The 56,666-nt window shown below is 64.6% G+C and carries 50 protein-coding genes and 1 tRNA gene (1 of these 51 running past the window's edge); 27 read left to right on the top strand and 24 right to left on the bottom strand.

Translation table 11 applies throughout. The features are described from left to right. A protein-coding gene (locus E8E95_RS25025) for an EAL domain-containing protein (protein WP_280354692.1) crosses the window boundary here: on the top strand, positions 1-3,473 show its 3' portion. 265 nt of this gene lie to the left of the window's left edge; 3,473 of the gene's 3,738 nt are visible here — the last part of the coding sequence; the start codon falls outside the window, past its left edge; its stop codon occupies positions 3,471-3,473. Between the two features lie 15 nt (positions 3,474-3,488). Continuing rightward, positions 3,489-3,565: transfer RNA gene (locus tag E8E95_RS25020), tRNA-Ile, on the top strand. A gap of 97 nt (positions 3,566-3,662) precedes the next feature. On the opposite strand, the gene metE is transcribed toward E8E95_RS25020, so the two are convergent. The 5 genes from metE to E8E95_RS24995 form a co-directional block, all read right to left on the bottom strand. Next, on the bottom strand, positions 3,663-5,954 hold the full coding sequence (gene metE / locus E8E95_RS25015; protein WP_280354691.1) for a 5-methyltetrahydropteroyltriglutamate--homocysteine S-methyltransferase: 2,292 nt from the start codon (positions 5,952-5,954) through the stop codon (positions 3,663-3,665). A gap of 111 nt (positions 5,955-6,065) precedes the next feature. Beyond that, on the bottom strand, positions 6,066-6,836 hold the full coding sequence (cobF, locus tag E8E95_RS25010; RefSeq protein ID WP_280354690.1) for a precorrin-6A synthase (deacetylating): 771 nt from the start codon (positions 6,834-6,836) through the stop codon (positions 6,066-6,068). 190 nt (positions 6,837-7,026) lie between these two features. Then, positions 7,027-9,066, bottom strand: coding sequence for a TonB-dependent receptor (locus E8E95_RS25005; RefSeq protein WP_280354689.1), 2,040 nt, complete (start codon positions 9,064-9,066; stop codon positions 7,027-7,029). Positions 9,067-9,177: 111 nt separating this feature from the next. Continuing rightward, a complete protein-coding gene (locus E8E95_RS25000; RefSeq protein WP_280354688.1) occupies positions 9,178-9,561 on the bottom strand; it encodes a DUF2946 domain-containing protein in 384 nt (127 codons plus the stop codon). A 190-nt stretch (positions 9,562-9,751) separates the two neighbouring features. After that, positions 9,752-10,135 carry a DUF2946 domain-containing protein gene (locus E8E95_RS24995; RefSeq protein ID WP_280354687.1) on the bottom strand — a complete coding sequence of 128 codons (384 nt, stop codon included), beginning with the start codon at positions 10,133-10,135 and terminating at the stop codon, positions 9,752-9,754. Between the two features lie 223 nt (positions 10,136-10,358). Here E8E95_RS24995 and E8E95_RS24990 point away from each other — a divergent pair, with 223 nt between their 5' ends. Both E8E95_RS24990 and E8E95_RS24985 read left to right on the top strand, forming a co-directional pair. Further along, positions 10,359-10,703 carry a toxin gene (locus tag E8E95_RS24990; RefSeq protein ID WP_280354686.1) on the top strand — a complete coding sequence of 115 codons (345 nt, stop codon included), beginning with the start codon at positions 10,359-10,361 and terminating at the stop codon, positions 10,701-10,703. Further along, entirely contained in the window at positions 10,700-11,014 is a 315-nt protein-coding gene (locus E8E95_RS24985; RefSeq protein ID WP_280354685.1) for a transcriptional regulator, read from the top strand. The genes E8E95_RS24990 and E8E95_RS24985 overlap by 4 nt, the downstream gene beginning before the upstream one ends. Positions 11,015-11,345: 331 nt before the next feature. Here E8E95_RS24985 and E8E95_RS24980 read toward each other — a convergent pair whose 3' ends face one another. Next, positions 11,346-12,083, bottom strand: coding sequence for an aspartate/glutamate racemase family protein (locus tag E8E95_RS24980; RefSeq protein WP_280354684.1), 738 nt, complete (start codon positions 12,081-12,083; stop codon positions 11,346-11,348). Between the two features lie 8 nt (positions 12,084-12,091). Then, entirely contained in the window at positions 12,092-12,781 is a 690-nt protein-coding gene (locus E8E95_RS24975) for a GntR family transcriptional regulator (protein ID WP_280354683.1), read from the bottom strand. A gap of 142 nt (positions 12,782-12,923) precedes the next feature. On the opposite strand from E8E95_RS24975, the gene E8E95_RS24970 reads away from it, so the two are divergent. The 9 genes from E8E95_RS24970 to E8E95_RS24930 all read left to right on the top strand — a co-directional run bounded on the left by E8E95_RS24970 (position 12,924) and on the right by E8E95_RS24930 (position 22,350). Further along, entirely contained in the window at positions 12,924-14,012 is a 1,089-nt protein-coding gene (locus tag E8E95_RS24970; RefSeq protein WP_280354682.1) for an ABC transporter ATP-binding protein, read from the top strand. A gap of 1 nt (position 14,013) precedes the next feature. Next, positions 14,014-14,928 carry an ABC transporter permease gene (locus E8E95_RS24965; protein WP_280354681.1) on the top strand — a complete coding sequence of 305 codons (915 nt, stop codon included), beginning with the start codon at positions 14,014-14,016 and terminating at the stop codon, positions 14,926-14,928. Then, positions 14,928-15,719, top strand: a complete 792-nt coding sequence (locus tag E8E95_RS24960; protein ID WP_280354680.1) for an ABC transporter permease — start codon at positions 14,928-14,930, stop codon at positions 15,717-15,719. The genes E8E95_RS24965 and E8E95_RS24960 overlap by 1 nt, the downstream gene beginning before the upstream one ends. Positions 15,720-15,768: 49 nt before the next feature. Further along, positions 15,769-16,821 carry an extracellular solute-binding protein gene (locus E8E95_RS24955; RefSeq protein WP_280354679.1) on the top strand — a complete coding sequence of 351 codons (1,053 nt, stop codon included), beginning with the start codon at positions 15,769-15,771 and terminating at the stop codon, positions 16,819-16,821. 159 nt (positions 16,822-16,980) lie between these two features. After that, positions 16,981-18,177 (top strand): amidohydrolase family protein, encoded by a 1,197-nt coding sequence (locus E8E95_RS24950; protein ID WP_280354678.1) that lies wholly within the window; start codon positions 16,981-16,983, stop codon positions 18,175-18,177. Continuing rightward, complete coding sequence (locus E8E95_RS24945) at positions 18,174-19,679, top strand: amidohydrolase family protein (protein ID WP_280354677.1); 1,506 nt, start codon at positions 18,174-18,176, stop codon at positions 19,677-19,679. The genes E8E95_RS24950 and E8E95_RS24945 overlap by 4 nt, the downstream gene beginning before the upstream one ends. 4 nt (positions 19,680-19,683) lie before the next feature. After that, entirely contained in the window at positions 19,684-20,361 is a 678-nt protein-coding gene (locus E8E95_RS24940) for a flavin reductase family protein (protein ID WP_280354676.1), read from the top strand. Next, on the top strand, positions 20,358-21,545 hold the full coding sequence (locus E8E95_RS24935; protein WP_280354675.1) for an amidohydrolase family protein: 1,188 nt from the start codon (positions 20,358-20,360) through the stop codon (positions 21,543-21,545). The genes E8E95_RS24940 and E8E95_RS24935 overlap by 4 nt, the downstream gene beginning before the upstream one ends. Positions 21,546-21,570: 25 nt before the next feature. Continuing rightward, a complete protein-coding gene (locus E8E95_RS24930) occupies positions 21,571-22,350 on the top strand; it encodes a lysine/arginine/ornithine ABC transporter substrate-binding protein (protein ID WP_280354674.1) in 780 nt (259 codons plus the stop codon). Positions 22,351-22,595: 245 nt separating this feature from the next. Here the strand turns inward: E8E95_RS24930 and E8E95_RS24925 are convergent, their stop codons facing one another. Further along, the gene (locus tag E8E95_RS24925; protein WP_280354673.1) at positions 22,596-23,474 is read right to left on the bottom strand and encodes a LysR substrate-binding domain-containing protein; all 879 of its coding nucleotides are present in this window, start codon (positions 23,472-23,474) and stop codon (positions 22,596-22,598) included. A gap of 117 nt (positions 23,475-23,591) precedes the next feature. On the opposite strand from E8E95_RS24925, the gene E8E95_RS24920 reads away from it, so the two are divergent. Beyond that, the gene (locus tag E8E95_RS24920; protein ID WP_348532596.1) at positions 23,592-24,440 is read left to right on the top strand and encodes an EamA family transporter; all 849 of its coding nucleotides are present in this window, start codon (positions 23,592-23,594) and stop codon (positions 24,438-24,440) included. 110 nt (positions 24,441-24,550) lie between these two features. On the opposite strand, the gene E8E95_RS24915 is transcribed toward E8E95_RS24920, so the two are convergent. Beyond that, positions 24,551-24,709, bottom strand: coding sequence for a YqaE/Pmp3 family membrane protein (locus E8E95_RS24915; RefSeq protein ID WP_280354672.1), 159 nt, complete (start codon positions 24,707-24,709; stop codon positions 24,551-24,553). Between the two features lie 117 nt (positions 24,710-24,826). Between E8E95_RS24915 and E8E95_RS24910 the strand changes: the two genes are divergently transcribed. From E8E95_RS24910 to E8E95_RS24900, 3 genes are all read left to right on the top strand, one after another. Beyond that, positions 24,827-26,278 (top strand): sigma 54-interacting transcriptional regulator, encoded by a 1,452-nt coding sequence (locus tag E8E95_RS24910; RefSeq protein ID WP_280354671.1) that lies wholly within the window; start codon positions 24,827-24,829, stop codon positions 26,276-26,278. A 353-nt stretch (positions 26,279-26,631) separates the two neighbouring features. Beyond that, positions 26,632-28,020, top strand: a complete 1,389-nt coding sequence (locus E8E95_RS24905) for a GntP family permease (protein ID WP_280354670.1) — start codon at positions 26,632-26,634, stop codon at positions 28,018-28,020. Positions 28,021-28,183: 163 nt separating this feature from the next. Then, positions 28,184-29,743, top strand: a complete 1,560-nt coding sequence (locus E8E95_RS24900) for an acyl CoA:acetate/3-ketoacid CoA transferase (RefSeq protein ID WP_280354669.1) — start codon at positions 28,184-28,186, stop codon at positions 29,741-29,743. A gap of 211 nt (positions 29,744-29,954) precedes the next feature. Here the strand turns inward: E8E95_RS24900 and speB are convergent, their stop codons facing one another. Both speB and E8E95_RS24890 read right to left on the bottom strand, forming a co-directional pair. Continuing rightward, complete coding sequence (speB, locus tag E8E95_RS24895) at positions 29,955-30,917, bottom strand: agmatinase (protein ID WP_280354667.1); 963 nt, start codon at positions 30,915-30,917, stop codon at positions 29,955-29,957. Positions 30,918-30,996: 79 nt separating this feature from the next. Next, entirely contained in the window at positions 30,997-32,079 is a 1,083-nt protein-coding gene (locus E8E95_RS24890; RefSeq protein WP_280354666.1) for a polyamine ABC transporter substrate-binding protein, read from the bottom strand. A gap of 110 nt (positions 32,080-32,189) precedes the next feature. Between E8E95_RS24890 and E8E95_RS24885 the strand changes: the two genes are divergently transcribed. Beyond that, the gene (locus E8E95_RS24885) at positions 32,190-33,089 is read left to right on the top strand and encodes a LysR family transcriptional regulator (protein WP_280354665.1); all 900 of its coding nucleotides are present in this window, start codon (positions 32,190-32,192) and stop codon (positions 33,087-33,089) included. Positions 33,090-33,350: 261 nt separating this feature from the next. On the opposite strand, the gene E8E95_RS24880 is transcribed toward E8E95_RS24885, so the two are convergent. From E8E95_RS24880 to E8E95_RS24865, 4 genes are all read right to left on the bottom strand, one after another. Further along, the gene (locus E8E95_RS24880; RefSeq protein WP_280354664.1) at positions 33,351-34,703 is read right to left on the bottom strand and encodes a glutamine synthetase family protein; all 1,353 of its coding nucleotides are present in this window, start codon (positions 34,701-34,703) and stop codon (positions 33,351-33,353) included. 25 nt (positions 34,704-34,728) lie between these two features. Beyond that, the gene (locus tag E8E95_RS24875; protein WP_179058078.1) at positions 34,729-35,286 is read right to left on the bottom strand and encodes an XRE family transcriptional regulator; all 558 of its coding nucleotides are present in this window, start codon (positions 35,284-35,286) and stop codon (positions 34,729-34,731) included. 37 nt (positions 35,287-35,323) lie between these two features. After that, positions 35,324-36,613 carry an FAD-binding oxidoreductase gene (locus E8E95_RS24870; RefSeq protein ID WP_280354661.1) on the bottom strand — a complete coding sequence of 430 codons (1,290 nt, stop codon included), beginning with the start codon at positions 36,611-36,613 and terminating at the stop codon, positions 35,324-35,326. Between the two features lie 166 nt (positions 36,614-36,779). Then, positions 36,780-37,682: a LysR substrate-binding domain-containing protein gene (locus tag E8E95_RS24865; protein ID WP_280354659.1), complete on the bottom strand. Its 903-nt coding sequence runs from the start codon at positions 37,680-37,682 to the stop codon at positions 36,780-36,782. A 119-nt stretch (positions 37,683-37,801) separates the two neighbouring features. On the opposite strand from E8E95_RS24865, the gene dkgB reads away from it, so the two are divergent. After that, positions 37,802-38,602, top strand: coding sequence for a 2,5-didehydrogluconate reductase DkgB (dkgB, locus tag E8E95_RS24860; RefSeq protein WP_280354658.1), 801 nt, complete (start codon positions 37,802-37,804; stop codon positions 38,600-38,602). Positions 38,603-38,732: 130 nt separating this feature from the next. Then, positions 38,733-39,302: a tetratricopeptide repeat protein gene (locus E8E95_RS24855; RefSeq protein WP_280354656.1), complete on the top strand. Its 570-nt coding sequence runs from the start codon at positions 38,733-38,735 to the stop codon at positions 39,300-39,302. Between the two features lie 289 nt (positions 39,303-39,591). Here the strand turns inward: E8E95_RS24855 and E8E95_RS24850 are convergent, their stop codons facing one another. Together E8E95_RS24850 and E8E95_RS24845 are read right to left on the bottom strand one after the other, a co-directional pair. Beyond that, on the bottom strand, positions 39,592-41,712 hold the full coding sequence (locus E8E95_RS24850) for a TonB-dependent siderophore receptor (RefSeq protein WP_280354655.1): 2,121 nt from the start codon (positions 41,710-41,712) through the stop codon (positions 39,592-39,594). Between the two features lie 88 nt (positions 41,713-41,800). Next, positions 41,801-42,760, bottom strand: a complete 960-nt coding sequence (locus tag E8E95_RS24845) for an AraC family transcriptional regulator (RefSeq protein ID WP_280354654.1) — start codon at positions 42,758-42,760, stop codon at positions 41,801-41,803. 100 nt (positions 42,761-42,860) lie between these two features. Between E8E95_RS24845 and E8E95_RS24840 the strand changes: the two genes are divergently transcribed. Continuing rightward, positions 42,861-43,769 (top strand): NAD(P)H-binding protein, encoded by a 909-nt coding sequence (locus E8E95_RS24840; RefSeq protein ID WP_280354653.1) that lies wholly within the window; start codon positions 42,861-42,863, stop codon positions 43,767-43,769. A 492-nt stretch (positions 43,770-44,261) separates the two neighbouring features. Here E8E95_RS24840 and E8E95_RS24835 read toward each other — a convergent pair whose 3' ends face one another. Then, positions 44,262-44,519, bottom strand: coding sequence for a DUF2790 domain-containing protein (locus tag E8E95_RS24835; RefSeq protein ID WP_120653396.1), 258 nt, complete (start codon positions 44,517-44,519; stop codon positions 44,262-44,264). Between the two features lie 220 nt (positions 44,520-44,739). Here E8E95_RS24835 and E8E95_RS24830 point away from each other — a divergent pair, with 220 nt between their 5' ends. Beyond that, complete coding sequence (locus E8E95_RS24830) at positions 44,740-45,471, top strand: tellurite resistance TerB family protein (RefSeq protein WP_280354650.1); 732 nt, start codon at positions 44,740-44,742, stop codon at positions 45,469-45,471. On the opposite strand, the gene E8E95_RS24825 is transcribed toward E8E95_RS24830, so the two are convergent. Further along, positions 45,468-45,920, bottom strand: coding sequence for a YMGG-like glycine zipper-containing protein (locus E8E95_RS24825; RefSeq protein WP_280354648.1), 453 nt, complete (start codon positions 45,918-45,920; stop codon positions 45,468-45,470). The two genes, E8E95_RS24830 and E8E95_RS24825, sit on opposite strands and share 4 nt — an antisense overlap. A 179-nt stretch (positions 45,921-46,099) precedes the next feature. Between E8E95_RS24825 and E8E95_RS24820 the strand changes: the two genes are divergently transcribed. The 3 genes from E8E95_RS24820 to E8E95_RS24810 all read left to right on the top strand — a co-directional run bounded on the left by E8E95_RS24820 (position 46,100) and on the right by E8E95_RS24810 (position 49,387). Then, on the top strand, positions 46,100-46,567 hold the full coding sequence (locus tag E8E95_RS24820; RefSeq protein WP_280354646.1) for an Lrp/AsnC family transcriptional regulator: 468 nt from the start codon (positions 46,100-46,102) through the stop codon (positions 46,565-46,567). A gap of 327 nt (positions 46,568-46,894) precedes the next feature. Beyond that, a complete protein-coding gene (locus tag E8E95_RS24815) occupies positions 46,895-48,577 on the top strand; it encodes an NAD(P)/FAD-dependent oxidoreductase (RefSeq protein WP_280354644.1) in 1,683 nt (560 codons plus the stop codon). 15 nt (positions 48,578-48,592) lie between these two features. Next, entirely contained in the window at positions 48,593-49,387 is a 795-nt protein-coding gene (locus E8E95_RS24810; RefSeq protein WP_280354643.1) for a carbon-nitrogen hydrolase family protein, read from the top strand. A 158-nt stretch (positions 49,388-49,545) separates the two neighbouring features. On the opposite strand, the gene E8E95_RS24805 is transcribed toward E8E95_RS24810, so the two are convergent. The 4 genes from E8E95_RS24805 to E8E95_RS24790 are packed head-to-tail and all read right to left on the bottom strand — an operon-like array spanning position 49,546 to position 52,375. Next, complete coding sequence (locus E8E95_RS24805; protein WP_280354642.1) at positions 49,546-50,250, bottom strand: type 1 glutamine amidotransferase; 705 nt, start codon at positions 50,248-50,250, stop codon at positions 49,546-49,548. Between the two features lies 1 nt (position 50,251). Further along, the gene (locus E8E95_RS24800; RefSeq protein WP_280354641.1) at positions 50,252-51,448 is read right to left on the bottom strand and encodes an aminotransferase class III-fold pyridoxal phosphate-dependent enzyme; all 1,197 of its coding nucleotides are present in this window, start codon (positions 51,446-51,448) and stop codon (positions 50,252-50,254) included. Beyond that, positions 51,441-51,680 carry a hypothetical protein gene (locus E8E95_RS24795; protein ID WP_280354640.1) on the bottom strand — a complete coding sequence of 80 codons (240 nt, stop codon included), beginning with the start codon at positions 51,678-51,680 and terminating at the stop codon, positions 51,441-51,443. Before E8E95_RS24795 ends, E8E95_RS24800 begins: the two co-directional genes overlap by 8 nt. Beyond that, positions 51,677-52,375: an MOSC domain-containing protein gene (locus E8E95_RS24790; protein ID WP_280354638.1), complete on the bottom strand. Its 699-nt coding sequence runs from the start codon at positions 52,373-52,375 to the stop codon at positions 51,677-51,679. The genes E8E95_RS24795 and E8E95_RS24790 overlap by 4 nt, the downstream gene beginning before the upstream one ends. Before the next feature lie 103 nt (positions 52,376-52,478). On the opposite strand from E8E95_RS24790, the gene E8E95_RS24785 reads away from it, so the two are divergent. Beyond that, the gene (locus tag E8E95_RS24785; RefSeq protein ID WP_280354636.1) at positions 52,479-53,378 is read left to right on the top strand and encodes a LysR substrate-binding domain-containing protein; all 900 of its coding nucleotides are present in this window, start codon (positions 52,479-52,481) and stop codon (positions 53,376-53,378) included. A 369-nt stretch (positions 53,379-53,747) separates the two neighbouring features. Beyond that, entirely contained in the window at positions 53,748-54,398 is a 651-nt protein-coding gene (locus E8E95_RS24780; RefSeq protein ID WP_280354634.1) for an endonuclease, read from the top strand. Positions 54,399-54,890: 492 nt separating this feature from the next. Here E8E95_RS24780 and E8E95_RS24775 read toward each other — a convergent pair. Continuing rightward, positions 54,891-56,666, bottom strand: a 1,776-nt coding sequence (locus tag E8E95_RS24775; protein ID WP_280349060.1) for an acyl-CoA dehydrogenase C-terminal domain-containing protein, incomplete at its 5' end; no start/stop codon positions are given.

Below are 56,666 nucleotides of genomic sequence, written 5' to 3'. Positions count from 1 at the left end.
TCAAACGAGCCCGCGAAGGTGAACTGGACATCCTCCCCGGCGTCATGTCCACCCCGGAACGCCAGCAGTACCTGAACTTCACGCGGCCCTATCTCGACTTCCCCATCGTCATCCTTTCCCAGACACGGGGCCCCCAGCCATCGAACATCCAGGACCTCTACGGCCTGCGCGTCGGCGTCGTATCCGACTATGCCCCCCATGAACTCCTGCGCAACCAGCACCCCGACCTGAGCCTGCAGGGCTACCCCACAGTGGCCGCCGCGCTACAGGCCCTGGCCACCGGCCAGGTAGACGCCTTCGTCGGTGACCTTGCCTCCAGTGTCTGGAGCCTGCGCCAGCTCAAGCTGAACGGCATCAGCATCAGCGGCGAGACGCCCTATCGCTATCAACTGGCCATGGCGACGCCGAAAATCCATCCGCTACTCGCCGGCATCCTCGACAGGGTATTCGCCGAGATCACCCCGGAAGAAACCGCGGCCATCCAGGAGCGCTGGGTGGGCGATGCCCTCTACCCGCACATCGACTGGAAGCGCATCCTGCTCTATGGCCTGCCGGCCGTGCTGCTGCTGGCCGGCGTGCTTGCCTTCGTCATGCGCGTCAATCGCCGCCTCAGCAATGAAATGACCAGCCGCGCCGCCCTGCAGGAAGAGCTGCGCAGCAGCGAACAGCATTACCGCGGCCTCGTGGAGAGCCTCAACGCCATCGCCTGGGAGATGCGCGTCGAAGATTACTGCTACACCTACGTTTCGCCCCACGCCGAACGCCTGCTCGGCTACCCCTTGAGCAACTGGCTGGAGCCCGGCTTCTGGCGGCGCACCCTGCACCCCGACGACTCAGGATGGGCCAACGCTTTCTGCGAAACCGAAACCATTGCCGGCCGCGACCACAGTCTCGACTACCGCATGATCACTGCCGACGGCCGGGTGCTATGGGTGCGCGACATCATCACGCTCATTCCCCACGGTGAGACGCAGATGATGCGCGGCTTGATGATCGACATCACCGAGGCCAAACAGACCGAGCAGGCGCTGCAACTCTCCGAGCAGAAGTTCGCCTCGGTTTTCCACAATTGCCCCGACATCATCGTCATCGCGCGCCGCACCGATGGCAACCTGCTGGCGATCAACCAGACCTTCGAGCAACAGATCGGACTCAAGGCCAGCGAAGCCCTCGGCCGTACCGCCACTGAGCTGGATATCTGGGGCATTCCCGGCATCGGCCCGAAACTCCTCCAGCGTCTGCAACAAGGCAATCCGCTGCACAACCTGGAGATGCCCTTCCGCCGCGCCAATGGGGAAACCTTCATCGGCCTGATTTCCGCGCAGAGCATCGACCTGGACAACATCCCGTCCCTGGTCGTGGTAGTCCGCGACATCACCCAACTCAAGGAAACCCAACAGCTGCTGCAGGTTTCCGAAGAGAAGTTCGCCCGCGCCTTCCATGCCTCGCCAGACGGCCTGCTCATCACCCGCATGAGCGACGGGCGCCTGCTGGAGGCCAACGGTGGCTTCACCCGGATCACCGGCTACAGCCAGCGAGAGATCGCCGACCGCTCCACCCTCGAACTCGGCTTGTGGGCCAACCCGGCCGACCGCGCGCTCATGATCCAGGCCATCCAGGAACACGGCAGCCTGCACCACTACACCACTGCCGTACGTACCAAGACTGGCCAGATACGCATCTGCGAGCTCTCCGCCCAACCGATGCCCATCGACGGCGAACCCTGCATGCTGACCATTGCCCGCGACGTCACCGAGCGCCAGCAGATGCAGGAAAAGTTGCTGCAGGCCGCCACCGTGTTCGAGAGCACCGCCGAAGGCGTGATGATCACCGACACCGAACAACGCATCACGGCCGTCAACCGCGCCTTCAGTGAGATCACCGGCTACAGCGAAAGCGAGGCCCTCGGCCAGTCGCCGCGCTTGCTCGCCTCCGGCCAGCACGACAGCGCTTTCTACGCTGCCATGTGGCATCAACTCGAACGCGAAGGGCACTGGCAAGGCGAAATCTGGAACCGCCGCCGGAACGGTGAGCCCTACCCCGAATGGCTCACCATCAGCGCCGTGCGCGACCGCCATCAGCAGGTCACCCATTACGTCGGCGTGTTCGCCGACATCTCACCCCTCAAGCATGCGCAGGCCCGACTCGACTTCCAGGCCCACCACGACTCCCTCACTGGCCTGCCCAATCGCCTGCTGTTCGAAAGCCGCCTACAACTGGCGCTGGCCGACGCCACCACCGACCACCATCACGGCGCTGTCCTGTTCATAGACCTGGACCGTTTCAAGCACATCAACGACAGCCTCGGCCACCCGGTGGGCGACCTGCTGCTCAAGGGCATCGCCACCCGCTTGCGCGAGCAACTGCGCGACATCGATACCGTGGCCCGCCTCGGTGGCGACGAATTCATCATCCTCCTGCCCGGACTTCACAACGCTAGCGACGCACAAACCGTGGCCAACAAGCTTCTGGCCTGCTTCGAAGCGCCCATTCCCGCTGGCCAGCACGAGTTCTTCATGAGCGCCAGCATCGGCATCAGCCTGTTCCCCGAACACGGCCTGGACGTGGCGACCGTGGTGAAGAATGCCGACGCCGCCATGTACCGGGCCAAGGCCCGCGGCCGCAACCGCATCGAGTTCTATACCCGCGACCTCACCAGCCAGGCGACCGAGCGGATGGCCCTCGAGACCGAATTGCGCCGCGCACTGGAACGCAATGAACTGTCCCTGAGCTACCAGCCCAAGTTCAGCCTCCAGCATCAGACGCTGGTGGGGGCCGAAGCCCTGGTGCGCTGGTATCACCCGCAGCTCGGCGAGATCCCTCCCGAGCGCTTCATCCCCCTCGCGGAAGAATGCGGCCTGATCCTCCCCCTGGGCGACTGGGTACTGGACCATGCCTGCCGGCAGATGCAGCAATGGCAGGAAGGCCACGCCCCGTTCGGCCCGCTCTCGGTCAACCTCGCCGGCGCCCAACTGCGCCAGCCGCTCCTGATGGAGCGCTTGCAAAAACTCATCCACGGACTGGGCCTCGAACCCCAGCGCCTGCAACTGGAAATCACCGAAAGCTTCATCATGAGCCAGGCCGAAGAAGCCCTCAGCGTGCTGCACAGCCTCAAGGCCCTCGGCGTGCAACTGGCCATCGACGACTTCGGCACCGGCTACTCCTCGCTCAGCTACCTCAAACGACTGCCGCTGGATGTGCTGAAGATCGACAAGTCCTTCGTACGCGGCCTGCCGGACGATCCCAACGACGCCGCCATCAGCCGCGCCATCATCGCCCTCGGCCGCAGCATGCAACTCACCGTCATCGCCGAAGGCGTCGAAACCAAGGCGCAGGAATATTTCCTCGCTGCAGAAGGATGCGAACAGATTCAAGGCTTTATCGTCAGCGCCGCCCTGCCCGCCGAGGCTTTCGCCCGCAAATTCCTCAGTCCCCTACCCGCGATTGGCACCCAGCAAAAGGCGCCTGTATAATCCGCCGGCCTTCTGGGGCCTATAGCTCAGTCGGTTAGAGCAGAGGACTCATAATCCTTTGGTCCACGGTTCGAGTCCGTGTGGGCCCACCAAATCAAAAGCCGCGCATTGCGCGGCTTTTGCGTTTCTGCAGCAAGCGAAACGGGACGCCAGGCGTCCCGTTCTTCACTCACATCCGCATCCGGCTTACTAGGCAAACTCAGCGCGCAGTTCGTTGGCCGCTGCCACCATGTTCACCAGCGCTGCTTCGGTTTCCGGCCAGGCGCGGGTCTTCAGGCCGCAGTCCGGGTTGACCCAGAGGCGCTCGGCGGAAACCCGCTGGGCGGCCTTGCGCAGCAGATTGATGATCTCGTCCTTGCCGGGCACGCGCGGCGAGTGGATGTCGTAGACGCCCGGGCCGATCTCGTTCGGATAGGCGAAGGCCTCGAAGGCATCCAGCAGCTCCATGTCGGAGCGTGAGGTCTCGATGGTGATGACGTCGGCGTCCATCGCGGCGATGGACTCGATCACGTCGTTGAACTCGCTGTAGCACATGTGGGTGTGGATCTGGGTTTCGTCCTTCACGCCGCTCGCGGTCAGGCGGAAGGCCTCGGTGGCCCAGTCCAGATAAGCCTGCCAGCCAGCCTTGCGCAGCGGCAGGCCTTCGCGGAACGCCGCCTCGTCGATCTGCACGATGCGGATGCCGGTCGCTTCCAGGTCCAGCACTTCGTCACGAATGGCCAGCGCCAATTGCCTGGCCTGCACCTCGCGGGACACGTCCTCGCGCGGGAAGGACCACATCAGCATGGTCACAGGGCCGGTCAACATGCCCTTCATCCATTTGGACGTCAGGCCCTGGGCATAGCGGATCCACTCCACAGTCATGGCGTTCGGACGGCTGAGATCACCAAAGATCACTGCTGGCTTCACGCAACGGGAGCCGTAGCTCTGGACCCAGCCGAAGCGGGTGAAGGCGTAGCCGTCCAGCTGTTCGGCGAAGTATTCCACCATGTCATTGCGCTCGGCCTCGCCGTGCACCAGGACGTCCAGGCCCAGCCTTTCCTGCACTTCCACGGCATGGCGGATTTCGCTGTGCATGGCTTCGGTGTACTCGGCCTCTGACAGCTTGCCCGCCTTGAACGCCTGGCGCGCCAGGCGGATGGCGGAGGTCTGCGGGAAGGAACCGATGGTAGTAGTCGGGAAGGCCGGCAGATAAAGCTCCGCACGCTGTTTCTCGATGCGCGCGGCGAAAGGTGCCGGACGCTTGTCATCTTCCGGTTTCAGCGCGGCAACGCGAGCCTGGACCGCTGGCTTGTGGATGCGCGGCGATTCAGCACCGCTGGCCTGCACGGCTTGGCTGACGGCCAAGGCCTCCAGCACCTCTGGAGACTCCGGTTCGGTCAGGGCGCGGGACAGCGCGGCAACTTCCTCGCACTTCTGCACGGCGAAAGCCAGCCAGCTCTTCAGCTCGGCATCCAGCTTGTCCTCGCGGGCCAGGTCGACCGGGCTGTGCAGCAGCGAGCAGGAGGGTGCCACCCACAGGCGATCGCCAAGGCGCTCATGAGCATGGCGCAGGACGTCGAGTGCTTTCTCCAGATCGCAGCGCCAGACGTTGCGGCCGTTCACCAGACCGAGGGACAGCACCTTGTAACCCGGCACGCGGTCGAGAATGGTCGGGTACTGCTCGGGCGCACGCACCAGGTCGATGTGCAGACCGTCCACCGGCAGGCCGGCGGCAAGGCCGAGGTTGTCTTCCAGGCCACCGAAATAGGTAGCGACCAGCTTCTTCAGCGGTTCTTTCTGCAGCAGGTTGTAGGCACGCTCGAAAGCATTCTTCCAGTCCTGGGGCAGGTCGAGCACGAGAATCGGTTCGTCGATCTGTACCCACTCCACGCCTTGGGCGTCGAGACGTTGGAGGATCTCCCCATACAGCGGCAACAGATGCTCCAGCAGGTCGAGCTTATCGAACTCGCCCCCCTTGGCCTTGCCCAGCCAGAGGTAGGTCAGCGGACCGATCAGCACCGGCTTCACGTTGTGGCCGAGGGCCTGGGCTTCAGCCACTTCCTCGAACAATTGCTCCCAGCTCAGGACGAACTGCTGGTCAGCGGAAAACTCAGGGACCAGATAGTGGTAGTTGGTGTCGAACCACTTCGTCATCTCCTGCGCGTGCGCGCCGCCGCAGCAACTGTCGCTGACACCACGGGCCATGCCGAACAGGGTCTGCAGGGTCGGCTTGGCGTTGCCGTGGCCCCGGAAGCGCTCGGGGATGACGCCGAAGGTCAGGGAGTGCGTCAGCACCTGGTCGTACCAGGCGAAATCGCCAACCGGCAGTAGATCGATCCCTGCGTCCTTCTGGATTTGCCAATGCTCAGCACGCAGCTTGCGGCCGACGGCACGCAGTCCGGCCTCGTCCAGCTCGCCCTTCCAGAAGGCTTCCTGGGCCTTCTTCAGTTCGCGATCCCCGCCGATACGCGGGAAGCCGAGGTTATGTGCCAATGCCATGGGAAATTCCTCCATTGAAAAATCATTGGGGGAATTGTCCAGCGCACCAAAACATGAGTAAAACTCAATAATTTCGCTATGAAATCAAGTTTCTCTCATGATGAGAGAACATCAGTCTTCGCCATCATCCGCGCGACGCAGCAGATAGGTGTCCATGATCCAGCCATTGGCCTCCCGAGCGTCGTGCCGCACCCGGCGAATCTCATCGGCCACTTCATTGAGCTTGCCGGAAATGAGGATTTCGTCCGGCGTGCCCACATAGGCACCCCAGTAGATTTCCAGCTGCGGATCATTCAACTGCTGGTAGGTATCTTCCGCATCGAGCATCACCACGACACTGTCGGCGTTCTCCGGGAAACCCTCGGCCAGCCGACGGCCCGTAGTGATCTGGACGGACTTGCCGATGCGGTTGAGCGGCACCTTGTGACGGGCCGTCAGCGCCTGGACGCTGGTAATCCCGGGGATCACATCGAACTCGAACTGGATCCGGCCACCTCGGAGGATGGATTCCAGGATTCGGATGGTGCTGTCGTAGAGCGACGGATCGCCCCAGACCAGGAAGGCCCCGCACTCGCCATCGGCCAGTTCTTCGTCGATCAGGCGTTCGAACACCTGCTGCTTGGCCAGGTTCAGGTCCCTGACATTAGCCCGGTAGTCGCCACCCTCGCGCTGACGTTCGGGGCTGCTGGCCTCGACGAATCGATAGTCGCGTTCGGTGATGTAGCGCTCGCAGATTTCCTGGCGCAGGTGGATGAGTTTTTCCTTGCTGTCGCCCTTGTCCATGATGAAGAACACATCGACCTGGTTCAGCGCCTTCACGGCCTGGATGGTGATGTACTCGGGGTTGCCGGCGCCGATGCCGATGATGAGCAGCTTCTTCATGGGGTAGATCCGTGGTGGGCAAAAGCACCGCCTGACACCGCATTCGATGCAACAAGCAGGCAGGAGGTGTGGGAGCGCAAAAGGTCGTCGCGATGCCCGTCGCTGTCAACGACTTTTGCGCCCCTACCCTCCCGCCGTCACGGGTTGGGCGGGGGCCCGACGCCGGGGCTGTAGACGCCCGGCGCCCCGATCACATCCGCCACTCCAGGCCGGCATAGACCGCCCGGCCATCGCCCGGCAGGAACTGCGCGCTATCCCGGCCCTGGGCGTCGGCGATCACCCCGGTGGTGGCGACGTAGGTCTTGTCGGAAAGGTTGCGTCCCTCCACGAAGAAGCCGAAGCCCTCGCCCGGACGGTAGCCCGCCTTGAGCCCCCAGATGACATAACCGTCGGCGTAGAGGGTTTCCGCCTGATCGACGTTGTAATGGTTCGGCACCCACTCGAAAGTCGGCCCGGCGTACCAACCTTCGCGCTGCCACAGGGCCTCGCCCTTGATGAACTGGCGCGGCAGGCCGGCCAAGCGGTTGTCGCCGTAGGTGTCGTCGTTGTCGAAGCGGAAATCGTTGAACAGATACTGTCCGCGCAGGACGAATTCGCCGATGGTCCAGGCGCCGCCAAGTTCGATGCCCTGGTGGATGGTGCGGTCGGCGTTGACCGTGCCCAGTGGCTGGCCATTGGCATCGTTCAGTGCCAGCAGCTCGTCGCGGATTTCGCTGCGGTAGACCGCTAGGTCCATGTCCACGCTATCCCGCTGCCAACGCATGCCGACTTCCACGGTGTTGGCCTTCTGCGCATCGTTGGCGGTCACCACCTGACCGCCGGTGAGCTCGCTGAAGGTCGGCGGCTCGAAGCTCTGGCTGAGGTTGGCGAACAGCTGCATCTCCTCGCTCAGGTCATGGCGCAAACCGATGCGGCCGATTCGACCGAGGTAGCTCTTGTTGAAGGATTCATCCTGGGGTAGGCAGAACGCCGTGACGAAGGCATTGCAACGCAGGCGGTCATCCACGTCGCGCTCCTGATGCAGCCGGGCCAGGCCGCCGATCAACGCCCAGCGTTCGGCCAGCGGAATCTCCAGCTCAGCGAAGGCATTGAGGTTGCGCGCGGTTTGATGCAGCTCGTTGACCTTGCGGCCCTTCTCGCCCCCGACGTTGACGTAGCGCGAATCCCAGTTGCGCCCCTGGCTGGCCTCCACGCCGCCGGTCCAGCGCCAACCCTCCTCGTTCATCCACTTGTGGGAAACGCGGAGGCCATAGTCCTCGCTGTCGACATCGAGCACCTGGAAGATGGGGTGGAACAGCGACTTGGTGCTGTAGAAGCTGGCGAACTCCAGACTGTGACCATCGTCCAGCTGCAGCACGCTGATGTTGCCCAAGCGGTCGAGATTGAAGTCGCGCTGCTGGACGCCGGTAATGTTGCCCGGTGCCGCCTGTTTCGGATCACGACGCATCTGCGCCAGGGTCAGGTTGCCCGGCAGGTCCGAGTCGGTCTCCACATGGGTCAGGTAGAAGCGCGTGGCCAGCCGCTCGTTGATTCGTCCGCCCAGGTTGGCGAAGTAGCGCTGGTTGTCCTGTCGGGAATGATCACGGTAGCCGTCCTGGCTGTAGCCGTTCGCACTGACAAAGCCATCCCAGTCACCGAAGTCCTGGGCCGCCGCGCCATAGATTCGCTGATAGCCGAAGCTGCCCCCTTCCGCGCGCAGGGTCACCGGCGGTGCGGTCTTGCCGGTGGGGCTGACGAAGTTGATGGCGCCACCGAGGGTGGCCGAACCATAGCGCCAGGCATTGGCGCCGCGCAGCACTTCGATGTGGTCGGTCGCCAGCGGCTCGATGGTCTGGAAGTCGAAGCTCCCGTCCGCGAGGTTGACCGGTGCGCCGTCCTGCATCAGCAGCAGGCCACGGCCATGGAAGGTGCGCTGCAGGCCGGAGCCGCGAATGGACAGGCGAGCTTCCTCGGCGCCGAAGCGCGGCTGGATGAACACGCCCGTTGCCATCCCCAGGGCGTCCTGCAGAGTGCTGCTGCGGCCGTTCTTGTAGGTCTCGGCATCGACCACCCCGGCGCCGCCGGGGATGTGTGAGAAGTCTTCTTTCTTCTCGGCGATGGTCGGCGAAGTCGGGTCGCGACGGTACTCGTCCGTCACGACGGTCTTGCCGAGTTCTACGTGCTCGGCATGGGCGAAACTGGCCAGGCTCACGCTCAGGGCGAGCAGGCTCAGCAAAGGAAATTGGCGCATGGCGCACTCCTTGGGTCTTGGATTGGCAGTCTTTTCGGGTGTTGCACAGCCGCGCAGCGCGCACGGGCAAGTGCCCGACGTCACAGCGGGAAGAAGACAGCGCGAAGACGGCTAGGGAGCGCGGGGGTTGGCGGAGGGCCAGGTATGGCGGGGTGAAGTTTTTTGGCGTGGTTCGAAGGTTATCGGGCGAGCATCGCGTACGCCCAGCAGCCAGGCCAGCACGAAGAGCGCGGCCATTGCCAGAGGGATTGTCCCGCATAGCGGGCATTTGAAAATGCCGGACCAGCCACTGGCAGCGCTGCCGTCCAGATCACCATCGAGGCTCGGACCGGCATTGGATGCGCCTGAGCAGAACGCACCACCCAGGCCGCTCAGTTCCAGACCCATCGCCTTCCCGTGGTGCAGACCGCAGGCGAACAGATTGAACAGGACGCACGCATAGAGCATCCAGGCAATCAGCGAGCGGTTGCGTCGGAAGGCATCCAAATCAGTCATGCCTGGTTCCATCCATCATGTTCCTGACCCTGAAGGGGCCTTGGTCGAGCTGATTTCAGACTCAGCATAGATGCGCTTTTCCAGCGCACCGCACACCCGCGCGCACCGGCCATCCAGCATTCCTGCGCGTACGTCAGGCCAGGAGGCAATTCGGTCGTCGAGTGCAGAGCCGGGCGTACCGGCGACGGATTCAGTGGAACGGAGAGGCGCGAGGATTGGCCGAAGGCCAGAGATAGCGCGGGGGCGCGTTGCGCCGCGTTTCGAAGGTGCTCGGGCGGGCATCGCGAACGCCCAACAGCCAGAGCAGGGTAAACAGCGCGGCCATTGCCAGGGGGATCGTCCCGCACAGCGGGCATTTGAAAACACCGGACCAGCCGCTGGCTGCGCTACCGCCCAGGTTGCCATCGAGACCCGGGTCGGCATTGGACTGGCCGGAGCAGAACGCGCCACCGAGGCCGCTCAACTCCAGGCCCATCGCCTGCCCGTGGTGCAGTCCGCACGCGAACAGATTGAACAGGACGCAGACATAGAGCATCCAGGCAATCAGCGAGCGGTCAGGGCGGGCGATTTTCATGGGCGACGACTCTAGCACCGGGGTTGCAGCGCTGGAAGCCGGGGCTGCGTGTGGTGCGTTGATGCAGTGCACATCTTCGTTCTTTCCGACTCGAACCTCATCCAAGTCCGCCATTTGCTTCGGATCCTGGCTTCCCGAAGGGCCAGATAAGGTGGCGCCTCCATCTGAGCGCTTGACCCTTCGGGGAAGCGCGAACAATCTATACGCAACTTACGTAGAGAACATGGACGCACTCTTCGTGGAACTGCCGCCCTTCCAGCGGTACCGGGCGGACTATCTGGATGACGACTCCTTCACCGCCCTGCAGCACCTGCTGTTGGTTCAGCCCGAGATAGGCGACCTCATCCAGGGCACCGGCGGACTGCGCAAGCTGCGCTTCGCGGACGAGCGGCGGGGCAAGGGCAAACATGGCGGTATCCGCGCTATCTATTACTGGTGGCTCGGCGGGTCCCAATTCTGGTTGTTCACCCTGTATGGCAAGGATGTCCGCGACGACCTGACCGAACGGCAGAAGAAGGTGCTGAAACAAATGCTTGAAGCCGAACTCAAGGCGAGGACCAGGACATGAAACGGGACATCTTTGCCGAACTACTGGAAGGCGTCGAAGCCCTCGCCGAAGTGCGCGAAGGCAAGGCCACCCTGAGAGTTTATCGGCTAAGGCTGCCGGAGCTTCGCGAAGTTTCGGCCCAGGAGCTGGTCGCACTGCGCGAACAGCTGAAGATGTCGCGCCCTGTGTTCGCCATGTACCTGCGCACCAACCCGCGCACTCTCGAAAACTGGGAGCAAGGGCGAGCCAAGCCCAATGCCCAGGCCACCACGCTGATTCGTTTGGTGCAACAGTACCCCGAGACCATGGAGCACTTGGCGAGCCTGGCCTGAGTCCGTCCCGCCCCACCCGGCAGCGTCTGGAGTTTCTCTATTCGGCTCATCTGATGAGCCGAATAAGCCCTCCTATTCGGCTCACAAGGGGCATCGGTTGCCTCCTAGCGCGTCGCAGACTTGGTTGCGGCCGGGGGTGGAATCCCGAACACGAGCGGAATGCACAACGCCATAAGCAGTCGAGGGGAAGGGCCTCACCTCAGCACCCTGACCCTGTGGGGGCGAATTCATTCGCTGAGGGCAGCGCAGCTGCCCCTGGGGACTTTGTAGGGCAGGTCTTCGACCTGCTTTGCGATTGAAATCGCCCCCACAAAGACAAGCCGCCGCAGCATCACGCCCCGACCGCAAACCCCCGCAGAAACCCCGCATAGGGCTTGGGCAACGGGAAATCCAGGTCGCCGCGCTTGCTGGTGGAAAGCCGCAGTTCCCCCAGCAGCTCCACCATCTTCAAGGCAGCGCTGACGCCGTCGATCACCGGCACGCCGATCTCTTCCTGCAGCGCGGCGGCCAGGTGGCTCATGCCAGCACAACCGAGGACGATGGCGCCCGACTCATCCCGTTCCAGCGCTTCCAGGCAAGCCGCGCGCATGATGCGGAACAGTCCGTCCGGGTCTTCATCCAGCGCCAGCACCGGAATCTCCACGGCGTGGATGCCCCGGCAGTGTTGGTGAAAGCCGTAGCGCTCCACCAGGTGCCGGGCAATGACCTTGGTGCGGCCAAGCGTGGTGACGACGCTGAAGCCGGTGGCGACCCAGGTGGCCAAGTGCATGGCGGCTTCGGCGATGCCGATCACCGGAAACCGCGCAATCTCCCGCGCAGCCAGCAGGCCGGGGTCGCCGAAGCAGGCGATCACGTGTCCTTCTGCGCCATCCCGCTCGCCGTCGCGAATGGCCTGAAGCAACCCGGGCACGCTCAGCGCCTCGTCGTAATGGCCTTCGATTGAGGCCGGGCCGGCGCTGTTGGTCACGGCCAGCAACTGGTTGCCGGGGCGCAGCAGGTGGCTGGCGGCTTCGGCAATACCAGAGGTCATCGCCACGCTGGTGTTCGGGTTGATCAGCTGGATTTTCATGGCCGAGGTCAGGTCTCGATCAGGTGTTTCAGCGGGTGGTAGTTGGCCTTGAGCTTGCCGGCCGACTCGACGATGGCGTTCTCGATGGCCCCCAGGTGGAAGCAGGTCAGTTCGATGGCCGCGTTCTGGTTGCCCGCCTCGATGAACTCGATCAGGCGCAGGTGCTCGTCGTCGCGGCAGGCGTCATGGCGCTCGTCATCCAGGGCGGCGACATAGAGCGAGGCGCGCGAGATGAGCTTGCGGAACCAGTCCAGCAGCACCGGGTTGTTCAGCGCCTCGGCGAGCTTGATGTGGAACTCGCCGAGCAGATGGATCAACCGCTGGTGGTCATGGTTGCGCCGCGCCTCTTCTTCCAGCAGCAGGTGCTCGCGCATGTCCTGCATGGCGGCGCTGTCCCGGCGTCGGCAGAGCTCAGTAACGATGCCGATCTCGATCAGACGCCGCGTTTCGAACAGCGAGCGAATCTCTTCGTCGCTCGGCAGTGATACCCAGCAGCCCTTGTTCGGTTCGGAAGAGACCAGGCCGTCAGCCTCCAGTTGCTTCAACGCCGCCCGCACCGAAGTGCGACTCACATTGAACAGCTCCGCCAGGGAGGCTTCCCCCAGTTTCATACCAGGCCGCAGCGAGCGGTTGCTGATGGCCTGGTAAACCCCCTGGTAGACGCGGTCCACCGTGGTTTCCAGCTTCTTGTCTGCCATTCGTGACTCCGTAAATGCGTTCGCAATCCAGGTGCTGCGTGAAACAAGCAGGCAGAAAAACCCGGTTGCGTTGTCAGCATAATCCGAGTATTTCTAGATTGCATTCAATTTTTGCATACAAAAACAAGAGGAATGCACCATTATGAAGCACACATCCTCCATCGAGGTGCAACGCGTCAGCAAGCGCTACACCGATGACCCCGACGTTGCCCCGGCGCTGGACGACGTTTCGGTCAGCATCCGCCACAACGAATTCTTCACCCTCCTCGGCCCGTCGGGCTGCGGCAAGACGACCCTGCTGCGCTCCATCGCCGGTTTCGAGCAGGTCACGTCCGGCTCCATCCAGATCGGAGGCCAGCGCGTGGACCAGCTCCCGCCCTACAAGCGCCGGGTCAATACCGTGTTCCAGAACTACGCGCTCTTCCCGCATATGAGCGTGGCCGAGAATATCGCCTTCGGCCTGGAGATGCAGGGGCTGGAGCGCAACGCCATCCCCGGTCGGGTCAAGGAAATGCTGGCCCTGGTGCAGATGGAGCACCTGGCCCGCCGTCGCCCTGCCGAACTCTCCGGTGGCCAGCAGCAACGTGTGGCCCTGGCCCGCGCCCTGGCACCGCGCCCGGACGTGCTGCTGCTCGACGAACCCCTTTCCGCCCTGGACCTCAAGCTGCGCAAGGAAATGCAGGTAGAGCTCAAGCGGGTGCAGCAGGAAGCCGGCATCACCTTCATCTTCGTCACCCACGACCAGGAAGAAGCGCTGACCCTCTCCGACCGCATCGCCGTGATGTCCTCCGGCAAGATCCTACAGATCGGCACCCCCAACGATATCTACGAACGTCCGCAGCACCGCTTCGTCGCCCACTTCATCGGCGACATCAATTTCCTCCCCGGCGACCTCAAGCACTGCGCCCAGAACGGCAGCCTGTTCCAGCCTGAAGGCCTGCCGGTGGAAATCCCCTGCGCGTCCGCCAACGGACTGGACAGCGGCAAGGCGCAACTGGCCTTCCGCCCGGAACGCTCGAAGCTGGTGGACCCGTCCGAGCCGCACCACCTGCGCGGCGTGGTCGAAGCCGTGCTCTACGTCGGCACCGCCACGCTCTACCAGTGCCGGCTGGCCAACGACCTCAAGGTGATGCTGCGCGAAAGCAATGAAGGCGCCACCAGCTCGCGCCCCGTGGGCTCGCCCGTGGCGGTGCACCTGCCGCCCCACGCCTGCCTGCTGATGGAGGCCTGAGATGAGCGTCAGCGCCACCTCCCCCAGTCTCAACCGGCTGTTGCTGCTGTCGCCGGTGCTGCTCACCCTGCTCTGCCTGATCGCCATTCCGCTGGGCATCATGGGCTATATCAGCCTGCTGCCACGCAACCTCTATGGCGGAGTCGACTGGAGCGCCAACTGGCAGTGGCAGAGCTACATCCAGCTGTTCTTCCAGGAAGATTTCGACGGCAACCTGGAAGTGAACTGGGTCTACGCCCAGGCCCTGCTGCGCTCGGTGCTGCAGGCCGGCGGCACGACCCTGCTGTGCTTTATCGTCGGCTTCCCCGTGGCCCTGTGGATGAGCAGCCTCAGCGAGCGCTCGCGCAACATCATGGTGCTGCTGATCACCATCCCCTTCTGGACCAACCTGCTGATCCGCAACTACGCCTGGCTGATCATCCTGCGCGAGCACGGCTGGCTGGCACAGAGCCTCAACGCGATGTTCCCGCAGGCCGGTGGAATCACCCTGCTGTACAACGATTTCGCCGTGGTCGTCGGGCTGGTCTACAGCTTCCTGCCGTTCATGATCCTGCCGATCTACTCCACCCTGGAGAAGCTCGACTGGCGCCTGGTGGAAGCCGCCTATGACCTCGGCGCCAACCGCTGGAAGGCCCTGCGCCGGGTAATCCTGCCGCTGTCCATGCCGGGCGTGATCGCCGGTTCCCTGCTGGTGTTCGTGCCGAGCCTCGGCGCCTTCATCACCCCCGCCATCCTCGGCGGCGGCAAGACCCTGATGATCGGCAACCTGATCCAGCAGCAGTTCGGCACCGCTCGCAACTGGCCGCTGGGCAGCTCGCTGTCCTTCCTCCTGCTCGGGCTGATGCTGCTGGCCCTGGTGCTTTACGCCCTCTACGCCAAGAAGGCCGCCAAGGCCGTTCGCCAGGGAGCCCGCTGATGATCGCCTCGCACTTGAAGAAACTGCCGCTGACCCGCGAAACCAGCCTGCTGGTACTGGCCTACCTGTACCTGCCGATCCTGGTGTTGATCGCCTACAGCTTCAACGCCAACCGCACCGCCACGGTATGGACCGAGTTCTCCTTCGCCTGGTACGGGCGCATCCTCGCCAACCCGTCGATCCAGGCGGCAGCGCTGAACTCGGTGATCGTCGCCGGCATCGCCACCGTCTGCGCCACCGCCATCGCGCTGCTGGCGGCGCTGGCCACCTATAAGCCGTTCTACGGACAGAAGATGGTGGAAGGCGGGATCAACCTGCCGCTGATCCTGCCGGAGATCGTCACCGCCGTGGCCACGCTGCTGCTGTTCATGGCGCTCGGTATCAAGCTCGGCCTGCTGACGGTGATCGTCGCCCACATCGGCTTCTGCATCCCTTTCGCCTACCTGCCGATCCGCGCCCGCCTGAACGACCTCGACAAGAACCTGCTGGAAGCGGCCAACGACCTCTACGCCAACCCGTTCCACACCTTCCGCCGGGTGACCTTGCCGCTGCTGTTCCCGGCGGTGCTGTCCGGCGCGGTGCTGGCGTTCGTGGTCAGCCTGGACGACTTCATCATGACCTTCTTCGTCGCGGGCCCCGGCTCGACGACGCTGCCGGTCTACATCTTCTCGGCCATCAAGGCCGGGGTAACCCCCGAGATCAACGCAATCTCGACCCTGATGCTGGTGATCTCGATCGTCCTGGTGATGCTCTCCTACTGGCTCGGCCAGCGCGGCAAGGCAACCACCTGATCCCTTGTTCCACCACTGCCCAACCTGTTCTTCAACCCGGAGAAAAACAATGAAGTTGAAAGCATTGCGTCATGGGGTAGCCGGATTCGCCCTCAGCTGTTTCGCCGCCACCGTCGCCCAGGCGGACGAGCCCAAGGAGCTGTTCTTCTACAACTGGACCGACTACTACCCGGTGGAACTGCTGGCCAAGTTCGAGAAGGAGACCGGCATCAAGGTCACCATGGACGGCTACGACAGCAACGAAACCCTGCTGGCAAAGCTCCAGGCCGGCGGCGCCGCCTACGACGTGATCGTTCCGTCGCACTCGATCATGCGCACCCTGATCGAACAGGGCCTGCTGCAAGAGATCGACTCCCCCACCCTGCCGAACTTCGCCCACGTGAAGCCGGCCTTCCGCAACCCCGACTTCGACCCCGGTCGCAAGTACTCGGCGCCCTACCTCTGGGGCACCACCGGCTTTTCCTACGACAGCGCACGGGTGCCAGGCGGCAAGCTGGACGAGTCCTGGAAGGAGTTCTTCGAACCGCGTCCCGAACTGCAAGGTCAGCTCGCCGCGCTGGATACGCCGAGCAGTGTGATCAATGCCGCCAGCCACTACCTGGGCGTCGACGAGTGCACGGAGAACCCGCAGGACGCCAAGCGCATCCTCGAACTGCTGCAGAAGCAGAAACCCTTCCTGAAGATGTACAGCTCCGACAACACCGTGGACCGCATGGCCTCGGGCGAAGTGATCATGATGCAGAACTGGAACGGCTCCACCGCCCGCGCCACGCTGCAGAAGAGCACCATCAAGTACGTCTACCCGCGTGAAGGCGTGGCCATGTTCCAGGACAACTTCGCCGTGCCGAAGAGCGCGCCTCACCCGGGCAACGCCAAGGTATTCATCGACTGGATGATGAAGCCCGAAAACGCCGCCGCCGTGTCCAACGCCATCGCCTACGCCAACGGCGTCGACAGCGATGCGCTGCTGGACAAGAAGTGGAAGGTGATGGACGCCATCAACATGCCCGACGAGTTCGCCGAACGCCTGCGCCCCGAGAAGGAATGCAGCAACCAGGCCCGCGAGCTGCAGGACCGCATCTGGTCCAAGCTCAAGGGCTGATGTCGAGCACATCGTCCCCTTGTAGGGGCGAATTCATTCGCCATGGACCGCGCAGCGGTCCCCTGTAGGAGCGAGCTTGCTCGCGAACGGCGCGAGACTCTTCGCGAGCAAGCTCGCTCCTACGGGAACTCCATCTGTAGAACTACCCACGAGGTCCCCATGACCGACACCTATTGGCTGCGCAACGTCCGCCCCTTCGGCGGCGCGGCTGAAGACTTCCTCATCCAGGACGGCCGCTTTGCCGAACGCCGTCCTGCCAGTGATGCGTCGCTCGCCGCCGCTGACATCGACGGAGCCGGCCAGCTGATGACCTGCGCCCTGGTGGAAAGCCATATCCACCTCGACAAGACCCTCTGGGGCCAATCCTGGCGCCCCAACAGCGCCGGTCCGACGCTGAAGGACTACATCGCCAACGAGCGTCGCGTGCTGCGCGAAATCACTGCGCCCATCGCAGAACGTGCCGGCGCACTGCTGGAAAACTGCATCGCCCGTGGCTCGCTGACCATGCGCTGCCACGTGGACATCGACCCCGAATTCGGCCTGCGCCACGTGGAGGCCATGCAAGCCCTGCGCGAGCGCTACCGCGACCTGATCGACCTGGAACTGGTGGTATTCCCGCAAACCGGACTGGTCAGCCGCCCCGGCACCGCCGAGCTGATGCGCGAAGCCATGGGCCTGGGCGTCGAGAACGTCGGTGGCCTCGACCCTTGCGGTATCGACAACGACCCCATCGCCCAGCTCGACATCGTCTTCGGCCTGGCCAGCGAGTTCGACCGGGGCGTCGACATCCACCTGCACGACAAGGGCGAGCTGGGCCTCTGGCAGATCGCCCGCATCGCCGACTACACCGAGCGGTTCAACCGCCAGGGCCGCGTGATGATCAGCCACGCCTACTGCCTGGGCATGGCGCCCTGGACCCAGGTGAAGCCGCTGGCCGAGCGCCTCGCCGCGCTGAACATCTCGCTGATGAGTTCGGCGCCCGCCGACTGCTCCGTGCCGCCCTTCCTCGCCCTGCACGAGGCCGGCGTGAACCTCTGCCTCGGCTCAGATGGCATCCGCGACGCCTGGTCCCCCATGGGCAATGGCGACATGCTCGAACGCGCCATGCTCCTGGCCTTCCGCTTCGACCTGAACAAGGACGACGAACTGGCCACCGCCTTCGATGCTGCCAGCCTGCACGGTGCCAGGGCCCTTGGCCTGGCAGAGCACGGCCTGGTCATCGGCGGTAATGCGGACTTCCTGCTGATGGACGCACAAAGCCTGGGTGAAGCCGTGGTCGCGCGGCCGCCTCGCCAGGTCTACCGCGCCGGCAAGCTGATCGCCGCCCAGGGCCGTCTGCTGGAGAGCCGCCTGTGAGTACAGCGCGAATCGGCCTGAAAGCCAGCTGCGTGGTGGGCTTCGATGGCACTCGCCATGTGCTCTGGCGCAACGGCGAAGTGGTGATCGAAGGCTCGCGTGTGCTCTTCGTCGGACGGGGCTTTCCCGGCCCGGTGGACCAGTGGATCGACTACGGCAACGCCCTGCTCGGTCCCGGTCTCATCGACCTCGACGCCCTCGGCGACCTCGACTCCACCGTGCTCTGCCTGGACAACGGCGACGAGAACGCCATGGGCCGCATGTGGTCGGCGGAGTACCTCGCCCGCGGGCCGAAGGAGAGCTACAGCTTCGATGAAGAGGTCTTCAAGTACCGCTACGCCTTCACCCAGCTGATCCGCAATGGCATCACCACCGCCATGCCGATCACCTCCATGTACTACCGGGAGTGGGCGGAAACCTACGACGAATTCGCCGCCGTGGCCGGCGTCGCCGCCGAGTTGGGTCTGCGCACCTACCTCGGCCCCTGCTACATGAGCGGCATGCAGTACCTGCAGGCCGACGGCAGCCGCGCCGAGCACTGGGACGAATCGCGCGGCCTGGCCGGACTGGACGCCGCCGAGCGCTTCTTCCGCGATTTCGATGGCACCCAGGGCGGGCTGATCCGTGGCGCCCTGCTGCCCGACCGCATCCAGACCTGCACCCCGGCGCTGCTGCAACGCACCGCCGCCCTCAGCCGCGAACTGACCGCACCGGTGCGCCTGCATTGCTGCCAGGGCCCCGGCGAGGTCGCCCTGGTCAAGGCGATGCGCGGCAAGGCGCCGCTGGCCTGGCTGGAGGAACTTGACCTGCTCGGCCCGCGCGCCGTGCTGCCTCACGGCATCTACATCGAAGGCGACGACGACCTCGCACGCCTGGCGCACAGCTGCGCCAGCCTGGTGCACTGCCCGGTAGTGTTCGCCCGTGATGGCGAGGCACTCGATTCCTTTGGCCGCTACCGCGCCCACGGCGTCAACTTCGCCCTCGGCACCGATACCTGGCCGGCGGACCTGCTGGACAACATGCGCCAGGGCCTGAACATCGCGCGGCTCAAGGAAGGTGGCAGCTCGCAGACCAGCGCCCTCGACCTCTACAACGCCGCCACTCTCGGCGGCGCCAAGGCCCTGGGGCGCGACGACCTCGGCCGCCTGGCCCCCGGCGCCAAGGCCGACATTACCGTGTTCAGCCTCGACGGCCTGCACCTGGGTCCGCTGTTCGACCCGCTGAAGAACCTGATCCTCGCCGGCCGCGGCGACGACTGCATCGCCAGCTGGATCGACGGCCGCTGCGTGATGCAGGACGGCCAGGTCATCGGCGTCGACTACGCCAGCCTCCAGCAGCAAGCCCAGCGGCAGTTCAACAGGCTGATGCAAAGCCATGCCAACCGGGCATTCGGCCAACCCGACTGGCGCTCCCTGTTCCAGCCGGCAATTCCCTTCGCCGACGCCTGGAGCGCGGACCGCCCGCTCTGCACCCTCGCCAGCCCGAACGACGACAAGAGATGACGCCATGCTGAGCTTCGACTTCGCCAAACTGAGCCCCCGCGAGAAATACAAGATCCTCATTGGCAGCGTGGTGCCCCGGCCCATCGCCCTGGTGACCACGGTGGACGCCGAAGGCCGCGCCAACGCTGCGCCCTTCAGCTTCTTCAACGCGCTGTCCGCCGACCCGCCGATCCTCGCCCTGGGGGTGGAAAACCACGCCGACCTCAGACCCAAGGACACCACGCGCAATGCCCAGCTGAATCAGGAATTCACGGTGAACATCGTCAACGATGCCCTGGTGGAAGCCATGAACGTCTGCGCCGTGCCCTTCGAACCCGGCTTCGACGAACTGGTAGCAGCAGGGCTCACCGCACTGCCCGGCAGCCGCGTCGGCTGCCCCTACATCGCCGAAGCACCGGTCGCCCTGGAGTGCCGGCGGATGATGGGCCTGTCCATCGGCCAGTCACGGGAAATCATCCTCGGTGAAGTGCTGATGGTTCACGTGCGCGACGACCTGATCGACCCCGCCACCCTCTACATCGACCAGCTGGGCCTGGACGCCATCGGCCGCATGGGCGGCCACGGCTATGCGCGGACGCGGGAGTATTTCGATCTGCCGACCCGTTCCCTGCAGGCCTGGCGCGACGACCCCCACGGCGGTGAGCGCCAGTGGCCGCCAGCCAGCTTCGAGAACACCAGATGACCCAATGGATTACCCAGGTCCGCCCATGGGGCGGCGCAGCGGTGGATATCGCCGTCGACAATGGCCGCATCGCCGCGCTGAGCCCACCGGCGCCACGCGTCCCCGAATCGGTGCTGCTGGAAGGCAACGGGCAGATCATGCTGCCGCCGCTGGTGGAGGCCCACGCCCACTTCGACAAGACCCTCTGGGCCGAGGACTGGCACAGCCACGCCGCTGGCGACAGCCTGAGCCAGCGCATTGCCAACGAGCGCAGCCTGTTGCGCAGCATCGACACGCCGATTGAGGAGCGCGCCAGTGCACTGATCCGCGAATGCATCGCCCACGGCTCGCTGCATTTCCGCTGCCATGTGGACGTCGACGCCCAGCTCGGCAGCCGTCACCTGGAAGCCATGCTGCGGGTCCGCAAGCACTTCGGCGACCTGATCGACATGGAGTTCGTGGCCTTCCCGCAAACCGGTCTGCTGCGCGACCCAGGCACCGTCGACGCCCTGGAGCAAGCCCTGCTCTTGGGGGCGGAAAACGTCGGCGGGCTCGACCCCTGCGGCATCGACAACGACCCCATTGCGCACCTCACCCGGGTGTTCGAATTGGCCAGCAGTCACCAGCGCGGCGTCGACATCCACCTGCATGACGAAGGTGAACTGGGCCTCTGGCAGATCGAGCGCATCATCGATTTCACCGATCGCCATCAGCTGCAGGGACGGGTCGCGATCAGCCACGCCTTCTGCCTGGGCCAGGCCCGACCAGCGCGGCTGCAAGCCATTGCCGAACGCCTGGCGGCGCAGCGCATTTCCATTGTCAGCACGGCGCCGGCCGACATCGAAGTGCCTCCTTACCTGGAACTGGAGGCGCGCGGCGTGAACCTCTGCCTCGGCTCCGACGGCATCCGCGACGCCTGGTCCCCCATGGGCAATGGCGACATGCTCGAACGCGCCATGCTGCTCGCCTTCCGCTTCAACCTGCGCCGCGACGAGGAAATCGCCGCCTGCCTGCGCGCGGCCACGGTCAACGGCGCCCGCGCACTGGGGCTTGCCCACTACGGACTGGAACCGGGCTGCCATGCCAGCGGCATCCTGTTGCCGGTGCGCAATGTCGCCGAGGCGGTGGTATCCCGCACCCACCGCCGCAGCGTGATCAGCAAGGGCCGATTGATTGCCCGCGACGGTCACTTCCTCGCTCACTGAACTTACCCACCCGAGATCATCCAGCATGAAAAAGCACCTTCTCGTCGGCGTCCTCGCCCTGCTCGCCGGTACCCAGGCCATGGCCCAGGACAGCCTGCGCATCGGCGTCGAAGCCAGCTACCCGCCCTTCTCCTACAAGAAAGCCGACGGCAGCCTGGCCGGCTTCGAAATCGAAGTCGGCAACGCGCTCTGCGCTGACATGAAAGTCACCTGCACCTGGGTCGAGCAGCCTTTCGATGGCCTCATCCCGGCGCTGCGGGTGAAGAAGATCGACGCCATCATGTCGTCGATGACCGTCACCGAAGTCCGTCTCAAGGTGGTCGATTTCAGCCAGAGCTACTACAAGACCCCGGCCCGTTTCGTCACCCGCAAGGACCGCCCAGAAATCACTGCTGAAGGTCGCCTCGACGGCCTGCGCGTGGCCGTGTTGCGCGGCAGCGTTCACGCCCGCTACGTGCAGGACAAACTCGTGCCGCGCGGTGTGCAGATGGTGCAGTACGGCTCGCAGCAGGAAGCCGACCTGGACCTGATCTCCGGCCGCGTTGACGCCATGATGGCCGACGCCATCAACCTCAAGGAAAACTTCCTGCAGAGCGAAGGCGGCAAGGGCTTCGCCTTCAACGGCCCGAGCTATGACGAGGAGGAATACTTCGGCAAGGGCGCCGGCATCGCCTTCCGCAAAGGCAACGAGGCCCTGCGTGACCGCTTCAACCAGTCCCTGGTCAACATCGGCCGCGACGGCACCTACCAGAAGATCTACGACAGCTACTTTCCCCAGGGCGAGGTCAGCAAGCTGATTCAGTGAGGTTCTCGTCAGAGCGAGGAAGCTTTCGTAGGTTGGTGCAGAGCGAAGCGAAGCCCAACGCCGCAGAGCCTGTGCCTGGTCACGTTGGGCCTCGCGGGCTCGGACCAACCTACGGGCCGTTGCGCGGCCTAGGCGAGGGGCGGCTTTTGTAGGTTGGTGCGGGCGGCGTTCCGCTAGAGCGTAGCGAAACCCAACGCTGCGGCGCCTGTGCCTGGTCACGTTGGGCCTCGCGAGCTCGGACCAACCTACGGGCTCGGATACCCCACATCCTCGGCCACCTCGAAGAACGCCTTCACCGCTCGCAGTTCCGCATGGCGCTGCTGGCAGGCGAGGAAGTGCCGGCTCACCATCCCTTCGCCCTTGAGCGGAAGCACCTTCACCCGTGGGTCCTTGGGCACCTCCTGGTCGTAGAGGATGCTCACCCCGATCCCGGCGGCCACCGCCTCGATCATCGCTTCGCGGCTGTTCAGCTCCAGGTCTGCCGGCAACTCCAGCTCCTGGTTGGCGCAGGCCCGCTCGAAGGTGCGCCGGGTCAGTGAACCGGGCTCTCGTTGCAGCAGGACCTGGCCCCGCAGTTCGTTCAGCGCCACTGCATCGCGGCGGCCAACCCAGGGATGCGCTGCCGGCAGCAGCAGGCAGAGCCGCGCTTCCCCGAGCGGCAGCAGGTGCAGGCCGGCACGCGGCGCGATATCGCTGACCAGCGCCAGGTCCACCCGTTCGCCATACAGCGCCGTCAGGGTTTCCTGGGTGTTGCCCAGGCGCAGGTTGATGCGCACGCCAGGGTAGCGCTCGCGCATTCGCGCCAGCAGCGGCATGACCAGGTGCGGGCTGTCGGCTGCGAGATCGAGGCGCCCCGATGTCAGCGCCTGGCTGCTGTCCAGCAGGTCTTCGGCGCGGTCCGCCAGGGCGAACAGTTGGTGGCTGATGGCGGCCAGGCGCCGGCCCAGTTCGGTGGGTTCCACCTGCCGGGCGCTGCGTCGCAAGAGCTGCACCTGGTAATGCTCTTCCAGCGCCTTCACATGCCCGGTCACCGCCGGCTGGCTGATGCACAGGCGCTCAGCGGCGCGGGTGAAGCTGCCCTCGCGGACTACCGCATCGAAGGCGCGGAGCTGGAACAGGTTCATGGCCACCCCATCAGCAGGACTTATTCGACGGATAACGATAAACGATTTGAATGATAGATCGATGAACCCGCACGCTACGCCGCATCGCCCCTTTCATCTCGCCGCTGGAGTTATTCCGTGCTCGCCACTAACGACCTCGCCACGCTGGTGGTGCTGCTTTCCGCGCTGATGCACGCGAGCTGGAACGCGGTGATCAAGGCCGGCAGCGACAGGCTGTCTTCCATGGCGCTGGTGGATGGCGTCGCCTTCTGTTTCAGCATCGCCCTGCTTCCCCTGGTGGGCCCACCGCCGCTGGTGGTCTGGGGGCTGATCGGCTTGTCGGTGGTGGTGAACACCCTCTACCGGCTGCTGTTGATCCGCGCCTACCACTACGGTGATTTCGGCCAGGTCTACCCGGTGGTGCGCGGCCTGCCGCCGCTGCTGGTGGCGCTCAGCGCCGGGCTGGTGTTCGGCGAGCATCTGTCAGGCGCCATGCTATTGGGCGTCGTGCTGATTTCCGTGGGCATCCTCAGCCTGCTCTCCACCCGCCTAGAGTCCAACGCGCTGAAAGCCCTGGGCTGCGCCGCGCTGGCCGGCGCCGGGGTGGCGCTCTACACGCTGATCGACGCCCAGGGCGTGCGCCGTGCCGACAGCGTGCTGCAGTTCGTGGTCTACCTGACGCTGATGCAGAGCATGACCATTCCGGTAGTGGCCTGGATGCGCCGTGGCCCGCTGGTCCTGCGCTTCGCGCGCGACAACTGGCGCATCGGCCTGTTCGGTGGCTTCAACTATTGCGTGGCCTACGGCCTGGTGCTGTTCGCCATGACCCTGGACAACGTGGCCAAGGTCGCGGCCCTGCGCGAGAGCAGCGTGATCATCGCTGCCATCATCGCCAGCCTGGTGTTCAAGGAGCCCTTCGGCATTCGCCGCATCCTCGCCGCCTGCGTGGTCACCGCCGGCATCCTGCTGATCAAGATGGTGGACTAGCCGCGTTGCAGAAGTAGGTTGCGGCTGAGCTACGCGAAGCCCAACGACTCAGCTCGCAACTGTTGGGCTTCGCTGCGCTCTGCCCAACCTACAGGAGAGCAACCCCGGTCTCAGCGCTTGGCGATGATGTACACCGCGTGGACGATGCCGGGGATGTAGCCCAGCAGGGCCAGGAGGATATTCAGCCAGAAGGCGCCACCAAGGCCCACCTGCAGGAATACGCCAAGGGGCGGCAGGAGGATGGCGATGAGGATGCGGATAAGGTCCATATAGTTGCTCCTTTTGTGAAAAGCCGTACGCCTGGTTACCGACCTTAGTACAGGCTAGGCGTTCATCCGGCACACCCCCATAATCGCTGCCTGATGTTTCAGCCGGATGCCCCTGCCATGCCCATCGCCAGCGAAGACATCGACCACAACGGTCTGGTCATCGGCGTCTCCCCCGAGCGGTTCCGCGAAGTGGCGATGCCACTGTTGTTCGATCACCTCAATGCCCAGTGCGAAGGCACGATCGCGGTGAATCGCCAGGCACGAATCGTCTGGATCAACGACAAGTACGCCGAGAAGGTCGGCATCCGCGACCCGCGCAGCGTGCTCGGCAAGGAAATCGAGGAAGTGCTGCCCGCCAGCCGCCTCCGCGAGGTGGTGCAGAACGGCCAGCCGAGCATGCTCGACCTGATGGCCTTCGGCGACGAGCACTTCGTGGTCACCCGCATTCCGCTGCGCGATGAAGACGGCACATTGGTGGGGGCGCTCGGCTTCGTGCTGTTCGACCGCGCCCGCCACCTGCAGCCGGTCATGGCCAAGTACAACAGCTTGCAGACCCAGCTCGCCGCTGCCCAGCGCGAACTGGCCAAGGCGCGCCGCGCCCGCTACACCATCGCCGGTTTCATCGGCAGCAGCGCCGCCGCTGCCGAGGTCAAGCGCCAGGCCCGTCGCGCCGCGCAATTGGACGCCACGGTATTGCTGCGCGGCGAAACCGGTACCGGCAAGGAGCTGCTGGCCCAGGGCATCCACAACCAGTCCCTGCGCGCTAACGGGCCCTTCGTGGCGGTGAACGTGGCAGCCATTCCCGAATCCCTGGTGGAAGCCGAACTCTTCGGCACCGCCCCCGGTGCCTTCACCGGCGCCGACAAGCGCGCCCGCGCCGGCAAGTTCGAATTGGCCGATGGCGGTACGCTGTTCCTCGACGAGATCGGCGACCTGCCGCTGCCCCTGCAGGCGAAGATGCTCCGCGTGTTGCAGGAACAGGAGGTGGAGCCGCTGGGCTCGAACCAGGTGAAAGCGTTGAACGTACGGGTAATTGCCGCCACCCATGTGGACCTGGAAGCCCGAGTGGCTGCCGGGCAATTCCGCGAAGACCTCTACTACCGCCTCAACGTGCTGGCCCTGCGCCTGCCGCCCCTGCGCGACCGGCGCGAGGACCTGCCGGCACTGATTGAGCACCTGCTGGACGACATCGCCAGCCGCTCCGGCCAGCCACCGCTGGAACTGGCCGAAGGCGCCCAGCAGTTGCTCCAGGCCCAGCCCTGGCCGGGGAATGTGCGCGAACTGCGCAACCTGCTGGAGCGCGCGCAGATGCTCAGTGAAGCCGGACCGCTAAGTGCCGAGTCCCTGCGCACGCTGCTGGTGAATCCGCTGCCAGCGACCGCCCCCGCACTTACTCCCGCCCCCATGACAGGCGATGTCCGCCCCCTGGCCGACAGCATGGCCGCCGCCGAACGCCAGGCCATCCTCGCCGCCCTCGCCGCCTGCAATGGCAACCGCACCCAGGCCGCCGAGCGCCTCGGCATCGCCCGGGCCAGCCTGTACAACAAGTTGCAGGTGCATGGGTTGTAACGACGCGGCCCTTTGCTTTTCCTGTGGGGGCGAATTCATTCGCTAAGCAGGCCGCAGGGCTGCCCTTCTGAATCCCAAGGGGACGCTGCGCGTCCCTTAGCGAATGAATTCGCCCCCACAAGGATCAGTCCAGCCGGATCGTCCAAATTCATGGACACATCGAGCGTCCAAGTTTCTGGGCACTGCCCAAGAAAATGGACAATCCATTTTCCTGCCAAGTACCACCATTTCCCTGTAACCACCGCCCCAGAGCCATCCACCCCTTCCCCTCCGCACTTGGCACATCTTTCGCTCTAACGCCTTCCACCCGCCGCCTCGACGCAGCGGAAAACAACAACAAGAAGGAAGTCCCCATGGGCACCCTAGGTATCCTGATTTCTCTCGCTCTGCTGATGTACCTCGCCTACCGAGGCATCAACGTCCTGCTTCTCGCGCCCCTGCTGGCCCTGCTCGCGGTGCTGTTCGCCGGCGACGCGGCAATGCTGCTGCCGACCTACACCCAGGTCTTCATGAAGGCGCTGGGCGGTTACCTGATCCAGTTCTTCCCGCTGTTCATGCTCGGGGCCATCTTCGGCAAGTTGATGGACGACTCCGGCTCCGCCCGCGCCATCGCCCACGGCATCGTCAGCAAGATCGGCAGCTCCCGTGCCGTGCTTGCCATCGTCATCGCCTGCGGCATCCTCACTTACGGCGGTGTCTCGCTGTTCGTGGTGGCTTTCGCGGTCTATCCCATTGGTGCGGCGCTGTTCCGCGAGGCGGGCATTCCCAAGCGCATCCTGCCGGGCGCCATCGCCCTGGGTTCCTTCACGTTCACCATGACCGCGCTGCCCGGCACCCCGGCCATCACCAACGCCATCCCGATCCCCTTCTTCGGTACCGACACCTTCGCCGCACCCGGCCTCGGTCTGCTGGCCGGCGTGGTGATCTTCGCCCTGGGTTCCTGGTGGCTGAGCAACGAGGCCCGCAAGCTGATCGCCGCCGGTGAAGGCTATGGCGAGCACGCCGACGATCCGCAAGGCCAGGACACCCAGCCGAGCAGCGGCTTCTGGGTGGCGCTGCTGCCCATTCTGGTTGTCATCGTGCTGAACTTCCTGATGGCCAAGGTCTACCTGCCCGGTCTCGACACCAGCTACCTGGCCAAACCGGAATTCGGCGGCCTGCAGGACGCCCGCTCGGTGATCGGTATCTGGGCCATCATCATTGCCCTCACCGCCGCCATTCTGCTGCTGGTGGTGCTGCACTGGCGGCGCTGGACCAATCTGAAGAAGAGCGTCAACGACGGCACCTTCGGCGCCATGCTGCCGGTGCTCAACACCGCTTCCGAAGTGGGTTACGGCAGTGTCATCGCCTCCCTGGCCGGCTTCGTGGTGCTCCGCGACCTCCTGCTCAACGTGGCGCCGGGCAACCCGCTCGTGTCCGAAGCCCTGACCGTCAGCGCCCTGGCCGGTATCACCGGCTCGGCCTCTGGCGGCATGTCCATCGCCCTCAAGGCCCTCGGCGCCCAGTACCTGGAAATGGCCAACGCCGCCGGCATCAGCCCCGAGCTGCTGCACCGCGTCGCTGCCCTGGCCTCCGGCAGCCTAGATACCCTGCCGCACAACGGCGCGGTGATCACCCTGCTGGCCATCTGCAAACTGACCCACCGCGATTCCTACAAGTACGTGTTCATGACCAGCGCCCTGCTGCCAGTGGTGCCACTGGTATTGGTGATCGTGCTGGGTACCGCGTTCGGCAGTTTCTGATGCACCACCCCACTGTCATGGGCCTTTACTTGTGGGGGCGAATTCATTCGCTAGGCAGCCCGAAGGGCTGCCCTATGGGGCCGCTGCGCAGCCCGCAGCGATTGAAATCGCCCCCACAGGAAAAGCAGCTCCCTGCAACCCGTTTCAACGCTCGAGGAACACCATGAGCAAAGTGATGAGCGCCGCCGAAGCGGTGGCCAGGATTCCGGACAACGCCAACCTGGCCACCGGGGGCTTCGTCGGCATCGGTTTCGCCGAGGAAATCGCCATCGCCCTTGAGCAGCGCTTCGCCGCAGAACAGGCGCCGCGGGGGCTGACCCTGGTGTATGCGGCCGGGCAAGGCGACGGCAAGGGGCGTGGCCTCAACCACCTGGCCCATGAAGGCATGGTGCGTCGGGTGATCGGCGGCCACTGGGGCTTGGTGCCTGGTTTGCAGAAGCTCGCCGTGGAGAATCGCATCGAGGCCTACAACCTGCCTCAGGGGGTGATATCCCAGCTGTTCCGCGACATCGCCGCCGGCAAGCCCGGGCAGCTGTCGCGGGTTGGCCTCGGCACCTTCGTCGACCCCGAGTTCGGCGGCGGCAAGCTGAATGCGCGGACCACCGAGGAACTGGTGCGGCGCATGCCCATCGAGGGCGAGGACTATCTGTTCTACAAGGCCTTCCCGATCAACGTCGGGGTGATCCGCGCCACCAGCGCAGACGAGGACGGCAACCTGTCCATGGAGCGCGAGGCACTGACCATCGAGAGCCTTGCCATCGCCATGGCCGCACGCAATTCCGGCGGGCTGGTGATCGCGCAGGTGGAGCGTGTGGTATCGCGCGGTTCGCTCAACCCGCGTGAGGTGAAGATTCCCGGCATCCTCGTGGATTGCGTGGTGGTGGCCCAACCGGAAAACCACCAGCAGACCTTCGCCACCCACTACAACCCAGCCTTTGCCGCCGAGGTGCGGGTACCGGTGGACAGCCTGGCGCCCCTGCCGCTGGACCTGCGCAAGCTGATCGCCCGCCGTGCAGCACTGGAGCTGCCGCCGGGAGCGGTTGTCAATCTGGGCATCGGCATGCCGGAAGGGGTCGCAGCGGTCGCCGCCGAGGAAGGGGTGATCGACCTGCTCACCTTGACCGCCGAACCCGGCGTCATCGGCGGCGTGCCCGCCTCAGGCCTGGACTTCGGCGCGGCGAGCAACCACAGCGCGTTGATCGACCAGCCCTACCAGTTCGATTTCTACGACGGCGGCGGCCTGGACATCGCCTTCCTCGGCCTCGCCCAGGCGGACGCCGAAGGCAACCTCAACGTCTCCCGTTTCGGCAGTCGACTGGCCGGTGCCGGGGGCTTCATCAACATCAGCCAGAACGCCAAGGCGGTGGTCTTCGTCGGCACCTTCAGCACTGGCAGCCAGGACATCCGCATCGAGGACGGCGAACTGCGCATCGTGAAGGACGGCGACGTGCGCAAGTTCGTCCGCGAGGTGGAACACCGTACCTTCGCCGGTCGCCTGGCTGCGGAATCCGGAAAGCCGGTGCTCTATGTCACCGAGCGCTGCGTGTTTCGCCTGACGACCGAAGGGCTGGAACTGATCGAGATCGCGCCAGGCGTGGAGTTGGAACGGGACATCCTGCAGCGCATGGATTTCCGCCCCATCGTGCGCGAGCCGAAGTTGATGGATGCCCGGCTGTTCCGCGAGGCGCGCATTGGGTTGCGCGAGCTGATCCAGCCTGTTTGAGTTTCGTGCGTGAAAACGCGGGCCCGTGGTTGGGCCCGCGTCTTTTTTGGCACGGACGGCTCCCTCTCCCTCTGGGAGAGGGCTGGGGTGAGGGTAGCTTCGCTTCACTCGGAGCTCCCTGCGCACTCGAACTTCCCTCATCTGAACGCAGCCCGCCCCGGCCCCTCTCCCAGGGGGAGAGGGGTGACTTCCAGATCACCTTTGGTGCAACTCAACGCATCCCCAACTTATGCCGCGCCGCATACAGGCAAACCATCTCCATCGCCAGGGTTGCGCCAGCCAGGGCGGTGACTTCGGCGTTGTCGTAAGGCGGGGCCACTTCCACCACATCCATCCCCACCAGGTTGATGCCGCGCAGGCCGCGGATGATTTCCAACGCCTGGTGGCTGGACAGCCCGCCGCACACCGGCGTGCCGGTGCCGGGGGCGAACGCGGGGTCGAGGCAGTCGATGTCGAAGGTCAGGTACACCGGGTTGTCGCCTACCCGCGCCCGGATGCGCTCGGCGATCTGCTCGGGGGTGTGGCGATGCACTTCACGGGCGTCCAGCACCTGGAAGCCCATCACGTCGTCGTTGGTGGTGCGCAGGCCCACTTGCACCGAGCGCGAGGGGTCCACCAAGCCCTCGCGGGCGGCGTGATAGAACATGGTGCCGTGGTCGATGCGCTTCACCTCGTCGTCCGGCCAGGTGTCGCTGTGGGCGTCGAAGTGGATCAGCGACAGCGGGCCGTGCTTCGCCGCGTGGGCCTTCAGCAGCGGGTAGCTGATGAAGTGGTCGCCGCCCAGGGTGAGCATGGCCGCTCCGGATTCGAGGATGCGCGCCGCATGGGCCTGGATAATTTCCGGCGTGTCCTGGGGCGTGCCGTGGTCGAACGAGCAGTCGCCGTAGTCGATCACCGCCAGGTGATCGAAGGGGTCGAACTCCCAGGGGTAATGCCGCGCCCAGGCCATCTGCACCGAGGCGGCGCGGATGGCGCGCGGTCCGAAGCGGCTGCCGGGACGGTTGGTGGTGGCGGTGTCGAAGGGCACCCCGCTCACCACCAGGTCGACGCCGCGCAGGTCGCGGCTGTAGCGGCGGCGCATGAAGCTGGTAATGCCGGCGTAGGTGGATTCGGCAGCGGTGCCGTAAAGGCTGTCGCGGGTAATGGCCTGGTCGTTGTCGAAGGCGTGGTCCATCTCATCGGGCTCCCATTGGTTCTTATGCTCCCCTCTCCCTCTGGGAGAGGGGCCGGGGGTGAGGGTGGTTGAAGGCGACTCAGTACTGGGTACGGAAACTGGTCCAGAGGCGGGTGCGGGCGCGCTGGTCCTTGAGCGTCTGGATTCGCTCGCCGAACAGGCGGTCGCGCACCTCCTTGCTCGGGTAGATGTCCGGATCACCGGCCACGTCCGGCGTCAGCAACGGGGTGGCAGCCTTGTTGGCGTTGGCGAAGAACTGGCTGTTGGTCAGCTCGGCGATGGCCTCGGGACGCAGCATGTAGTCGATGAAGGCGTGGGCCGCCTGGGGGTGCGGCGCGTCGGCAGGAATGACCATGGTGTCGAACCAGATTAGCGTGCCCTCGCGGGGAATGCGGTAGATCACCTCGAAGGGCATCTTCGCCTGGCGCGCCTGGTCGGCAGCAATGGCGGCATCGCCGTTGTAGGTGAGGGCCAGACAGATCTCGCCCTTGGCCAGGTCGTTGATGTGTTTGCCGGCGCCGACATAGCGCACGTTGGGCTGCAACTGCGCGAACAACTCCTGCACGGCCTTCAGGTCGGCCTTGTCGGTGCTGTAGGGGTCCTTGCCGAGGTAATGCAGGGCGACGCTGATCACTTCCTGCGGCGAGTCGATCACGGCAATGCCGCAATCCTTCAACCGGCTGGCGTACTCGGGCTTGAACAGCAGGTCGAGGCTGTTCAGCGGCGCGTCGGGGATGCGCTTCTCCACCGCTTCCTTGTTGATGCCCAGCCCGACGGTGCCCCAGGTGTAAGGCACACCGAAGCGATTGTCGGGGTCGACGGTCGCCAGCTTGGCCAGCAACTCGGGGTCGAGGTTGGCGTAATTCTTCAGGCGCTCGCGCTGCATCGGTTGCACAGCCTTGGCCTGGATGGCGCGGGCCAGGCCGCTGCTGGCGGGGAAGACGACGTCGTAGCCGCTGCCGCCGGTGAGCAGCTTGGCGTCGAGGGCTTCGGCGCTGTCGAAGATGTCGTATTTGACCTCGATGCCGCTTTCGTCCTTGAAGCCTTGGAGGGCCTTTTCCGGAATGTAGGCCGACCAGCTGTAGAGGTTCAGCGCCTTGTCTTCGGCATGCACCGGCAAGGCACAGGCGAACAGGGCGGCAAGCAACAAGGGACAACGCATGATGGGCTCCTGGGGGATTGCAGGTGGGGCCATGCTGCGCTGGGCTTTGCTTTGGATAAATATGAAGTGTTCTACTTTGGCATCTACTCTTATCAATGTTTGGTGCCGCCATGCTCAGCCAGCTCCACGACCTCGACCTGCAATTGCTGCGCATCTTCGTCACGGTGGTTGAAAGCGGCGGCTTCAGTGCAGCCCAGGGCGAGCTGGGGATTGGCCAATCCACCATCAGCACGCAGATGGCCAAGCTGGAAACGCGCCTGGGCTTTCGCCTCTGCGAACGCGGCAAGGCTGGGTTCCGCCTGACGCCCAAGGGCGAGCAGGTGCTGGCGGCCACACGCAAGCTGTTCGGCGCTATCGAGACCTTCAAGGGGGAAGCGCGGGGCATGTCCGGCCTGCTCCTGGGAGAACTGCGCATTGGCCTTTCCGAAGCGCTGGACAATCAGGTGCTGCAAAGGCTCGGCACAGCGATCGGACGCTTCCGTCAGCGCAACCAGGCGGTGCATTTCGAGCTGATCAGCGCCATGCCCGCCGAGCTGGAGCGACGCCTGTTGCAGGACCAGCTGCACCTCGCGATCGGCTACTTCTCCAAGACCCAGGCGGCGCTGGACCATCAGCCTCTGTTCGGCGAGCAGGAACGACTTTACTGCGCCGTCGGACACCCGCTGTTCCACCGCGACCCGGTCAGCCTCGATGACCTTTCGCGGTGCGACCTGGTGCAGCACCCCTATCGCTTCGGCGAGGCCATGGAGCCCTTCCAGAGCGGCCCTAGCAGCGCCCGCACCGAGCAGGTCGAGTGCAGCCTGGCCTTCATCCTGTCAGGCGCGCATATCGGCTACCTGCCGGAACACATCGCCGCGCCCTGGGAGGCCAGCGGACAGCTGCGGGCCTTGCTGCCGGAGCAGACCGGCTACCGCGTCAACTTCCATCTCAGCAGCCATCGCGGACGACAACCGAGTGAGGCGCAGGTGGCGTTCGTGGAGGATTTGCTGGCTGCGTTCGGGGATGTGTAGGGCGATTTTTTTGTGGGGGCGAATTCATTCGCTAAATGGGTTGGCGCCGCGCAGGCCGACGAACACCCTCACCCCAACCCTCTCCCAGAGGGAGAGGGGGCTGTCTGTGCCTGGGTCGATTCGGGCGCAATCCTGTAGGGGCGAATTCATTCGCCAAGAAGGTAGGTTGGGCTGAGCTATGCGAAGCCCAACGAGGCGCTCGCATGCTGCTTCGAATGTTGGGCTTCGCTGCGCTCTGCCCAACCTACGGGGACTCCGGACTTACATGTACCAGCGATATTCCCGCGCGCTGACTTCGTTCATAAAGTCCAGGTACTCCTGCCGCTTGTTCTCGCAGTAGACCATCACGAATTCGCTGCCCAGGCCTTCGTTCACCACGGGGTGGCTGCGCATGGCGGTCACGGCGGTGAGCATGTCCTTGGGGAAGTCGATGCCGCTTTCGCGGTCTTCGTTGAGCGGCGGGATGGGGTCGCGGGCGGCGTCCAGGCCGTGTTCCATGCCGGAGAGGATGGCGGCCAGCACCAGGTAGGGGTTGGCGTCGGCGCCTGCCAGGCGGTGTTCGATGCGCAGGTTTCGGCCATCGGATTCGGGGATGCGGATGCACGCATCGCGATCCTCGAAGCCCCAGCTGGCGCGGCTGGCGGCGTTGACCATGGCGCCGTAGCGGCGGAAGGCGTTGTGGTTGGCAGCGAAGATCGGCATGCAGTGCGGCAGTAGATCGAGGCAGCCGGCCACAGCGTGGCGCAGCGGACGCTGGTCGTTGGCGGCCAGCAGGTTGTTGCCGTCCCGGTCGTAGAGGCTCACGTGCACATGCATGCCGCTGCCCGGCGCGTTCAGGTAGGGCTTGCTCATGAAGGTGGCGCGATGGCCGTGCTTGAGGGCGACGCCGCGGGTGCTGCGGCAGAACAGCGCGGCCCAGTCGGCGGCCTTGAGGCCGTCGTCGCAATGGCCGAAGTTGATTTCGAACTGGCCCGGGCCGAGTTCGGCGGTGATGACGTTGGCGGCTACGCCCTGCTCGTTGGCGGCGTCGACCATCTCATGCAGCACGCTGGAGAAGCGCGACAGGCGCTCGATGTGCATGTTCGGCTGGTCGTCCTCGTCCTCGCAGAGCGGGTCGCGGGGGAACTGCGGCAAGCCTTCCTTGAGCTTGCGGTCGAACAGGTAGAACTCCAGTTCGAAGGCCACCACGGGACGGATGCCACGCTTTTCCAGGCGCTGCAGTACCCGCGCCAGCACCTCGCGGGGTTCGAACTCGATGGGGGCCTCAGTACCGTCGGAGGTGATGAGCATCTGCCCCAGCGGCTCCTTCTCCCAGCGCACCGGCTTCAGTGTGCCGGGCACCAGGCGGCGCGGCGCGTCCGGGTCGCCGTCTGCGAAGCAGTAGTCGCCAATCGGATAGAGCCCGCCCTGGGTGCCCAGCAACACGCAGTTCTGCGGCACCTTGAGCGGGCTGCCTGCAGCGACCTTCTCCACCATTTCCACGGGATAACGCTTGCCGTAGAAGTGGCCGGGAATGTCCAGGCAGATCAGGTCGATGTAGCGGACTTCCGGGTATTGGGCACGGAAGGCACGCACTTCGCTGAGCAGGTCGGGGTACTGGTTTGCTGTTGTCATCACTGCAGTCCTGCGAGCTGGGGCTTCAGGTGAAGACCCACAATACTCGCGTCGGTTTGTCGGAAAGATTGGCGTAGCGGAACTGGGCATGGGGCGGCAGCTGGAAGCTGTCGTTGGCGTGGAGGGTCACAGGCTTGGTGTCGTCGCCGTACCAGACCGTCAATTCGCCTTCGAGGACGAAACCGCCCTGCTCGGAACTGTCATCCAGGTGGCCCTCACCGCTGGTGGCGCCGGGTTCCAGATGGCTTTCCAGCATGGAAAAGCCGCCGGACATGGTCGGCGAGGCCAGCACATCGGTGATGCCGCCGGCGTAGTAGAGCGTGCGACGCTCGCCCGGGCGGGTGACCCAGGGCGTCTCGCGAGGCTTGCTCAGGTTGTAGAAGTAGGTCGTGGGTACGCCCAACGCCTCGCTGATGGCGGTCAGGTCGGCCACCGTCGGACGCGACAGCCCGCGCTCCACCTGCGAGAGGAAGCCCACCGAGCGATCGATACGCGTGGCGAGGTCCCCGAGGGTCACGTTCTTGTGCTTGCGCAGGTCGCGAATCAGGATCGCGAGGCTTTCGATTTCGTCTTGCTTGTCCATTTGGGAACTCCGGCTGCCGGACTCGAAAGGCGCGACCTTAAATCACATCCCTCAAGCGGTAATAGGCCTTGCCGGCCGCTTCCAGCGGCGCCGCCAGCAGGGAGCCGCCCGGGAAGCGCGGGTTGCCGATGGCCTGGTAGAGGTCGAGCAGGTCGTCATTGCCGAGGATGGCGTCGCTCACCGCCTTGGCGCCGGCCAGGGTGGGCAGGATTCCGTGACCGGAGAAGCCCTGCAGCCAATAGCGCGAGCCTTCGCGGCCGATGTCCGGGGTGCGTTTCATGCTGACGTCGATGTGGCCGCCCCAGCCGAATTCGATCTCCACGCCCTTGAGCTGCGGGAATACGCGCTCCAGGTAAGGACGCGTGGCCGCCGGCACATCCTTGGGCAGGCCGCCCAGGTAGGTGCAGCCACCACCGAACAGCAGGCGATGGTCCGGGGTGAGGCGGAAGTAATCGGGCACGAACTGGTTGTCGATCACGCAGCTGTTCTTCGGCAGCAGCGATTGCGCGAGTTCGGCGTCCAGCGGTGCGGTAGCGACCTGGTAGGAGCCCACGGGCAGCAGGCGGCTGGAGAGACGGCGATCGAGGCGGTCGACGTAGGCGTTGCAGGCCATCACCAGAATGCTGCCACGCACTTCGCCCTGGGCAGTACGGGCAACATAGCCGGACGGCGTTTCGCGGTATTCCAGCACCTGGCTCTGTTCGTAGATGCGTCCGCCCCGGGCTTCGATGGCAGCGGCCAGGCCCTGGGCCAGCTTGAGCGGATTGAGGTGGGCGGCTTCCGGGTCGTACAGCGCAGCCTGGTAACGCGGGCTGTCGATCCACTCGGCCAGCTCGTCGCCGCGGATCAGGCGCATACGGTCGTAGCCCCATTTGTGGATGGCGTCTTCCTGGGCTTCTTCCAGGAACTTCACCCGACGTTCCATCACGGCGGTCCAGAGGCTGCCGACGCGGTAGTCCACGTCGAAGCCGTGGCGCACCGGCAGCGCGCGCATCTCGTCGGCAGCCCAGCGCATGCTGTCCCACAACCGGCGGGTACGTTCCAGTCCCAGCGCCTTCTCCAGCGGCGGCATATCGCAGGACCAGCCCAGCAATGCCTGCCCGCCATTGCGGCCGGAGGCTGCCCACGCGACGCGACTGGCTTCCAGCAGGGTCACGCGCTTGCCGGCCTCAGCCAGACGCAGAGCGGTATGCAAACCGCTGAAGCCGGCACCGATGATCAGGACATCGGTTTCTTCGCTACCGGACTGGACCGGGCGCAATGGAATGCTGCCGGGGTAGGTCTGGGCGTAGTAGGTGCCGACATGCTGGGCGGACTGCTTGAACATGGGTGCCTCGTGAATATTTGATTTGTAAATTTCATGAAAATTTACACAAAAATATTCATTCAGCCAAGGCGTTTGTTTGAAATAAACAACACGACAACCTAAAGCCCGCATGAGTACGGGTCATTTGGATGGTTCGTGATTGAAATTACGGACAGACGGACCAGCTCTACTGGGTCCAGACCTGTTCTTTCAGGCACCCGGCCACATAGTCGAGAAAGCAGGTGATGCGCGAAGCCAGCGCGGTGTTGCGGTAGTAAACGGCATTGATCGGCTGACGGTGCTCGACCGTCACGTCCACAAGCACTTGCACAAGCCGGCCGGAAGCGCGGTCGGCATGGGTCATGAAGTCCGACAGGTAGACGATGCCGATACCCTCCAGTGCGAGTTGACGCAGGGTTTCGCCACTGGACGCCCTGACGGTCGGGGTGATCTGCAGGCTCTCTCCCTGGGCATGGCGCAGTGGCCAGAAGTTGAGGCTGTCCGGATGGGTGAAACCCAGCAGGCAGCATTGCTGCAATTCATCTACTGTCTTCGGTGCGCCATGGGCCGCCAGGTAGGCGGGGCTGGCCAGGATGCGCATGCGGTTGCTGCCCAGGGGTCTGGCATGAAGGGAAGAATCTCGCAGGGTGCCCAGGCGCAGGGCGATGTCGGTGCGGTGCTCGATCAGGTCGATGATCTGGTCGCTGGTATGCAACTCCAGTTCGATTTCCGGAAAGCGCTCACGAAACCCCGCCACCAGCGGCACCAGCACATGCAGCATGAAGGGCGAAGCGGCATTGACCCGCAGGCGGCCTGCCGGCTTCTGCCGACGCAGAGTCATCTGCTCTTCCGCTTCTTCCACCTGGGCGAGGATGCGTCGCGCCTGGCCCAGAAACACTTCGCCCTCCTCGGTCAGTTCCAGTCGGCGGGTGGTGCGCCGCAACAGGGTGACGTCGAGCTTGTCTTCCAGGCGGCTAAGAGCACGGCTGACGCCCGAAGCGGTCTGCACCAGTTGCTCGGCAGCGGCGGTTATGGAGCCGCTGTCGACCACAGCGGTGAAGGCCTGCAACTCGTCCAGGGTGGTTTTCATTCGTGACTCCTGCGCAATTATCTTTGGCTAGATAGCCGGTTTTTCCGCATGAGTCGAGCGGCGACACTGTGCGCCATCGGCCCCTTAGGGCGCGTTCGACTGAACAGGAGCAATTCCCCATGAGCATTCCCGCACTCGGTCTCGGCACCTTCCGCCTCAAGGACCAGCAGGTGATCGACTCGGTCCGCAATGGCCTGGAGCTGGGCTACCGCCACATCGATACCGCACAGATCTATGGCAACGAAGCCGAGGTCGGCCAAGCCATCGCCGAAGGCGGCGTCCCCCGCGACGAGCTGTTCGTCACCACCAAGGTCTGGACGGAGAACCTCGCCGCCGACCGCCTGATTCCGAGCCTGGAAGAAAGCCTGGCCAAACTGCGCCTGGAACAACTGGACCTGGCGCTGATCCACTGGCCCAGCCCCGACGACGCCATCCCGGTGGCCGACTACATGGGCGCCCTGGCCGAAGCCAAGGCACGCGGACTGACGCGGCAGATCGGCATCTCGAACTTCACCCTCGCGCACATGCAGCAGGCCATCGACGCCGTGGGCACGGAAGCCATCGCCACCAACCAGGTGGAGGTCCATCCGTTCCTGCAGAACCGCAAGGTGGTGGAGTTTGCCCGCAACCAGGGCATCCACCTCACCGCCTACATGCCGCTGGCCTACGGCAAGGTGATGCAGGACCCGGTGATCCAGGGCATAGCGACCGCCCATGACGCCACACCGGCCCAGGTCGCCCTGGCCTGGCTGTTGCAGCAAGGCTTCGCAGTCATCCCCTCGTCCACCCGCCGCGACAACCTCGCCAGCAACCTGTTGGCCCAGGACCTGGTGCTGAGCGAATCAGAGATGGCGGCCATCGCTACCCTGGATCGCGGCGAGCGCTTGGCCAATCCCGGTTTCGCACCGAACTGGGATTGAGCGCCGGTCGTGGAACGCTGGATGTAAAAGGCGACATCCACCCTACACACCGAGTACCTCCGCTGCGTGGGGTGACGGGGTCGGCGGATGCAACTACCCTCCTCCTGATCTGCCAGGGAGAACTCCGCCCATGTCCATTCAACGCGCCTTGCCGCGACTTGCCTGCATCGCCGCACTCGCCCTGCTGGGTGCATGCACGCAGCAACAGCAACAGCAACAGCAACAGCCCGCCACGCCGCCAGCCGGCCAACCCCAGGCCCCGGCGACCACGCCGCAGGATCAGCAAGCCAGCGAATTCGAACGGATCAAGCAACAGGCCGGACGTGGCGACCCCGACGCGCAGTACCAACTCGGCAGCCTGTACTTCGTGGGCAAGCCGCAGAAGGACCTCAAGCAGGCCGAGTACTGGTGGAAGCAGGCTGCCGACAAGGGGCACTCTCAGTCGGCGTTCAGTCTCGCCTTCCTCTACACCGGCCGCGCCGACCCCGCCTTCGCCGACCAGCGCGCCATGCACAAGTATCTCGCCCAGTCCGCCGCCGCCGGCAACGCCATGGCGCAGCACGTGCTGGGCAGCATGTACGCCCAGGGCGCCGAAGGCCTGAAGCAGGACCCCAACCAGGCGCGCGCGCTGTTCCAAAGTGCGTGCGACAAGCAGTACGCGCCGAGCTGCGAAGCGTTGAAGCGACTGCAGGCGAATTGAGCGAGGGCGTTGGGCTTCGCATAGCTCAGCCACAACCTACGGTACCGAGCGGCTCTTGTAGGTTGGGCAGAGCGCAGCGAAGCCCAACAATTCGCTGCCTGGAAAGCAAAAAAGCCCGGCATTAGCCGGGCTTTTCTTGCGGGAGAGTTGGGCTTCGCATAGCTCAGCCACAACCTACGGCACCGAACCGGCTCTTGTAGGTTGGGAAGAGCGCAGCGAAGCCCAACAATTCGCTGCCTGGAAAACAAAAACACCCGGCAAGAGCCGGGCGTTTTCTTTCGCACTTCGATCAGAACCGATAGTTGGCGCTGAGCTCCAGGGTACGGGGCGCGCCGGGGGTGATCAGGTCCACCGAGCCGTGGGCCGAGGCGTAGTAGTCGCGGTCGAACACGTTGTGCAGACGCAGTGCCATGTCCCATTGCGGAAGGTTGTACAGCAGCGCCGCGTCGAAGGTCGTGTAGCTGGGCATCACGACATTGTTGTCCAGTGCGGTGTAGCGGTCATCCACATAGTTGGCGCCCATCCCGAGACGCCATTCCGGAGTCAGCGAGCGCACCACCCAGAGGTTGGCGCTGTTGCGCGGGGTCAAGGTCGGAGTCTGACCTTCGTTGGGCACGCCATTGGTCTTGTTAGTGGACTTGGTGATTTCCGCGTCCAGGTAGGCGTAGCCACCGTACACGTTCCACTTGTCAGTGATCTGCCCGCTGAACGTAGCCTCGAAGCCATCGGTGCGCTGCTCACCGGCCAGCACCGTCAGGTTGGTGGTCGGGTCGGTGGTCTTCATGTTGGTGCGTTCGAGACGGAACACCGCGGCGGTAACCGAGAGGCGGTTGTCGAGCAGATCCCACTTGGCGCCCACCTCGTAGTTGGTGGTTTCCTCGGGTTCGAGATGCTGGTTGGTCGGCGCCAGGGCGAACACTTCACCCGACGGCTGATAACCACGGCTCACCGAGGCGTAGTAGGACTGGATCTGATCCGGCTGGAACACCAGGCCGGCACGCGGGCTCCAGGTCTTGTCGGTGCGGTCCAGGTCGACGTTGGCCAGGCGATCGTCGTCATATTCCTGGCCGAAGATGTCGTAGCGCACGCCGAGCAGTGCCTTCCACTGCGAGGTCAGCTCGATCAGGTCCTGCACGTAGAAGCCGGCGGTGTCCTGGAAGTTGGTGCCTTTGGAGGACAGCGTGCTGGCGTGCTCCGGCACAGGAACCAGGCCGTCGCGGTAAACCGGCACCTGCGCCACGTTGTTCTGGCTGAACACGCGCTGGTACTTGTCCTGGTGACCCAGTTCGACGCCATAGAGCAGGCTGTGTTGCATCCCGGCCAGTTCGGCCTGTTGCTTCAGTTCGGTCTGGTTGAACACGCCGTATTCGTCACGCGCCACGTTGCCACGGTTCAGCTTCACCAGCAGTTCGCCGTTGGGCGCGGTGACGAAGCGGGTCGGGCTGCTGTCGGCCAGGGTGTTGTTACGGTCCAGGTCGTAGCGGTAGTAGCGGGTGGTGTTGCTCAGCGTCAGCTCGTCATTGATCCGGTAGTCCAGGCCGGCGGTGAAGGAGAACACCTCACTGCGGGCGTAATCCTGGTCCGCGTCGCCGGAGCCGAAGCGCTTCTCGCGGTCGACATGCACCGGACGATCGCCGAGGGCGGGAATACCGAAGTCGATCAGGCGCTTGTCGTAGAGATAGGTGGCGCCCAGGTTGAGCTCCAGGTCGTCCGACAGCTTGAAGAAGGCGGACGGCGCGATGGCCTTGCGGTCGATGTAGCCGTCGTCGCGGAAGGTGTCGCTGTCTTCGAACGCACCGGTGACGCGGAATGCCTTGTCGCGCTGCTGCTGGTCGGCCCAACCGGCATCGAACTGGGTGCGGCGCTTGCCTTCGCTATCGAAGCTGACCCCCAGTTCCTGCTTGGGATCGAAACCGGGCTTCTTGCTCACGCTGTTGATCAGGCCACCGGAAGAACCACGCCCGTAAAGCACCGCTGCCGGGCCCTTGATGACCTCGACGCGCTCGATGTTGGAGAGGTCGCGGAAGTACAGCGCATCATCACGGATACCGTCGATGAACATGTCGCCGATGGCGCTGAAGCCACGGATGGTGACCTGGTCGCGCTGGCCGTCACCGTTGGAAAGACCGATGCCGGGAACGTTTTTCAGGACGTCTTCCATCGACTGGGCGCCCTGATCCTTGATCACGCTCTCAGGCACCACGTTGACGGTCTGGGGAATGTCGCGCAGCGGCGCGTCGATCTTCAGTGCGCTGCGGCTCTCGGCGGCCTTGTAGCTTTGCTGCTCGTAAGCACTGGTCACTGAGGTCGCCGGAATGGCCAGCGCCTCTTTGGTTTCAGCCTGGACAGCGGGAATTACCAGCAGGCCCAGCATCGGCAGAGATGCCGGGGCAATACGCTTTCTAGCCACCACGAGTTCCTTGATCGTCGGAAGAAAGAACAAATGGTAACAATTAGCATTTGTAAATCAAATGTAAATAATTCGCAGATAGTAAATTTTACCGATTGATTTTCGTGGCATGCCGTGCAGCACCAGGCGCCATGCCATGGCAGCGCTTGAATGCTCGGCTGAAGGCCGCTTCCGACTGGTAGCCCAGACGCTCGGCCAGGACCGCGATGGCCACTTCCCCTTCCTGCAACCAGCTCAGCGCGAGGTTCATGCGCCAGCGGGTCAGGTATTGCATGGCCGGTTCGCCCACCAGGGCGGTGAAGCGCGCGGCGAAGGCGGAGCGCGACATGGCGGCAGCTTCGGCCAGGGACACGAGACTCCAGTCGCGCGCCGGATCGCGATGAATCAGGCCGATGGCGCGGCCGATCTGGCGATCCTGCAAGGCACCGAGCCAACCAGTCTGGGCGGCGGGGTCGCGCTCGATCCAGGCGCGAATGGCCTGGATCACCAGGATGTCGGCCAGTCGCGTCACTACCGTCTCGCCTCCAGGGCGCAGCGCCCGGGCTTCGTCGCGCATGAAGCGCAAGGTGCCCTGCAACCAGTCGGCGTGCTCGGCGCTGGCCGCCTCCACATGCAGCAACGCCGGCAGCAGGCTCACCAGTTGCCGGGCCACCGGATGGTCGAAGCGAACCGCGCCGCAGACCAGGCTCACCGGCTCCCCACCGCCACCATGGTGGATGATCTCGTAGCGCTCGCTCAGGCACTCCCGTGGCAGATCGAACAACGGCACCGCCGCCACACCCTTGCCACTCAGCAGGCTATGGCCGTGACCATGGGGCACCAGCGCCAGGTCGCCTGCCCGCAGCAGCAGCGGTTCGTGCCCGCCCACGTCGAGCCAGCATTCGCCGGATGTCACCACATGGAACATCAGGCAGTCCTCCATCGGCGGCAGCCCCAGCCCCCAGGGCGCGGTGAATTCCGACGCGCAGTAGAGCGTCCCGCTCATGCGCAGCAGGTGCAGCGCCTCACCCAGGGGATCGCGGGATTGCCAGGGGGCATTTAGGTCCATAGTGGCTTGCTCATCTCTGGACGAATGATCATGAATCATCGACCCACAATCATTGTTCGTCCAGAGCTCCCGGCCGAGACTTGAACCCAAGCGCGCAGGCATGTGCCGGACAGACAAGCGCGACCTGGAGGACAAGATGATCACGGTAATGGGCGCCAGCGGACATACGGGCAAACGCATCGTCGAGCAACTGCTGAAAGCGGGTCAGCCGGTTCGCGCACTGGGACGTTCGGCTGAACGCCTGGCCACGCTGAAGAACGCCGGAGCCGAGGTGATGGTGGGTGAGCCGAACGATGCGGCGTATCTGACCGAATCTTTCCACGGGGCCGATGTGGTGTACACATTGCTGCCCTACGACCCATCGGTAACGGACTACATGGCGCAGCAGGCGGAAGTGGGCGAAGCCATCGTGAAGGCGATACGCGCCAGCGGCGTACGCCGCGTGGTGGCGCTTTCCAGCGTCGGTGCCGAACTGGCTTCGGGCAACGGCCCCATCGCCAGCATGCATGAGCAGGAAGGGCGACTCTGCGAACTTACGGGGGTGGATGTGCTGATCCTGCGTGCCGGGGCCTTCTTCGAAAACCTGCTGCCGGCGCTGTACATGATCGAACAGCACGGCCTGGTGGCCGATGGCGTCGGCGCAGATGTGCCGGTCCCGATGATCGCCTCGAAGGACATCGCCGATGCGGCCCTCGCCGCGCTGCTCGACCGCGACTGGCACGGGATGCAGGTGCGCGAACTGCTGGGACAGCGGGACATCAGCTACGGCGAGGCCACGCGCATCTTCGGCGAGCATCTGGGCCGGCCGGACCTGCCCTACGTGCAACTGCCCTATGGCGAAATGGCGGGGATGCTGCAGGAGGCAGGGTTCTCGGCCAATCTCGCCGAGCTCTATGCGGAACTGGCCCGTGGCATCAACGAACGGACGGTGAAGTCGCTGGAAGGACGGCGCCCGGAAAACACCACGGCCACATCGTTCGAGGCGTTTGTGGCAGAGGTGGTGGGGTGACTGGCGACTTACCCACAGCGCAATCCTGCTCGCTTCTCTGTAGGGGCGAATTCATTCGCCAAGCAGGCCGAAGGTCTGCCCAGCTCTTGTGGGAGCGAATTTATTCGCGATGGGGAGTTAGCTCGGAGTAGTCGGCAACCACCCTCTCCCCCGGCCCCTCTCCCTAAAGCGGAGAGGGGTGACTCTCGGGCCACCCACAGCGCAATCCTGCTCGTTTCTCTGTAGCGGCGAATTCATTCGCCAAGCAGGCCGAAGGGCTGCCTAGCTCTTGTAGGAGCGAATTCAATCGCGATGGAGGGGTTGCTCGGAGCTGGCCGGCCCCCCCTCACCCCCGTCCCCTCTCCCTGAATGGAGAGGGGTGACTCGCGCCTGCACGGCCCTGCCTCACTGGCACCTTGGCCTGGCTGTGCACAAACCCTGTGGGGGCGATTTCAATCGCTGTGCAGGACGCAGTCCTGCCAAGTCTGGTGCCGGACGATTCACGGCCTCGCATCAGCTATTGGCGCAAGCGCTGGACTCTTTCAGGTAGGTCACGGATTTCTCTTCGCCCTGGGAATCGACGTAGGTCATCTTCGCCTGGATGGTCTCGCAGGTGAGTGAGTTCGGCTCATCGATGGAGATGACACGGGCGACGTCCAGCGGCATGCCGTAGCTGTAGGGCACGGACTCGGCGGATTTAGCCGCGAAGACGCTGCCGCTGGCCAGGAAGGCGAGCAGCAAGGTGGTACTGGTGGCGATTGCACGGTTCATGGTGTTTCTCCTGTTTGCCTGGAAGGCCCCGGCATCGCTGGCGATGCGCTTTCGGCCGATGTGCCAATTCGACTCCAGGCAAGGCGCGGGAAAAAGACGCCTTTGCTGAAAGCGCTTTTCCGTAGCGCGCAACAATCTTCGCCGCCCGACGGTCATGCCCCTGCTTCTGGCCGGGTCTATCGTTCCCTGACCGGAAAACGGCCACCGCGAGGACGAGGCCATGAACACCAGTGATCTGCTCGAACAACTACTGCGGTCCGGCCAGGCCGGCGCAGCACAACGGGGCGACGCGGGGATGGCGTCGCAGGACCCTCTGGGCGGGCTCGGTGGCCTGCTGGGCGGGCTCATGGGAGGTGGCGGCGGCGCCAATGCCGGACTGGGCGGCCTGCTTGGCGGCATCCTCGGCGGAGGCCAGAGCGGTGCCTCCATGGGCGGCGGTTCGATGAGTGGCGGTGGCGGGCGTTCCGGAGGACCGAATTACGCCGCGCTGGCGTCCCTCGGCATGATGGCCTTCCAGGCGTACCAGGCCTGGCAACGCCAGCAGTCTTCCGCGCCGCAGCAGGCGATCAGCACGGTGGACCAGCTTTCCGGTGCCGAGGCCGATGACCACAGCCTGGCCATCCTCCGCGCACTGATCGCTGCCGCCAAGGCCGATGGCCGCATCGACGAGCAGGAAAAACAGACCATCTACGCCGAGATTTCCCGGCACACCGACGACCCGCAATTGCAGGCGTGGCTGGACCAGGAAGTGCAACGGCCGCTGGACGCCGCCGAAGTGGCGCAGGCCGCATCGGACCCCGGCATGGCGGCCGAGATGTACCTGGCCAGCGTGATGCTGGTGGATGACCAGCAAACCGCCGAACGCGCCTACCTGGACGAGCTGGCCTATCAGCTCAGGCTCGATCCGAACCTGCAGTCGCAGCTGGAACAGCAGGCGCGCGGCACTGCCTAGGGCGTTACCTGATAGCCGCGCTGCTGCAGGCAACTCGTATAGGCCGACGACGCCGTGCTGCTGGCCTGCTCGTTGGTGCGGCGGTCCTGCCTGCGCTCCTGGCGCTGACGCGAACCGCCGACCACGGCACCGGCCACCGCGGCGTCCTTGGCTTTCTCCTGCCGGTACTCCTTCTGCAGATCGTCATCGATGCGGTCGTAGTCGTTGCTGCGCGCTTGGCCAACGACGGCACCGGCCATGGCACCCGTCGCGGCGCCCCGGACGCGACCGCCGCTCGGGTTGGAGGTGGTGGTGCTCGTGGAGCTGCCGGCCTGGGCCTGGCAGTTGGCGATATCCTGCTGGACCTGCTGCTGGGTCTGCCCCTGCAACGGCACCACGGTTTCGGCGAAGGCGGGCAGGCAGATGAGCGAAGCGAGCAGGGTCCAGCGGCAAGGGGCGATTGGGGTCATGGGGGTGAGGCTCTCGTGGAAGGTGGATGGGGCCGACGTGTCTCGGACTTCTGTCGATTCAGTCTGGTTCGCCTCCCGGCAGTGCGACGATGGCGCCGACCAATGGGCGCGGTCCATCGGCTTCAGGTAGCCTTGCGCACCCGCTAACCTCTACGCAGCCAATCGCACCGAGCCATTCCATGTCCGACCTGCCCCTCGATGAAATCGACCGCCAGCTGATCGCCGCCCTGCAGATCAACGCCCGCGAGAGCGTGGCCACGCTAGCCCGGCGCCTGGGCATCGCGCGCACCACGGTGACTTCACGACTGGCACGGCTGGAGAAGGCGCAGGTCATCACCGGCTACGGCGTGCGGCTGGGCCGGCGCGTGGCCGATGGCGGCCTGCAGGCCTACGTGGGGATCACGGTGAAACCGCGCAGCGGCAAGGACGTGCTGCGTCGTCTGACCGGCATGGCGGAAGTACAGGTGCTCTGCGCGGTGAGCGGCGAGTTCGACTACGTCGCCTGGCTGCGCGCCGACTCCCCCGAGCGCCTCGACGAGCTGCTGGACCTGATCGGCAGCGTGGACGGGGTGGAGAAGACCACCACCTCGATCATCCTCAGTTGCAAGATCGACCGCGGCCAGCCGCTGGCGCCCGCCTCTCTGTGATCTCAACACCATAGGTGTGGACCACGCTTCACTGGTCCACCTCCGATGGTGGAAATGAAAAGCGATTTCCACCCTACGAAAAGCAGTTCGCGGGAGGGAAATCGCAAAGTACCGCCCGCCCACCCGATCATGGTTCCCCACGTCGCCGACTAACCTGATGGAAAGTGAGCGCGCCCCTATTCGTCATATCGAATGAAAGCTTCGTCGTTTTGAATACCACAACTTCCAAATGACGACATTTTTCGTCTTATGGACGAAAACGACGCTCCCTAGAATGGCCCCACCGCGCCCAACGGGCCGCTCTTCCTCAAGCCTTCAAGGTCCAGCATGAACAACAACAATCGCCACCCCGCCGACGGCAAGAAACCCATCACCATTTTTGGTCCGGACTTCCCCTTCGCCTTCGATGACTGGATCGAACATCCCGCGGGCCTGGGGAGCATCCCGGCTGAACAGCAGGGTGCCGAGGTAGCCATCGTCGGCGCCGGTATCGCCGGCCTGGTGGCGGCTTACGAGTTGATGAAGCTGGGCCTGAAGCCCGTTGTGTACGAAGCCTCGAAAATGGGCGGGCGCCTGCGTTCGCAGACCTTCGAAGGCACCGACGGCATCATCGCGGAGCTGGGCGGCATGCGCTTCCCGGCCTCCTCCACCGCCTTCTACCACTACGTGGACATGCTGGGCCTCAAGACCCAGCCTTTCCCCAACCCGCTGACGCCGGCCTCGGGCAGCACGGTCATCGACCTGGAGGGCAAGACCTACTACGCCGAGAAGATGACCGACCTGCCGGCCCTCTTCCAGGAAGTGGCCGACGCCTGGGCCGATGCACTGGAGGACGGCGCCCGCTTCGGCGACATCCAGCAGGCCATCCGCGACCGCGATGTGAAGCGCCTGAAGGAGCTGTGGGACACCCTGGTACCGCTGTGGGACGACCGCACCTTCTACGACTTCGTGGCCAGCTCCAAGGCCTTCGCCAAGCTGTCCTTCCACCACCGCGAGGTGTTCGGCCAGGTGGGCTTCGGCACCGGCGGCTGGGACTCGGACTTCCCCAACTCGATGCTGGAAATCTTCCGCGTGGTGATGACCGCCTGCGACGACAACCAGCACCTGATCGTCGGTGGCGTGCAGCAGGTGCCCATGGGCATCTGGCGCCACGTTCCCGAGAAATGCGTGCATTGGCCGGCGGGCACCAGCCTCGCGTCCCTGCACAACGGCGCCCCGCGTCCAGGCGTGAAACGCATCGCCCGGGCCGCCGATGGCAGCCTCGCCGTCACCGACAACTGGGGTGACACCCGTCATTACGCTGCCGTGCTCGCCACCTGCCAGAGCTGGCTGCTGACCACCCAGATCGAATGCGAGGAATCACTCTTCTCGCAGAAAATGTGGATGGCCCTGGACCGCACCCGCTACATGCAGTCGTCCAAGACGTTCGTGATGGTCGATCGCCCGTTCTGGAAGGACAAGAATCCGGAAACCGGCCGCGACACCCTGAGCATGACCCTCACCGACCGCCTCACTCGCGGCACCTACCTGTTCGACAACGGCGACGACAAGCCAGGCGTGATCTGCCTGTCCTACTCGTGGATGAGCGACGCGCTGAAAATGCTGCCGCACCCGGTGGAGAAGCGCGTGAAGCTGGCCCTGGATGCGCTGAAGAAGATCTACCCGGACGTGGACATCGCCGGCCACATCATCGGCGACCCGATCACCATTTCCTGGGAGTCCGACCCGCACTTCCTCGGCGCCTTCAAGGGCGCGCTGCCGGGCCACTACCGCTACAACCAGCGTATGTACGCGCACTTCGTGCAGGACGACATGCCTGCCGAACAGCGCGGCATCTTCATCGCCGGTGACGACGTGTCCTGGACTCCAGCCTGGGTGGAAGGCGCGGTGCAAACCTCGCTCAACGCGGTCTGGGGCATCATGAAGCACTTCGGTGGCAGCACCTCGCCCGAGAACCCCGGTCCCGGTGACTGCTTCGCCGAACTCGGCCCCATCGCCCTGCCGGACTGAGCCAGGAGACGCTCCATGCGCATCGCCCTCTACCAGTGCCCACCGCTGCCGCGCGACCCGGCGGCCAACCTCGATCGCCTGCAGCTGCGGGCGGCCGAGGCGGCCCGACGCGGCGCACAGCTGCTGGTCACGCCGGAGATGTACCTCAGCGGCTACAACATCGGCGCGGAAGCGGTCAGCGCCCTGGCCGAACCCTGCGACGGCGCCTGGGCCGGGCGGATTGTCGAGATCGCCCGCGAGCAGGGCATCGCCATCCTCTACGGCTATCCGGAACGCAGCGTCGAAGGCGCCATCTTCAATTCGGTGCAACTGATCGACGCCCAAGGCCAACGCCTGGGCAACTACCGCAAGACCCACCTCTTCGGTGAGCTGGACAGGAGCATGTTCAGCGCCGGCGGCGACGACTATCCGCTGGTGGAATTGCACGGTTGGAAGCTGGGCATGCTGATCTGCTACGACGTGGAGTTCCCCGAGAACGTCCGCCGCCTGGCACTCGCCGGCGCCGATGCGGTGCTGGTGCCGACCGCCAACATGGAGCCGTACGATTTCGTCTGCGATGTGCTCGTCCGCACCCGCGCCTTCGAAAGCCAGTGCTACCTGGCCTACGCCAACTATTGCGGCGCCGAAGGGGAAATCCGCTACTGCGGCCTTTCCAGCGTGTGCGCGCCGGACGGCAGCCAGGCCGCGATCTGCGGCCGTGAAGAAACCCTGGCCTTCGCCGACCTCAAACGGGACAAGCTGGACGCCTCGCGGCAGAGCCTGACCTACCTCAGGGATCGGCGGGCAGAGTTGTATCGCCCGCTGACCTGAATCCGCAAAACCCCCACAGGTTTGTCCGCTCAGCAACGTAGGATGGGTGGAGCTTGCGATACCCATGCTGTTCGTGAGAGCCGATGGGTATCGCTTCGCTCAACCACATCCTACGACCCGCCCTTGGCGAATGAATTCGCCCTCACAGGTTTGTCCGCTCAGGTCAGTGAAGCGTGAGGGCCTGTAAGGTAATCCAGCAGGCGGAACAGAGTCGGCGCCAGGGCGCTGCACTGAGGAAAGCCATCGCGGATGGCCGCCGCGTCTTCCACCGAGCCGGGTAGCTCCAAATCAGCCGCGCAGGCTTCCAGCATCGCCTCGATGCTTTCCGGCGTGCTTTCCAGATGGCATTGCAGGGCGATGGCGCGCTCTTCCCAGACGAATCCCTGATTGATGCAGGCCGCCGAACCGTAGAGAGGAATCGCACCGGGCGGCAGGTCGAAGGTTTCGCCGTGCCAGTGCATGGCCAACAGCCGCTGCGGCAGCATGCGACCCAGTGGCGAATGGTCTGCCTCGGCGCGCTTTTCCATCGGCCACCAGCCGATCTCCGCCTGGCCCTTGCGTACCTCCGCGCCCAGCGCCTGGGCCAGCAATTGACCACCGAGGCAGATGCCCAGCACGCGCTTGCCCGCATCGAGCGCCTTGCGGATCAGCTGCTTCTCGGCCTTGAGCCAGGGCAGTTCCGTTTCGTCGTGAACGCTCATGGGGCCGCCCATGACGATCAGCAGGTCGAAGTTGTCGGGCCTGGGCAGGCGGGAGTCTGCATAGAGGTTGTGAACCCGCACCTGCGCGGCACGCAAGTCGAGCCACTGTTGAATGCGGCCAGGGCCTTCGAAGGGGGCATGCTGCAGGATGGCAACGCGCATGTCAGGCGATCTCCAGGGGTTTGCTCTTGGCCAGGGCGAAGGCGCGGTTCAGGCGCTTGAGCATTTCATCGACATTGGCGCGGCTTACCGTCAGCGCCGGGGTGAAGCGCAGGCAGTCGGGCTGCGGCGCATTGATCAGCAGCCCTTCGGCGAAAGCATGCCGCGCCACGAGGGGCGCGGCCTGGCGAATCAGTGGCAGGCCGATCATCAATCCGTGGCCCCGCAAGGGACCGTGGCCATGACGACGCGACACTCGCGCCAGCCCCTCGCGCAGGTGCTGGGCAACCTCGCGTACCTGCTCGAGGAAACCGGGCTCTAACACCGTGTTCAGCACAGCGAGGCCGGCTGCGGTCATCAAGGCGTTGCCATGGTAGGTGCCGCCCTGCTCGCCCAGCTCGAAGCAGCAGGCGTTGCCTCGCGCCAGTAGAGCCGCCAGGGGCACGCCGCCGCCCAGGCCCTTGCCAAGGGTGATGATGTCGGCGCGAATGCCGTACAGCTCTTCCGCCAGCAAGGTGCCGCAGCGGCCGATGCCGGTCTGCACTTCATCGAGGATCAGCAGCACGCCGCGCTCGCGGCACAGGCGCTCGGCACCCTGCAGGTATTCCAGCGTGGCGGGGATAACGCCGGCTTCGCCCTGCACCGGCTCCAGCATCACCGCCACCGTCGTCGCATCCACGGCAGCGGCCAGGGCCTCGAGGTCGTTGTAAGGGACCTTGCTGAATCCGGGCACCTTGGGCTCGAACATCGCTTCGAAAGTCGGCTTGCCGGAAGCCGACATGGTGGCCAGCGTGCGGCCGTGAAAGCTGTTGCTCGCGGTGACGATGCCGAAGGCGCCGCCCCGATGCAGCTGGCCCCACTTGCGCGCCAGCTTGATGGCGCCTTCGTTGGCCTCGGCACCGCTGTTGAGGAAGTACACCTGATCGCTGCCGCTGGCCAGGCACAAGCGCGAGGCCAGTTCGAGCATGCCGCGGTTGTAGTAGGCCGGCCCGGGGTTGATCAGGCTCTCCGCCTGACGCTTGAGTGCGTTCACCACGACGCTGGGGCTGTGGCCAAGGCTGTTCACTGCCCAGCCCTGGGTGAAGTCCAGGAACGCGTGGCCTTCGGAATCCCAGAGCCAGGAACCCTGGCCGCGCACGAACAGCTGTGTGGGTCGTTCCACGGTCTTCATCAGGCGCAGGTCGGCGAGGGCGTCACGCATGTGACGACACCTCTTCATGGCGATACTCGATGCCCAGCAGGCGCAGGCCGTCCGGGCCCTGTTCGAGGATGCGACGGAGTTCCCGACGGTGCTCGATGTGCAGGCTGAAGCCTTCCTCGCGCGGGAAACGCTTGCGCATCTCGTGGGTCATTTCCGCGTAGCGCGCCTGGCTCACGCTGATTTCGGCGAACAGCACGTCGTCGCGACGCAGACTTATGCGGTAGTCGCTCATGCGCGCATCCCCTCCAGCGGCAAGCCCTGCAAGCGGGCATCCCAGTCTTCAACCAGGCCGGTGCTGAGGCGGCGGGCGGCGGTGTCGCGCCAGCGCGTGGACAGCGCTTCGCACTGTTGCAGCTGCTGCAGGCCGGCGTGTTCCAACGGGAAGTGGAAGAAGCTCTGGATGGCGTGGGTGACGGTCAGGCCGGGGTAGCTGCGCTGGATCAGTTCCAGCGAATCTTCCTGGCTGACGAAGCCGGGCCGCAGCACGCGGTAGAACCAGCCGCAGCGGCCGGTTTCCTGCACCCGTTGCGGCAGGTCGGAAATGCTCCAGCGACGGCTCAGGCGATAGCAGGGCGAACGCGGCTGACTGACCTGGATGAAGGCCTGCCCCCAGCGGAAGATGTCGCCGATGCACACCTGGTCTTCGGTCAGGCCGTAGGTGGAAAGGTTCTCGCCAAAACTCGGCGCCTTCCAGTCGACGTCGTGGAAATGCCTGCGCCAGTATGCGTAGTGCTCGGCCGGATAGTGGTGCAGGGCCCGTTCCGGGCCACCGTGGAAGCGGGGGTCGCCCTGCTCGTCACTGCCCAGGCCCTGGGGCCAGAGCCAGAGTCGGTGGTCGATTGGCTGCTTGTCGATTGCACTGGACAAACCGCCGCCTATATCTTCGGCTTTACCTATGAAAATGCCCTTCACGACTAACGCGCACATTTGCCCTCTCCAGCGCGAGATACAGTCTCTACGCGGCATAGGCTATGGTCTTGAGGCACCACGGGCCATTTCGATTTTCCTGCTTTATCGATAAGTAACGCTTATGGATTTTCGCCAGCTCCGCTACTTCGTCGCGCTCTACGAGGAAGGCCATGTCGGACGAGCCGCCGAGCGCCTCAGCCTGTCGCAACCCGCACTTTCCCAGCAGATCCGCCAGCTGGAACAGAGCCTGGACGTCAGCCTGTTCCAACGCAGCGGCAAACGCCTGCTGCCGACCCTGGCCGCGCACACCCTGTATAGCCACGCGCTGCCTCTGCTGGATGGCCTCGAGCGCGCCCGCGAAGCCCTGCGCGGCTTCCGTGGCCAGTCACCGCGCAGCCTGGCCATCGGCGTGCTGCAAACGGTGAATGCGGCGCTGGTCCCCCTGCTACTGGAGCGCCTGCGCGAAGCGCAGCCGCAGCTGGTGGTGCAGATCTACGAACTGTCGGGGCTGGATATCGAGCGTCGCCTGCTGACCGGCAACCTGGACATCGGCATCGGTTTCCTGCCGCCGCGCCAGCCGGGGCTGCACAGCCAGTTGCTCTACGAAGATGAGTTGCAGCTGGTGATTCCCACAGAGCACCCGCTGAAGGAATTCAAGAAGGTTTCCCTGGCCCAGGCGGCTGAACTGCCGATGCTGCTGCTCGGTGAGGAATTCCGTATCCGGCAGATCTGGCAGGAGCAGCTTGCCCTGCTCGGCCGCCGCCCACACGTGCAGGCGGAGCTGAACCATATGGCGGGCATCCTCGACAGCCTGCCGCACACCATGTTGGCCACGGTGTTGCCCGGCCGCGCGCGGCAAATGCACGCCAATCAGCGGCTGCTGTGGAAACCGCTGAGCGAGCCACGGGTGCCGTTAAAGGTGGGATTGGTGTTCCGCGATGCCCAGCGCCAGCAGGCGACCCTGGAGCTGCTGCGCTCGATGCTGGAAGGCGTGATCGGGCCAAAGGAGGCGCTGCTCTAGGGGATTTCCGGGATGCAGAAAAAGAAAAACCTCGCCGAAGCGAGGTTTTGCAGACTGTGTCCCGACATCCCTGATCTGACCGCCATCCTGGCGGAAATCCGGCGTATCCCTGTTTTGCAATGCGCTTCCTGCGCGACGTCCAATGGCTTGAAGATTAATACCCGGCCCCGAGGTCGGAAAGGAGCTATAGCCACCAGCGCATGTAAGCCAATGCTTACACGATTTCGGAATTAGCTGACTGCCGTTGCAACCTAAAGGTACAACCAAGCAAGCGATCGGTTGGTCTTGGTTTGCCCCTAACTGTATTGTTAGACTCGTTTTGTCCTACAAGAACTACAGACCCCGACACGGCGGTCCAGGGTCATGACCATGCGCCCAGTTGTAACTGCCCTCTCTTGCCTGGCGGCCGTGGCCGCCAGCCATGCATTCGCCGGTGGCCAGGAGCGCCTGGCCGATCCCAAGGCTGCGGTCGAGCAGGCCTTCTGGCAACAGCTCTACGCGGGCGGCGGTGTCACGCTTTATTGCGGCAAGGCCTTCAGCGCGCCAGGCGGCCTACTCAGCGCGAGCCCGGTGTACAGCACCAAGCAGATCAAGAGCGCGCTGCGCTGCGTCACCGACAGCCAGTGCCAGGCTGCCAATCCGCAGTACCCCTACATGCTTTCCGACCTGCACAACCTCTACCCGGACCAGTCACGCATCGAACTGGCGCGGCGCAACGCCCTGTTCGGCACTGTGGGCGAAGGCGGTCAGAGCACGCTGGCCGACTGCGACTTCAAATCCGCGTACCAACTGGTAGAGCCCCGCGACGCCGCCAAGGGCAACGTGGCGAGGGCGATCTTCTACATGCATACGGAATACGGGCTCCCCATCGTCGGGCAGGTGCAGATGTTCCAACAGTGGAACCGCCTGGACCCGGTGGATGACGAAGAACGCGCCCGCAACAACCGCATCGAGGCCCTCCAGGGCAACCGCAATCGCTACATCGACGACCCGACGCTGGCGGATTCATTGCAGCCGTGATGCTCCCTTGTGGGAGCGAATTCATTCGCGAATAAATTCGCTCCCACAGCGGACTCACTCCGCGCTGTTGGGCCTCGTTCCTCGGCGCCAACCTACGGGGCCGCGGTGCGGCCCTTCGCGAATGAATTCGCCCCCACAGGTAAGCGGTACTCGCTTTCGTAGGTTGGGTAGAGCTTGCGAAACCCAACGTTGCGGACTCACTCCGCGCCATTGGGGCTCGTTCCTCGGAACCAACCTACGGGGCCGCGGTGCGGCCCATCGCGAATGAATTCGCCCCCACAGGCGAGCAGTACTCGCTTTTCGTAGGTTGGGTAGAGCTTGCGAAACCCAACGTGGCGGACTCACCCCGCGCCGTTGGGCCTCGTTCCTCGGCACCAACCTACGGGGCCGCGGGGCGGCCCATCGCGAATAAATTCGCTCCCACAGTTCAGGTAGGCAGCCTGAAAAAACAAAGCCCCGCAATTGCGGGGCTTTGTGTTTGCCGGGTAACGCTTAGAACTGCTCGGCGTCCAGCAGGTAGAGCGACTCGCTGCCGGCCTTCACCGAGGCGGTCAGGGAGTGGATGCGCGGCAGCAGGCGGGCGAAGTAGAAGCGCGCGGTGCCGAGCTTGCTGGCGTAGAAGTCGTCCTGACCTTCCTTGCCCAGGGCAGCACGACCGATCGCGGCCCGAGCCATCAATGCCCACATGTAGGCGTAGGCGGTGTAGCCGAACACATGGAGGTACTCCACCGAAGCGGCACCGATTTCGTTCGGGTTGTTCTTCGCGCGGTCCAAGACCCAGGCAGTCAGCTCGTCGAGGTTGGCGACAGCGGCTTTCAGCGGCTCGGTGAACTCGGCGAGCTCAGCGGAAGCGCTGTTGGCGAATGCGTTGATCTCGTCGGCGAACTGCTTGTAGAACGCGCCGCCGCTGCCGACGACCTTGCGGCCCACCAGGTCGAGGGCCTGGATGCCGTTGGTGCCTTCGTAGATCTGGGTGATGCGCACGTCACGCACCAGTTGCTCCTGGCCCCACTCACGGATGAAGCCGTGGCCGCCGAAGACCTGCTGGCCGTGGACGGTGGTTTCCAGACCGAGGTCGGTGAGGAACGCCTTGGCCACCGGGGTCAGCAGCGCGACCATTTCTTCCGCGCGCTTACGCACGACGGGGTCTTCGCTGAACTTGGCGGTGTCGAGCTGCATGGCGACGTAGCTGGAGAAGGCGCGGCCGCCTTCGTTGGCTGCCTTCATGGTCAGCAGCATGCGGCGTACATCGGGGTGCACGATGATCGGGTCAGCGGCCTTTTCCTTGGCAACCGGGCCGGTCGGCGAACGGCTCTGGATGCGCTCGCGGGCGTATTCCACGGCGCTCTGGTAGGAACGCTCGCCGGACGCCAGGCCCTGGATACCCACGCCCAGACGCTCGTAGTTCATCATGGTGAACATGGCGGCCAGGCCCTTGTTCGGGGCGTCGACGATGTAGCCGGTGGCGCCGTCGAAGTTCATCACGCAGGTGGCCGAACCCTTGATGCCCATCTTGTGTTCGATGGAGCCGCAGGACACGGCGTTCTGCTCGCCCAGGGAGCCGTCGGCGTTAACCATCACCTTGGGCACGAGGAACAGGGAGATGCCTTTCGGACCAGCCGGGGCGTCGGGCAGCTTGGCCAGTACCAGGTGGATGATGTTCTCGGTCAGGTCGTGCTCGCCACCGGTGATGAAGATCTTGGTGCCGGTGATCTTGTAGCTGCCGTCGGCCTGGGGTTCGGCCTTGGTGCGGATGATGCCGAGGTCGGTACCGGCGTGCGGTTCGGTCAGGCACATGGAGCCGGACCAGACACCTGCGTACATGTTCGGCAGGTACTTTTCCTTCAGCTCTTCGCTGGCGTGGGCGTTGATCGACAGGCAGGCGCCGGCGGTCAGCATCGGGTACAGGCCGAAGGAAAGGTTGGCCGCGTTGACCATTTCTTCCACCTGGGCGGAGATGACCTTGGGCATGCCCATGCCGCCGAAGACGGGGTCGCCGCCCACGCCGACCCAGCCACCTTCGGCATAGGTCTGGTAGGCCGCAGGGAAACCGGCCGGGGTGCTCACGGCGCCATCTTTCCACTGGCAGCCTTCTTCGTCGCCGCTACGGTTCAGCGGGGCGATCACGCCACCGGTGACCTTGCCAGCTTCTTCCAGGATGGCGGAGGCGGTATCGGCGTCGACCACTTCGGCCAGGGCAGGCAGCTCAGCCCAGAGCTTGGCGACCTCGAAGACTTCATTGAGGACGAAGCGCATATCGCGCAGGGG

Origin of the sequence: Pseudomonas sp. BN414 (assembly GCF_029871275.1) — a bacterium.
GTDB classification, from domain to species: Bacteria; Pseudomonadota; Gammaproteobacteria; order Pseudomonadales; family Pseudomonadaceae; genus Metapseudomonas; species Metapseudomonas resinovorans_C.
The sequence above is the reverse complement of the archived record's forward strand: the minus strand, read 5'-3'. Positions and strand labels throughout refer to the sequence as shown.

Bases quoted from the DNA above. Each gene is read 5' to 3' on its own strand.
- metE (WP_280354691.1), bottom strand. From the start codon at position 5,954: ATGGCATTGGCACATAACCTCGGCTTCCCGCGTATCGGCGGGGATCGC.
- cobF (WP_280354690.1), bottom strand. From the start codon at position 6,836: ATGAAGAAGCTGCTCATCATCGGCATCGGCGCCGGCAACCCCGAGTAC.
- E8E95_RS25005 (WP_280354689.1), bottom strand. From the start codon at position 9,066: ATGCGCCAATTTCCTTTGCTGAGCCTGCTCGCCCTGAGCGTGAGCCTG.
- E8E95_RS25000 (WP_280354688.1), bottom strand. From the start codon at position 9,561: ATGACTGATTTGGATGCCTTCCGACGCAACCGCTCGCTGATTGCCTGG.
- E8E95_RS24995 (WP_280354687.1), bottom strand. From the start codon at position 10,135: ATGAAAATCGCCCGCCCTGACCGCTCGCTGATTGCCTGGATGCTCTAT.
- E8E95_RS24990 (WP_280354686.1), top strand. From the start codon at position 10,359: ATGGACGCACTCTTCGTGGAACTGCCGCCCTTCCAGCGGTACCGGGCG.
- E8E95_RS24985 (WP_280354685.1), top strand. From the start codon at position 10,700: ATGAAACGGGACATCTTTGCCGAACTACTGGAAGGCGTCGAAGCCCTC.
- E8E95_RS24980 (WP_280354684.1), bottom strand. From the start codon at position 12,083: ATGAAAATCCAGCTGATCAACCCGAACACCAGCGTGGCGATGACCTCT.
- E8E95_RS24975 (WP_280354683.1), bottom strand. From the start codon at position 12,781: ATGGCAGACAAGAAGCTGGAAACCACGGTGGACCGCGTCTACCAGGGG.
- E8E95_RS24970 (WP_280354682.1), top strand. From the start codon at position 12,924: ATGAAGCACACATCCTCCATCGAGGTGCAACGCGTCAGCAAGCGCTAC.
- E8E95_RS24965 (WP_280354681.1), top strand. From the start codon at position 14,014: ATGAGCGTCAGCGCCACCTCCCCCAGTCTCAACCGGCTGTTGCTGCTG.
- E8E95_RS24960 (WP_280354680.1), top strand. From the start codon at position 14,928: ATGATCGCCTCGCACTTGAAGAAACTGCCGCTGACCCGCGAAACCAGC.
- E8E95_RS24955 (WP_280354679.1), top strand. From the start codon at position 15,769: ATGAAGTTGAAAGCATTGCGTCATGGGGTAGCCGGATTCGCCCTCAGC.
- E8E95_RS24950 (WP_280354678.1), top strand. From the start codon at position 16,981: ATGACCGACACCTATTGGCTGCGCAACGTCCGCCCCTTCGGCGGCGCG.
- E8E95_RS24940 (WP_280354676.1), top strand. From the start codon at position 19,684: ATGCTGAGCTTCGACTTCGCCAAACTGAGCCCCCGCGAGAAATACAAG.
- E8E95_RS24935 (WP_280354675.1), top strand. From the start codon at position 20,358: ATGACCCAATGGATTACCCAGGTCCGCCCATGGGGCGGCGCAGCGGTG.
- E8E95_RS24930 (WP_280354674.1), top strand. From the start codon at position 21,571: ATGAAAAAGCACCTTCTCGTCGGCGTCCTCGCCCTGCTCGCCGGTACC.
- E8E95_RS24925 (WP_280354673.1), bottom strand. From the start codon at position 23,474: ATGAACCTGTTCCAGCTCCGCGCCTTCGATGCGGTAGTCCGCGAGGGC.
- E8E95_RS24915 (WP_280354672.1), bottom strand. From the start codon at position 24,709: ATGGACCTTATCCGCATCCTCATCGCCATCCTCCTGCCGCCCCTTGGC.
- E8E95_RS24910 (WP_280354671.1), top strand. From the start codon at position 24,827: ATGCCCATCGCCAGCGAAGACATCGACCACAACGGTCTGGTCATCGGC.
- E8E95_RS24905 (WP_280354670.1), top strand. From the start codon at position 26,632: ATGGGCACCCTAGGTATCCTGATTTCTCTCGCTCTGCTGATGTACCTC.
- E8E95_RS24900 (WP_280354669.1), top strand. From the start codon at position 28,184: ATGAGCAAAGTGATGAGCGCCGCCGAAGCGGTGGCCAGGATTCCGGAC.
- speB (WP_280354667.1), bottom strand. From the start codon at position 30,917: ATGGACCACGCCTTCGACAACGACCAGGCCATTACCCGCGACAGCCTT.
- E8E95_RS24890 (WP_280354666.1), bottom strand. From the start codon at position 32,079: ATGCGTTGTCCCTTGTTGCTTGCCGCCCTGTTCGCCTGTGCCTTGCCG.
- E8E95_RS24885 (WP_280354665.1), top strand. From the start codon at position 32,190: ATGCTCAGCCAGCTCCACGACCTCGACCTGCAATTGCTGCGCATCTTC.
- E8E95_RS24880 (WP_280354664.1), bottom strand. From the start codon at position 34,703: ATGACAACAGCAAACCAGTACCCCGACCTGCTCAGCGAAGTGCGTGCC.
- E8E95_RS24875 (WP_179058078.1), bottom strand. From the start codon at position 35,286: ATGGACAAGCAAGACGAAATCGAAAGCCTCGCGATCCTGATTCGCGAC.
- E8E95_RS24870 (WP_280354661.1), bottom strand. From the start codon at position 36,613: ATGTTCAAGCAGTCCGCCCAGCATGTCGGCACCTACTACGCCCAGACC.
- E8E95_RS24865 (WP_280354659.1), bottom strand. From the start codon at position 37,682: ATGAAAACCACCCTGGACGAGTTGCAGGCCTTCACCGCTGTGGTCGAC.
- dkgB (WP_280354658.1), top strand. From the start codon at position 37,802: ATGAGCATTCCCGCACTCGGTCTCGGCACCTTCCGCCTCAAGGACCAG.
- E8E95_RS24855 (WP_280354656.1), top strand. From the start codon at position 38,733: ATGTCCATTCAACGCGCCTTGCCGCGACTTGCCTGCATCGCCGCACTC.
- E8E95_RS24845 (WP_280354654.1), bottom strand. From the start codon at position 42,760: ATGGACCTAAATGCCCCCTGGCAATCCCGCGATCCCCTGGGTGAGGCG.
- E8E95_RS24840 (WP_280354653.1), top strand. From the start codon at position 42,861: ATGTGCCGGACAGACAAGCGCGACCTGGAGGACAAGATGATCACGGTA.
- E8E95_RS24835 (WP_120653396.1), bottom strand. From the start codon at position 44,519: ATGAACCGTGCAATCGCCACCAGTACCACCTTGCTGCTCGCCTTCCTG.
- E8E95_RS24830 (WP_280354650.1), top strand. From the start codon at position 44,740: ATGAACACCAGTGATCTGCTCGAACAACTACTGCGGTCCGGCCAGGCC.
- E8E95_RS24825 (WP_280354648.1), bottom strand. From the start codon at position 45,920: ATGACCCCAATCGCCCCTTGCCGCTGGACCCTGCTCGCTTCGCTCATC.
- E8E95_RS24820 (WP_280354646.1), top strand. From the start codon at position 46,100: ATGTCCGACCTGCCCCTCGATGAAATCGACCGCCAGCTGATCGCCGCC.
- E8E95_RS24815 (WP_280354644.1), top strand. From the start codon at position 46,895: ATGAACAACAACAATCGCCACCCCGCCGACGGCAAGAAACCCATCACC.
- E8E95_RS24810 (WP_280354643.1), top strand. From the start codon at position 48,593: ATGCGCATCGCCCTCTACCAGTGCCCACCGCTGCCGCGCGACCCGGCG.
- E8E95_RS24805 (WP_280354642.1), bottom strand. From the start codon at position 50,250: ATGCGCGTTGCCATCCTGCAGCATGCCCCCTTCGAAGGCCCTGGCCGC.
- E8E95_RS24800 (WP_280354641.1), bottom strand. From the start codon at position 51,448: ATGCGTGACGCCCTCGCCGACCTGCGCCTGATGAAGACCGTGGAACGA.
- E8E95_RS24795 (WP_280354640.1), bottom strand. From the start codon at position 51,680: ATGAGCGACTACCGCATAAGTCTGCGTCGCGACGACGTGCTGTTCGCC.
- E8E95_RS24790 (WP_280354638.1), bottom strand. From the start codon at position 52,375: ATGTGCGCGTTAGTCGTGAAGGGCATTTTCATAGGTAAAGCCGAAGAT.
- E8E95_RS24785 (WP_280354636.1), top strand. From the start codon at position 52,479: ATGGATTTTCGCCAGCTCCGCTACTTCGTCGCGCTCTACGAGGAAGGC.
- E8E95_RS24780 (WP_280354634.1), top strand. From the start codon at position 53,748: ATGCGCCCAGTTGTAACTGCCCTCTCTTGCCTGGCGGCCGTGGCCGCC.